Origin of the sequence: Caldimonas tepidiphila (assembly GCF_003569765.1) — a bacterium.
GTDB lineage: Bacteria > Pseudomonadota > Gammaproteobacteria > Burkholderiales > Burkholderiaceae_C > Caldimonas > Caldimonas tepidiphila.
Genome location: NZ_KZ983963.1, coordinates 7,846 through 51,014, shown reverse-complemented (window position 1 = coordinate 51,014; position 43,169 = coordinate 7,846). Strand labels below are relative to the sequence as shown.

Genomic DNA, 43,169 nt, shown 5'->3' with positions numbered 1-43,169 from the left:
GCGCTGTCAAGCCACGCCCCGCCCGGCGCCCTCGCTGCCATTTGTGCAACAAAGCCGCTGGATCGCACGCATCGTCTCGTTGCGAGTCAGTGCACCCGCGGTCAGCTTCTTCCTCCACAGCCGCGCGTAACGGCGCGTGGGAATCACGGCAGCAGCCGGGCGCTACGCAATCGCTTCATGGCAGCCGCGCATGTCGTAGGCGCCATCACCGCTGACACTGGCAATGGCTCCGTCGATCTGCTGCAGCAGCGCGGGCAGCATCGGCGCGTCTCCCACCGCACTGCCGGTGACCTCGATGGCGCGGATCTCCAGGGTCTGCGCGTCGATGCCCAGATGCACCTTCAGCCAGCGCCGCGCGTAGTCGGCCCCGTGCTTCTTGCGCTTCCACTCCCCCTCGCCGAGCATCTTCACCCCGTTGCTGTCCACCAGCAGGTGCAGCGCCGGGCTTGCCCGGTAGCCGATATGCACCTGCAGTTCCTTCTGCCGGCGGCTCAGGGTGCTGAAGTCCGGCACCGGCCAGTCCAACCCGCCAAGCTTGAGCAGGCTCTCCACCATCCCGATGCTCTTGGCACAGCGCCAGACCGAACAAACACTTCACGCCCAGACAAAACTGGATCGCCGCGTCCGAGAAAATCCTGCTGCGCCCTTGCTTGGCCTGCGGCGTGGCCAGCCACTGCATGTCCCGGTCGAGCCACACAAGCAGCGAGCCCCGCGCCTTGAGTGCTGCGTTGTACTGCGCCCAGTTCGTCGTCTTGTAGCGGCGCTTCGTCTTGTCGTCTTGCTTCGGCACGCCTTCAGCCTACCGAGGCTGTCAAGCGCTGCGCCCCAGTCCGCCCGCGCTGCCATTTATGCAACATTGCCGGGATGCCGAGAACCTGCAAGTTACCCTTGCCTCTCCTCCCGTTGAATGCGGGCCTCATCACAGTACGGCCACACAAGTAACGGAGCCCAAGGCCGAATCGCCTTGGCTGAAGCAGAGCAGCCGGTGCAGGCGGCCGGTTTGCTGGGAAGAAGGACGCCCCCGGCTGCAAGCTTTCCTCCCGTCGCCATGCCCCCGCTCCCCGACTCCTCCCGCCGCCGGATGCTCGCCGCCGCCTCGTCGCTGCTGCTCGCCCCGCTTTCGCGGGCTGCCGGGCCCCGCCCGCAGGGCGGCCCGCCGCTCACGCTCTACACCTTCGGCGACTCGATCCTCGACTGCGCCCGCTACAACGCCCACGGCGTGCACCCGGGCCAGCTCATCGTGCGCAACGACGACGCGCTGTTCCCCGAGTTCAGGGGCCGGGACCTGCAGTCGCGCGGCCCGGCGCGGCTCGAGCACCGCGCGGTCGACGGCGCGACGGTTGCGAGCCTGCCGGGGCAGGCGCAGGGCCTGCGCCCCCGGGGCGACGCGGTGGCGCTGCTGACCGTCGGCGGCAACGACCTGCTGCGCGGGCTCGCGGGCGACGACGGCCGCGGGGTGCGCGCCTTCGAGTCCGCGCTCGACGCCTTCCTGCGCCGGCTGCCGATCCGCCCGGTGCTGCTCGGCACGGTCTACGACCCGACCTTCGGCGACGACGCCCGCAACTTCCTCGGCATCGAGCCGCGCATCGCGCGCGCCAACCACCGCCGCGTCAACGAGGCGATCGGCCGCATGGCGGCGAGATACGGCCGCCTCGTGGACCTGCACGCGCACTTCCTCGGCGGCGACCCGTCCTGGTTCACGAACACGATCGAGCCCAGCCTCGTCGGCGCCTCCGAGGTGCGCCGCGCCTTCCTCGCCGCGCTGTAGCCCCCCCGGGCGCTCCCCGGCGCAGAATGGACGCCTTGCCGCGCGGGCGGCCCCGCGGTTTCGGTCGCGCCGGGCCGCCCCGCGAGGCCCCAGCACGTTCCCGGGGAGGAGTTGCCGATGATCGACCTCGATGCCTACCTCGCGCGCATCGGCGCGGCCGGATGCCGCGCTCCGACGCTCGCGACGCTGTCGCGCCTGGTGGCCGCGCACGCCGCGGCGATCCCGTTCGAGAACCTCGACCCGCTGCTCGGCCGGCCCCCGCTGCTCGAGCCGGCGGCGGTCGAGCGCAAGCTGGTGCACGAGCACCGTGGCGGCTACTGCTTCGAGCACAACCTGCTGCTGGCGGAGGCTCTGCGCGCGCTCGGCTTCGAGGAGGTCGCGAGCCTGGCGGCACGCGTGCTGTGGAACCAGCCGGAGGATGCGCTGAACCCGCGCACGCACATGCTGCTGCGCGTCGCGGTCGAGGGCCGGCCCCACCTCGTCGACGTCGGCTTCGGCGGGCTCACCCTCACCGGCGTGCTCGCGCTCGAGGCGGACACCGTGCAGCCCACGCCGCACGAGCCCTTCCGCCTGCTGCGGCGTGACGAGGAATGGCGGCTGCAGGCCTGCGTCGCCGGGCAATGGAAGTCGCTCTACCGTTTCGACCTGATGCCGCAGCACGCGGTCGACCTGCAGATGGCCAACCACTTCGTCGCCACCCACCCGCGCTCGATCTTCGTCGGCAACCTGCTGTGCGCCCGGGCGCTGCCCGGCCGGCGGCTGGCGCTGCTGAACCGTCAGTTCACCGTCCACCACCCCGGCGGCACCAGCGACTCGCGCCTGCTGCCGCACGCCGACGCCGTGTGCGAGGTGCTGCAGGGCGAGTTCGGCCTGCGCCTGCCCGACATGCCGGCGCTGCGGCAGCGGCTCGCCGCCCTGCCCGATCCCGCATCCCGCTGAGCCGCGCGCCCGGCGCGGAGCGCGCTGCCGGGCGGGGCCTGCGGCCGCCCCCGGGAATGCGGGTTGCCCCTCATCCTGCCCGGGGAGAGAGCTCCCTGGCGCCCGCGTTCGCGCGGGCCTCCCGAGTCTCAACCTCGCACTGCAGGAGTTCGACATGAAACGTCTGACCATCGCCCTCGGCGCCGCCGCTGTCCTCGCGATGCCGCTCGCCCAGGCGCAGCAGACCCCGGCGACCACGCCGTCGCAAGCCGGCGAAGCGCCGCGCGTCTGGATCAACACCTCGGTGATCGAAGGCACCGTGACCGGCGTCGACCGCGCCAACCGCCTGATGATGGCGCGCGATCAGAACGGCCGCGAGTTCGTGCTGGCCGTCGGCCGCGACGTGCCGCAGTTCGACAAGCTGCAGCAGGGCGACCGGGTGACGCTGCGCTACTCCGAGGCCGAGGCGCTGGCGCTGGCCAAGCGCACCGACGAGCGGCAGGCCCTCGACGAGATGGGCGCCCGCGTCGAGGCCGCCGCCGCCCAGGCGGCGAACAGCAGCGAACTCGCCCGGCAGGGCGCGGCCGAGCCGGTCACGGTGGCCGCGCAGGTCCACCGCGTCGACCCCAGCCGCGGCGTGCTGACGCTGCGCACCACCGACGGCATGCCGGTCGATATCCTGACGAGCCCGCAGGCGCTGGGCCAGATCGCCCCGAACGACCAGATCGTGATCAGCTTCGTGCCGCCGACCGCCGTCGAAATCGCACCGGGCGGCGCCGGCATGGCCGCGGCGACCGCGGCCGGCCCCCGCGCCCCCAGTCGCGACGCGGGCCGCTGAAGCCGGGCCGCCCCCTGCACGGGCCGGGCGGCCTCCGGGCCTCGCTTTTCCCCCAGGGGAAACGTCGCTCTTGACATTCGTTAAGGACCCTCCGGGAGGCGCCTTGTATGGTTCCCGCGCCCCTGCGTCCCAGCCTTCCGGAGTCCCCGTGCCACCCCATCTCCCTGCCGCCGCCGCCCCTGCGCTGATCCCCCGGAATGCGGCACCGCCGACAGGGATGCCCCGGCCCGGCGGGGTCGGGGACACCGCCTCGACCCGCGCTGCCGGAGCCGCGCCGTGCCGCTGAGCCCTGCCGGGGCCGGCACGGGCAGGACGGCGGGCGCCCCTCGGCAGCGCTCGCTGCGGCGCAGCCTGTCGGGGCTGGTCCTCGCGGCGCTGCTTCCGCTGGCGCTCGGCGCGATGATCGTGCAGTGGCAGCACTGGCAGGCAAGGCGCGCGTCGGTCCAGCAGGGCCTGCGCGACACCGCGCAGGCGCTGATGCTCGCGATCGAGGGCGAGCTCGCCACCGAGCGCGCGCTGCTGGAGCTGCTGGCCGCGTCGCCGCTGATCGACGCCGGGGACTGGGAGGGCTTCCGCAGCTACGCCGCGGAGGTGACCGCGAAGCGTCCCGGCACGATGATCTCGGTGCTCGACCCGGACGGCCAGGTCCGGCTCAACACCGTCGCCCCCCTCGGCGCCCCGCTGCCGAACCTGCTGCAGATGGGGCGGGAAGACCGGCAGGCCGAATGGAGCGGGCAGCACCTGCCCCTGGGATCGCCGGAGACGTTCCGCCGCGTCTTCGAGGCCGCCGCGCCGGTCTACGGCAACCTCCACCTCAACCCGCAGCTGAAGCAGCCGCTCGTCGGCCTGGCGGTTCCGGTCCTGCGCGAGGGCCGCCCGCGGCACGCGCTGCTGCTCGCGCTGACCCCCGAGCGGCTCTCGCGGCTCCTGCGGGAGCTCGACGTCGACGCCGAGGTGCGCCTGACGCTGAGCGATCGCGCCGGTCGCGTCGTCGCCACCGGCAGCGGCGGCGGCGGCGCGCCGCGGCTCGGCGAGCAGCTTCCCCCGGAGCTGACGGCCCGGCTGGCGCTGGCGCCGCTCGGCCTCTTCGAGCAGCCCGGCAAGGACGGCGAGCCCCTCATCGGCGCCTACGCGGCCTCGACGACGAGCGGCTGGGCAGTGCATGTGACACTGCCGCGTCGCGAGGCCTTCGCCAGCGTGCAGCGCGCCGGCTATGCCTGGATCGCGATCGTCGGCTCGGCGCTCGCGCTCGGGCTGTTCCTGGCCGCGCTGCTGGCGCGGCGCCTGACCGGCCCGCTCGGCGAGCTGGCGGCCGCCGCCGACGCGATGCACCACGGCGGCCTGCCCGCGCTGGCACCGATGCCGGTGCGCGAGATCGACACGCTGCGCCGCGCGCTGCAGCGCGCGGCGCAGTGGCATCAAGAGCACCAGCAGGAGCAGATGCGCCGCATCGTGGCCGAGCAGCGCGAGGCCGTGACCGCGCAGATCGCCGAGGCGCTGCGCGACAGCCGCGAGCACCTGCGCCGCGTGATCGACCGCCTCCAGGCCTCCGTGGCGGTGCTGGACCTCGAGGGGCGGCTGCTGGAGGTGAACGACTCGCCGGTGAAGGCCGCCGGCCTGGACCGCGAGCGGCTCCTCGGGCGGCCCTTCTGGGACTGCGACTGGTGGCGCCACGACGCCTCGGTGCGGCAGCGGCTGCGCGAGGCGGTCGCGACGGCGCGCGAAGGCACGCCGGTGCGCCACGACCTGACCGCCTGCATGGCGCAGGACCAGGTCATCACCATCGACTGCCAGCTCGCGCCGCTGCGCGACGCGGGCGGGCGCATCACGCACCTCGTCGCCTCCGGAATCGACATCAGCCAGCGGCTGGCCACCGAGGCCGCGCTGCGCGACAGCGAGGCGCGCGCGCGCCGCGCCGCCGCCGAGGCCGAGGCCGAGCGCGGCCTGCTCGACGCGGTGCTGCAGGCCGCGCCCGCCGGCATCATCGTCGCCGATGCCGACGGCCGGCTGGTGCGCATGAACCGGGCCAACGAGCGCCTGTGGGGCAGCGCGCCCTTCTCCAACAGCATCGAGGAGTACCGCGAGTGGAAGGGCTGGTGGGCCGACGGCTCGCCGCGCCACGGTCGGCGGCTCGAGCCGCAGGAATGGGCGCTGGCGCGCGCACTGGCCGGCGAGACGCCGCCCGGCGACCTCGTCGAGATCGAGCCCTTCGGCGCGCCCCCCGGCACGCGGCGCACGATGCTGAACTCCGGGGCGCCGGTGCGCGACGCGCAGGGACGCATCGTTGGCGCGGTGATCGTGCAGATGGACCTCACCGAGCGCATGGCGGCCGAGGCGGCGCAGCGCGAGAGCGAGACGCGCTTCCGCGCGCTCGCCGACAACATGTCGCAGCTCGCCTGGATCACCGACGAGCGAGGCCACGCGCTCTGGTACAACCGGCGCTGGTTCGAGTACACCGGCACCCGGCCCGAGCAGACCGCGGGCTGGGGCTGGCAGACGGTCCACCACTCGGACCACCTCGAGCGCGTGAGCGAGGGCTTCCGCCGCTGCCTGGCCTGCGGCGAGCCCTGGGAAGACACCTTCCCGCTGCGGCGCGCCGACGGCGAGTTCCGCTGGTTCCTGTCGCGCGCGCAGCCGCTGCGCGACGCGGCCGGGCGCATCACGCGCTGGTTCGGCACCAACACCGACGTCACCGAGCAGCGCGCCGCCGAACAGGCGCTGCGCGACAGCGAGGAGCGGCTGCTGCGCAGCGAGCGCGCGCTGCGCGAGGCCGACCGGCAGAAGGACGAGTTCCTCGCCACGCTCGCGCACGAGCTGCGCAACCCGCTCGCGCCGATCCGCTCGGCCGCGCACGTGATCCGGCTGCGCCAGCCCCCCGACCCGGCGGTCGCGCGCGCCGGCGAGCTGATCGAGCGCCAGAGCGTGCACATGACGCGGCTCGTCGACGACCTGCTCGAGGTCTCGCGCATCACGCTCGGGCGCATCGTGCTGAAGCTGCGCGCCGAGTCGCTGGCCTCGGTGGTGGCGAACGCCGTCGACGTGGCGCGGCCGACCGCCGATGCCCGGCGCCAGCGGCTCGTGGTGGAGCTTCCCGACGAGCCGCTCGTGCTGCAGGCCGACGCCACCCGGCTGTCGCAGGCGCTGCAGAACGTGCTCAACAACGCGGTGAAGTTCACGCCGGAGGGCGGCCGCATCACGCTCGCCGCGCGCCGCGAAGGCGGCGGGGCCTGCCTGACGATCCGCGACGAGGGCAGCGGCATCGCGCCCGAGATGCTCGAGCGCATCTTCGGCATGTTCGTGCAGGAACGGCGCGAGACGGCGCAGGCCGGCCTCGGCATCGGGCTCGCGCTCGCGCGCCGGCTCATCGGGCTGCACGGCGGGCACATCGAGGCGAGCAGCGAGGGGCCCGGCACCGGCAGCACCTTCACGATCCGCCTGCCGCTGGACAGCGCCGGCGCCGAGCCCCCTGCCCGGGCCGCCGGGGACGCCGCGAAGGCCTGCGGCAGGGCCGCGCCGGCGCGCGTGCTGGTGGTGGACGACAACGTCGATGCTGCCGAGATGCTGCAGACGGTGCTCGAGTTGCAGCACCACGAGGTGCGGCTGGCGCACGACGGCGGCTCGGCGCTGGCCGCCGAGGCCGACTGGCGGCCGGCCGTGGTGGTGCTCGACATCGGCCTGCCGGACATCGACGGCTACGAGGTGGCGCGCCGTCTGCGCGCGCGGCATGCCGGGCAGCGCGGGCCGCTGATCGTGGCGCTGACCGGCTGGGGCCAGGACAGCGACCGCCAGCGCGCGCGCGAGGCCGGCTTCGACCACCACTTCACCAAGCCGGTCGACCCGGACGCGCTGCAGGAGCTGCTGCGCCGCGAGCTGGCGACGCGCGAGCCCGGGGTCCTGCCGGCACTGCAGCCCGGCTGAGCCGGGCGCGCGGCTTGCCCCGCTGCCCAGGAGAGGCCGCCGGCCTCGCCTCCGCGGCAAAGGGCGCAGATGAGCCAGCATCCCGGGATCTTCCCGACCTTCTTCCTCTCCGGCTTCGAGTGCTCCACCTTTCTGTGGAAGGAGCAGGGCCGGCGCGACCTCGTCGCCGAGACGCAGCACCGCGAGCACGCGCTGCAGGACTACGGGCTGCTGCGCAGCGTCGGCATCGGCGTGGCGCGCGAGGGCATCCCCTGGCCGCAGGTCGACCGCGGCGGCGGCCGCTTCGACTTCGCGCCGATCGAGCCGCTGATCGACGCGCTGCGGCAGACGCAGGTGCTGCCGGTGTGGGACCTCTGCCACTACGGCTACCCCGACGGCTGCGACCCCTTCTCGCCCGGCTTCGTGCAGCGCTTCGCCGACTACTGCCGCGCCGCGGCCGCGCACGTCTGCCCGCGCCTGCACGGCCCGCACTGCTTCACGCCGATCAACGAGATCACCTTCTGGGGCTTCGCCGGCGGCGAGTGGGGCTGGATGGGGCCCTTCGGCCGCGACCGCGCCACGCGCGAGCGCATGCGGCGCGTGTTGTGCGAGGCCGCGATCGCCGGCGTGCGCGCGATCCGCGAGGTGCAGCCCGACGCGAGGATGCTGCACGTCGAGCCGCTGATCCGCGTCGTGCCGCCCGCGGACCGCCCGGACCTCGCCGACGAGGCGCGCCGCGAGATGGAGGACGACGCCTGCTTCGCGTGGGACGTGCTGTACGGCCGCCTGCACCCCGAGCTTGGCGGCGCGCCCGAGGTGCTCGACATCGTCGGCACCAACTGCTACTCGTTCGGCCAGATGGAGTACCGCGAGCAGGGCCCGCACATGGCGATGGACCCGCACGACCACCGCATCGCGCCGCTGTGCGAGATGCTCTCGATGGTGTGGGAGCGCTACCGCCGCCCGATGGTCATCGCCGAGACCAGCGGCCTCGGCGAGGGCCGCGAGGACTGGCTGCGCGACGTGATGCAGGAGTCGCTCGCCGCGGTCGAGCGCGGCATCGAGCTGCACGGCGTCTGCCTGTTCCCGGGGGTGGACATGCCCGACTGGCACACCGGCGAGTGGCTGCACAACGGGCTGTGCGACCTGGTCGACGAGGGCGGCATCCTGCGCCGCGTGCCCTGCGCGCCCTACATCGAGGAACTGCACCGCTGGCAGCGCCTGCTGCGCCGCGCCACCCGGCTCGACGCCGACCCGTTCAGCGACCCGGTGGACCTGCAGGACGTGATCGAGGCGGCGCGGCGCATCAAGGCGCAGCCCGACCGCGACTGGCACTGAGACGGCGATGGACGAAGCCGTCGAACTCGCCAGCACCTGGCCGCCCGCCGGCGGCGAGACCGGGGCGCTGCTGCGTGCGCACGGCGGCGCGGAGCTGCCGCTCGGGCCGGCGCGGCACTGGCCCGCGGCGCTGCGCGTCGCGCTCGGGACGGTGCTCGACGCCGGCGTGCCGATGATCCTCGCCTGGGGACCCCGCCTGGCGCTGTTCTGCAACGACGCGGCACGCTCCGCCCTCGGCCTGCCGCACCCGGCAGAGACGCTCGGCCGCCCGCTCGCCGAAGCCTGGCCGGCGGGCCGGCCGCTCGAGCCGGAGCTGCGCCGCGTGCTGCAGCACGGCGAGCCGCTGGGCTTCCGTCACCGCGCGCTCGTGCCCGGCACGCGGGACGGGCGCGGCGGCGGACGCCGCTTCACCGGCAGCCTCGGCCCGGTGCGCGACGAGCACGGGCAGGTCGCCGGCGTGCTGCTGCAGGCGGTCGAGACCACCCGCGAGGCGCAGGCCGAGCGCCGGCTGCGCGACAGGGAGGCGTTCCAGCGCCTCGCCGTCGAGGCGGGCAACGTCGGCACCTGGGAGCTGGACCTGCAGACGCAGGACTGCGCCGTCTCGCCGACGATGGCCCGGCTGATGGGCTGGCCCCCGCAGGCGGACGTCGTGAGCGCAGTCCTCTGGCGCGAGGCCGTCGCGCCCGAGGACCGTGCCGCGATGGACATCGTGCTGGCCGCCGCGGTGCTGCACGGCGCGCCCTTCGAGCTGGAGTTCCGCCTCGCGCCGCGCGAGGGCGCCGGCGAGCGCTGGCTGTCCTCGCGCGGGCGCGTCGAGCACGACGGCGCCGGGCGGCCGCGGCGCATGCTCGGCGCCACGATCGACATCACCGAGCGCAGGCAGTGGGAGCAGCGCCAGCGCGAGAGCGAGGCGCAGTTCCGCGCCCTCTTCGAGCTCACGAGCGCCGGAATGGCGCACGCCGACCCCGCCACGGGCCGCCTGCTGCGCGTCAACGCGCATTTCGCCCGGCTGCTCGGCTGCACGCGCTCCGAGCTGCTGGGCCGCCCCTTCCTCGAGCTCACGCATCCGGACGACCGGGAGCGCAACCTCGACCTCTACCAGCGCATGGTGCGCGGCGAGCTGCCGAACTTCGAGCTCGAGAAGCGGATGCTGCGCAAGGACGGCGGCGTGGTGTGGGCGCTGATGAGCGTCATGCTGATCCGCGACGCCGCCGGCGCGCCGCTGCGGACCTTCGCGTTGATGATGGACATCTCGGACCGCAAGGCGGCCGAGGAGGCCCTGCGCCGCGCGCGCGACGAGCTGGAGACGCGGGTGCGCGAGCGCACCGCCGAGCTGGCGCAGGCCAACGCGGCGCTGAAGGCAGAGGTCGCCGAGCGGCGCGCCGCCGAGCAGCGGGTGCGCGAGCTGGTGCGGCAGCTCTTCAACGCCGAGGAGGAGGAGCGCCGCCGCCTCTCGCGCGAGCTGCACGACACGCTCGGCCAGCACCTGACGGTGCTGAGCCTGGGGCTCAAGGCCGTGGCCGAGCAGGACGGCTGCGCGGGCCCGGTGCTGCGCCGGCTCGCGCAGGTGCGGCAGGCCGCGCGGGCGCTGGAGGAATCGGCCGACCGCCTCGCGCACGAGCTGCGCCCGCCCTCGCTTGACGGCCTGGGCCTGGAGGCCGCGCTGCGCCAGCACGCCGAGGCCTGGGCGGCCGAGAGCGGCGTGCCGGTGGAGGTCCACACCCACGGCCTGCGCGGGCAGCGCCTGCCGCCCGAGGTCGAGACCACCGTCTACCGCGTGGTGCAGGAGGCGCTGACCAACGTGCGCCGCCACGCCGGCGCGGGCCGCGTGGCGCTGCTCGTCGAGCAGCGCGGCGGGGAGCTGCGCTCCATCGTCGAGGACGACGGCCGGGGCTTCGACGCCGACGCGGTGCAGGCCCACCGGGGACGCAGCCGCCTCGGGCTGCGCGGCATGCAGGAGCGCGCTGCGCTCGCCGGCGGCCGGCTCGAGCTCGAGTCGACCCCGGGCTTCGGCACCACGGTCTACCTGACGATCCCGCTGCCGGCGCCGGGCGGCGGGGAAGAGGACAGGGACGGGGACGGCGATGGATAGGCTGCGCGTGCTGCTCGCCGACGACCACGCGGTGCTGCGCGAGGGCCTGCGCCTGCTGGTCGAGGCCCAGCCCGACATGGAGGTCGTCGCGCAGGCCGGCGGCGGCCGCGAGGCGGTGCAGCTCGTCGAGCGGCTGCGGCCCGACGTGGTGGTGATGGACGTGTCGATGCCCGACCTCGACGGTGCCGAAGCCACCGAGCGGCTGCACGCGAGCTGCCCCGAGGTGCGCGTGCTCGCGCTCACCCGCCACGCCGACCAGGGCTACCTGCGCCGCCTGCTGCGCGCCGGCGCCACCGGCTACGTGCTCAAGAAGAGCGCCGCCGAGGCGCTGGTCGGCGCGATCCGCACCGTCGGCGACGGCGGCACCTGGATCGACCCGGCGCTCGCCGGCGCGCTCGTCTCGCACCTGCTCGCCGCGCCGCAGGCCGAGCCGGGCGAGGCGCCGCACCGCGCGGACCTGTCGCAGCGCGAGGAGCAGGTGCTGCGCCTCGTCGCCTGGGGCCAGAGCAACAAGGAGATCGCCGCCAAGCTCGGCCTGAGCGTGAAGACGGTGGAGTCCTACAAGGCCACGGCGCAGGAGAAGCTGCAGCTGCGCTGCCGCACCGACATCGTCCGCTACGCGCTCGCGCGCAAGTGGCTGAGCGACGACCAGGGCCCTGAGTAGCGGGTCCGCCCCCCGCCCGACCCGGGAATTTCCCGGGCCCCGGCGCCCCCTCCTCCCGGGTGGTGCGCAGCGGCGCCCGCTGCGAAGCTGAAGGCCATGGAACTACACCACTTCACGCGCATGCGCGGGGGACGCTTGTCAGGGGAATGCGGCATGGACGATCGCGTCAGGCTCTGCCCGGTGGTGCAGGGCGTGCAGTTCACGGTCGAGGACGGCGCCACCACGCTGCGCTGCCTGATCCTGCGCGATGCGCTGGAGACGCGCTTCGGCGCCGATGCCTCGCCCGATTCCTGGCTGCGCGCCTACGTGGCCCACGCCGACGTCATCGACGCCGCCGCGCTGCTGCAGCACCGCCTGCGGCCCGGCGAGCCGGTGGTCGTGCTGAGCGCCGAGCCCCCCCGGGACTTCCGCCACATCCAGGGAGACGCCGCCTGAGCGGCGCTAGACACATGCCATTCGACTTCTCGGAACTCTTCACCTCCGGCGTGCGCGAGATGCTGCCGCGCCTCGAGGCACGGCGGCTCGCCTTCGCCTTCGACTGCCGCGGCCCGCAGCTGACGTTGCCGGGCGACGCGGTCGCGATGCGCTGCAGCCTGCACCGGCTGCTGTGCGGTCTGGCCGAGCTGATCGAGGTCGGCTTCCTCGTCTTCGACGCCGAGACCGGCCGCACCCCCTCGGGCGAGGCAGCGGCGCGCGTGCGGCTCGCCGGCACCGGGCTCGCCGCGCGCGACAAGACCATGAGCGCCGTGCTTCGGCGGCTCGGCCTGGAGGACATGCCCGCGCTCGCGTCCGACGCGCCGGGCACGCGCCGCGCCCGCGGGCGCTGCCCGCGCACCGGCGCGCCGATCGAGTTCGCGAGCCTCGGCAAGGACGGCCTGCTCTTCAGCGTCGAATGGGTCGATGGGCAAGCCGAGCACTGGGAGCTGGCGCGTCCCGCCGACGCGCACGGCACGCCCGCCTGGCTGGTGTACGACAACGTGATGGCGGCGCGTTCGCTGGCACGGCGGCTGCAGCGCCTGGGCTGGGCGCCGCGCCTGTTCGGCTCGGTGGCGCATTTCCGGCGCGAGCTGCTGTCGTGCGGCGACGCGGCGCTACCGGCGCTCGTCATCACCGTCGAGTCGGACTCGCTCGCGCCGTCCGAGCTCGAGGGCTTGGCTCACCTGCTGCCGCCCGGCACGCAGTGCATCCACGCCGTCGCCGCCGGCTCCCCGACGCTGACGCAGGCCGAGCGCATCGCCGGCTTCGATCTCAAGGTGCGCCCGCTGAGCCCCTGGGAGCTGCACCAGATCACCGAGCGGCTGTGCGAGCAGCGGCGCAGGCCGTGGCGGCAGTCGCTGCCCTACCCGGTGGTGCAGGAGGAGCGGCCGCGCCTGCTGGTGGTCGACGACAACCTGCTGACGCGGCTGATGGCGCGCAGCACCGGCGAGGCGCTCGGCTACGAGGTCGCGGCCGCGAGCGACGGCGAGGGCGCGCTGCAGTCCTGCGAGCGCTGGTCGCCCGACGTGGTGCTGATGGACGTGCACATGCAGCCGCTCGACGGGCTGGAGACGACGCGCCGGCTGCGGGAGCTGCAGGCCCTGGGGCGCATCGCGCCCTGTGCCGTCGTCGCCCTCACCGCCGACGACAGCGAGGCGACGCGCCGCGCCTGCCTGGCCGCCGGCATGGACGGCCACCTCGCCAAGCCGCTGATGCTGCCGACGCTGGCCGCCGAGCTGCACCGCGTCTGCGCCGGCCACGGCCGGCAGGCCGAGAGCCGCGCCGGCCTCGCCTTCGCCACCGAATGGCCGGTCGCCGCCGAGCCCCCGCCGGCCGCCCCCCTGCCCGGCCTGCAACGCCCCGCCGCGGCTCCCGGCGTCGCGACCAACGGCAGCGGCGCCTGCGCCGCGTGAACGCCACGTGAAGGCCGCCTGAAGGCCGCCTGAAGGCCGCGGCCGGCAAGCGCCGGCACCGGGCGCAGCACTTGCCCCCGCTCAGGGGTGCCGCAAGGGGCGGCATGTCGCACCGCGGGAGATCGACGATGGGATCTGCACTCGTGCAAGCCGGCGCCGCCAGGCGCGGAGAAAGGGCCCGATGGAGCCGCTGACGAGGACGCGCGACCTCATCGTGATCGGCGCTTCCGCCGGCGGCGTCGCCGCGCTGCAGCGGCTGGCGGCGGGGCTGCCCGCCGACCTGCCGGCCGCGGTGCTGGTCGTGCTGCACGTCGGGACGCACCCCAGCGTCCTGCCGGACCTGCTGAACTACCGCGGCCCCCTGCCGGCCCGCCATGCGGTGGACGGCGAGGCGATCGTGCCGGGGCGCATCTACGTCGCGCCGCCGGACCACCACCTGCTGGTCGAGGGCCGGGCACTGCGCCTCACGCACGGCCCCAGGGAGCACCACACCCGTCCCGCGGTCGATCCGCTGTTCCGCTCCGCCGCGCTCGAGCACGGCTCGGCGGTCGTCGGCATCGTGCTGACCGGCTGCCTCGACGACGGCACCGCCGGCCTGCAGGCGGTGAAGGCCTGCGGCGGCGTCGCGATCGTCCAGGACCCCCGCGAGGCGGAGGAGCCGAGCATGCCCGAGAGCGCCTTGCGCCACGTCGAGGTCGACCATTGCGTGGCCCTGGCCGAGATGCCGAAGCTGCTGCAGAGCCTGCTCGGCCCGGTGCCGTCCGGCCCGGGCGCCACGCCCGCCCCCGGGGTCGGGCACGAGCAGGCCCTGCAGCGGGCGGAAGGAAACTCCATGGAAGACCTGAACGCGGTCGGCACGCCCTCCACCTTCGTCTGCCCCGACTGCCGCGGCTCGCTGTGGGAGATGCGGGACGCCGAGCCGCCGCGCTTTCGCTGCCACACCGGCCACGCCTACTCGCTGCGCAGCCTGCAGGAAACGCAGTCCAAGGCCACCGAGGAGGCGCTGTGGAGCGCCGTGCGCGCGCTGCAGGAGAAGGAGCAGCTGATGCGCCGGATGGCCGAATGGAGGAGCCGCCACGGCAGCGAGGCGCCGCTGGGCGAGACCCACCGGGAGGCGGCCGAGCGGCTGGCCGCCCAGGCGGAGGTGCTGCGGCGGTTGCTGGTGGAGGGCGCCGCTCCCTGACGGGGGCGGCGCCCCGCCGCGCCGCGCGCCCGGCCTCAGGTCTCGGTGACCGCCGGGTCGCGCAGCAGCGCCCTGAGCTCCGCCTCGACGAGGTGCAGGCCGTTCATGAACTCGTCGGAGGCGAGCGCGCTGGGCAGGGACTCGATGAACTCGCGTTCAAGCCCGGCCAGGAAGGCCTGCGCGAACAGCTCGCGCAGCTTCGGCTCCTTGCTCAGCATCTCGTCCCAGCCCGAGACCAGCGCGGCCCGGTAGCCGGCCGCGCGCCCCATCGCGAAGTCATCCGGGCAACTGTGCATGGGTTCCTCCTCTCGCCGTGCGGCGCATCGAATTCTTCCGGCATTTAACGACCCGCGGGGCCGGGCCGGCCAGCGGACGGACGAGAGGCCCCACGGTCGCCGAGGCACGCCCGGGCACTGGGCGGGCGGCATCCGTGTCGGCGTCATCGGCGGACACACCTTCGGCCCCCGGCCTTGCACCGCCGCGCCGGCGGGCCGCCCTATGATGGGGACGTGCGGGAAGGCCGGGCACGGCATTCCACCCACCCACGGGCTCCCAGCCCTGCGGCGCGGGTGGCTATCCTGCCCTTCCCCCAGAAGCTTTACGGAGGAGTCACATGGACAGCATGCTGAGCGTCATCGCCGGGGGCCTCTTCAGGACACTGGGGGGGCGGCAGAGGATGGTGTGCGCCGCGTGCGGCCACCACGGCAACGGCTCGCATCGCAGCCCGGGTCGGCAGCGCTGCGCGGCCTGCGGCTCGCAACTGCTCGTCGCCCCGGACAGCCCGATCGGGCGGGGCATCCGCCAGCGCCACGCCAAGGGCTGAGGCCGGGCGGGATTTCCCGCGGGCCGCAGTGTTTCCAGGCAAGAAGAAAGCAGGAAGAAGAAAAGGTCGCTCCGCCGTCTCCCCTGATACGGCGATGCCGCGACAAGGACAGGATGAAGCGCAGCGCGGGGCTGCAACGGAGCGACCTCGAAGCCTGTCGGCGGCCCTGGGGTCACGCAGGCACAGGAGTCACGGCAAAGGGTAACAGAGGTGGCTGCTTGCTACACGCATTTGCAGCGCGTTCCCCCTGGATGCGTGTCCCCGGCCGGCGGCGGGGGTCAGCGCCGCCCCTCCCTCTTCCGGCGCCGCTTCAGCCGGGCCCGTCGGTTCTCGCCACCTTCAGCTCGCCGAGCACCCGCAGCAGCCGCTCGAGCGTGAGCGGCTTGCCGAGCTGGGCGTCGAAGCCGGCGTCCTGAGCGTGCAGGCGGTCGACCGGCCGGTCGAAGCCTGTCACCGCCACGAGGCGGGTCGCCCCGTGCCGGGGCAGCGCGCGCAGCGCCTGCACGAAGGCATGGGCGTCCGCCCCCGGCATCGCGATGTCGCAGAGGACCACGTCGAACCCGACCCGGGCGCAGGCCTCGAGCGCCTGCTGCGCCGAGCTCGCCACCGTCACGTCCACGCCCTCGAGCTCGAGCAGCTGGCGCAGCACCTGCGCCGCCTGCGGCTCGTCGTCGACCACCATCATGCGCAGGCCCTCGAAGGGCCGCTCCTCGGCCTCGGACAGCGGCTCGCGCGCCGCGTCCTGCCCGGCCTGCAGCGGCAGCCGCACCATGAAGCACGCGCCCTTGCCCGGCCCCTCCGACGCGGCCTCGATGCGGCCGCCGTGCAGCTCGGCGAGCTGCCGCACCAGCGCCAGCCCGATGCCGAGCCCGCCCTCGCGCCGCGTGCTGCGCTCCTGGGCCTGCTGGAACATGTCGAACAGCCTCGGCAGGAAGGCCGGATCGATGCCGCGGCCGGTGTCGCTCACCTCGATGCGGCCGAAGCCGTCCTCGGTGCCGATGCGCACCGTGACGCCCCCGCCGCGCGGCGTGAACTTGAAGGCGTTGCTCAGCAGGTTCCAGACGATCTGCTCCACGCGCACCGGGTCGGCCCGCAGCATGATCGGCTCCGCCTGCGCCTCGAGGTGCAGCCCGATCGACTTGCGCGCCGCGTCCTGCGCCATCGCGTCGACGATGCGGCGCACCGTGGCGCCGAGCTCCACCGCGGCCGGCCGCAGCGCGAGCTTGCCGGTGTTCAGCCGCGACAGGTCGAGCAGGTCGTCGATGATCTGCGCCTGGCTGTGCACGGTGGCGCGGATCGTCTCCGCCGCCGCCGTCACCGCCTGCACCGCGCGCGCCGCGGGCAGGCGCATCAGCAGCTCGGCGTTCATCTGGATCAGGTTCAGCGGGTTCTTCAGCTCGTGCGACAGGACGGCGAGGAACTCGTCCTTCAGCTCGCTGGCCGCCTGCGCCTCGGCCCGGCGCGCCGCCTCCTGCGCGAGTTGCGCCTCGCGCTCGCTCTCCATGCGCTTGGTGCCGGTGACGTCGCGCGCGATCTTCGCGTAGCCCTGGAGCCCGCCGTCGAAGAAGAGCGGCGTGGTCACGCCGCTGCAGAACACGCGCCGGCCGTCGCGGCGCTGGTGCCAGCGCTCGTCCTCGGCGCGGCCGTCCTCGCGCGCGCGCCGCAGCTCCTCCTCGACCGCGCCGTTCTCGCGATCCTCGGGCGGGAACAGCAGCGCCGAATGCTGGCCCAGCGCCTCCGCCTCGGTGTAGCCGAAGAGCCGCTCGGCGCCGCGGTTCCAGGTCGTGATGCGGCCGTCGAGGTCGAGCGTGAGGATGGCGTAGTCCTTGGTGCTCTCGGCCACGAGCCGCAGCAGCGCCTCGCCGCGGCGCAGCCGCTGCTCGGCGCTGCGGCGCCCGGTGATGTCGACGAAGGTCAGCACCGCGCCGTCGATGCGGTCCTCGGTGGTGCGGTAGGGCAGCATGCGCGCGAGGTACCAGCGTCCGTCGGCACCCGTCACCTCGCGCTCGATCAGGCGCAGCGACTGGAAGGCCTCGGCGGCGTCCTCGGCGAGCAGCTCGTAGTCGAGGCGGTGGCGGATGTCGAGCAGCGAGCGCCCGATGTCGCCCGGGATGAGGCTGAAGATCTCGGTGGCGCGCGGCGTGTAGCGCTTGATGGACATCGCTCGATCGACGAAGACCGTGGCGATGTCGGTGGAGGCGATCAGGTTCTGCAGGTCGTCGTTGACCTTGCCCGTCTCCTCGACCTTGCTCTTGAGCTCGTGGTTGACGGTGATGAGCTCCTCGTTGATCGACTGCAGCTCCTCCTTGCTCGTCTCCAGCTCCTCGGTGGTGGAGCGCAGCTCCTCGTTGATCGCCTGCAGCTCCTCGTTGGACGCCTTGAGCTCCTCCGTGGAGGTCTCGTACTGCTCGATCGTGTCCTGGAGCTGCTGCTTCACGCGCTTGAGCTCCGCCTCGAGCTGCAGCACGAGCGGGTCGCGCGCCTCGCCCGGCCCGCCGGAGGGCGGCGCCGCGCCCATCGTCTCCTCGACCTCGTCGAACAGCACCAGCGCCAGCGTGGCGTCGAGCGTCGGCTCCTGCACCGGCCGCACCGTCATGTTGACGTAGCTGATGCGCTCCTCGCTCTCGAGCCGCACGCGCCGCGCCTCGACGCTGCGGCCGGACTGCAGGGCCTGGAACAGCGCCGTGCGCAACTCCAGCCGCAGCTCCGGCCGCACCAGCGCCGGCAGGTGGTGCGAGGGCGCGCCGCCCGTGTGGCGCAGGAAGCGGCCGGCCTGCTCCGACAGGTGCACGATGTGGGCCTCGGCGTCCACCAGCACGCTCGGCGGCGCGTGCTGCTCGGCGAGCCGCTGGTGCAGCTCGGCGTAGCTGACGCGGCGGCGCTCGGCCACCGGCTCGCGCGGGCCGGCCACGTGCCCGTCGAAGACCTCCAGCGGCACCGTGCTGTGGTAGCGGGTCGCTTGCGCCACCGCGTTGGCACGGTAGATGCGGTTCTTCTTGTCGACCACCGAGAAGAGTTGCGGCACGGCGTCGGCGGACTCGGAGCTGCCGAGGAACAGCAGCCCGCCCGGACGCAGCGCGAAGTGGAACATCTCGAGGATCTGCGGCTGCACCTCGCGGTCGAGGTAGATCAGCAGGTTGCGGCAGCAGACCAGGTCGAGCTTCGAGAAGGGCGGATCGCGCAGCAGGTTGTGCGAGGCGAACAGGATCCTCTCGCGCACTTCCTTGCGGATGCGGTAGTGGTTGCCGTCCTTGGCGAAGAACTGGCGCAGCCGCACGGGCGCGACGTCCGCGGCGATCGACTCCGGGTAGAGCCCGGTGCGTGCGGCGGCGATGGCGGCCTCGTCGATGTCGGTGGCGAAGACCTGGATCTCCGGCGTCCCGCGCGTCGCCCCGGCCTGCTCCAGCAGCAGCATCGCCACCGAGTAGGCCTCCTCGCCGCTGGAGCAGCCGGCCACCCAGGCGCGCACCGGCTCGGCGCCGCGCTGCGGGCCGAACAGCCTCGGCGCCGCCTCGCGCCCGAGCGCATCGAAGGCCTCGGGATCGCGGAAGAAGTTGGTGACGCCGATCAGCAGGTCCTTGAGCAGCGCCTGCGCCTCGGCGGGTTGCTCCTGCAGCAGCGCGCGGTAGGCGGGCAGGCTCGGCAGCGCGTGCACCTGCAGCCGCCGCTCGAGCCGGCGCAGCAGCGTGGCGCGCTTGTAGTGCCGGAAGTCGTGCCCGGTGCGCAGCCGCAGCAGCGCCATGATCTCGCGCAGCGCCGTCTCGGCCTCCTGCGAGGCGGGCCGCGCGGACGCGAGCGCCGCCGACTCCTCCTCGTCGGCGAGCGGCGGCAGCTCGATGAGGCGCGCGTTGGCCCGGATCTCGAGCAGCTTGCGCGGCATCTCGTCCACCGGCAGCACCCAGTCGATCACGCCGGTGGCGACGGCCGCGCGCGGCATGCCTTCGAACTCGGCGTCGCCGGGGTCCTGCGCGAAGGTCACGCCGCCCAGTTCCTTGACGCGCGCGATGCCCACCGCGCCGTCCGAGCCGGTTCCCGACAGCACGATGCCGAAGGCGCGCTCGCGGTGCACCTGCGCGAGCGCGCGGAAGAACAGGTCGACGGCGATGTGGCGGTGGCGCGGGCGGTCCATCTCGGTCACGCGCAGGTAGCTGTCGTTGAGCGACAGGTGCCTGGACGGCGGGATGACGTAGATGTGGTCGCGCTCGATGACGCAGGGCTCGTGGACCTGCACCGTCTTCATGTTCGTCACGCGCTGCAGCACCGCATGCGCCTCGCTGGCGTGCGAGGGCGACAGGTGCAGGATCACGACGAAGGCCATGCCGCTGTCGCCGGGCATCTGCTTGAAGAAGCGCAGCAGCGCGGGCAGGCCCCCCGCCGACGCGCCGAGGCCCACCACGGGGAAGTCCAGCGAACTCGGCGTCAGCGCTCCCGTGTCGGGCAGGGCGGGATCCTGGGTCATGCGCTTGATTCTAGGCAAGCGGGCGCACCGCGTCGCCCGCCCCGGGCCGCGCCCGGGAAACGGGGCACCGCCGCCGGGGAGGCGGCGCCGCATCGGCGTGCGCAAACCGGAGCGGCACACGGTTTGCCTCTTCCATCACAGCTCCCTTCACCGACCGAGACGAGCCCGTATGAGCACCCCCACCTCCTGTGCCCGGCAGTCCTTCGAGCTCCACCCCCAGCGCGGCCGGCTCCGTGCCGCGGAGCCGGCGGACTCGCGACGGCGGGCCGGCGGGATGCGCATCCTCGTCGTCGAGGACGCGCCCGAGGCCGCCCGCCTGCTCGCCACGCTGCTCGGCATGGCGGGCCACGAGGCGCGCTTCGCGCTGGACGCCGAGGAGGCGCTCGAGGCCCTCGAGCGCTTCCAGCCCGAGGGCGTGATCCTCGACCTTGGCCTGCCCGGCATGGGCGGGATCGAGCTGGCGCGGCGCCTGCGCAGCGAGCCGGGCTCGCCCCGCTCGCTGCTGATGATCGCGCTGACGGCCGAGCAGGGCAGCGACATCCAGGCCCAGGTGATGCAGGCCGGCTGCGACCACTTCATGGCCAAGCCGCTGCACTTCGAGCGGCTGTGCGAGTTGCTGGCGCAGTGGCAGGACGAGGCGGGGAACGCCGCCCCGCGCCGGCCACTGCGCAGCGTCCCCTGAGCCCGCCGCGGCGCGGACGAGAAACGGCCGTCCCGAGGACGGCCCGGGAGACGGGCGCCTGGCGCGGCAGCGCCGCCGCGCCAGGCGCCGGGGACGCCGAAACGTAACAGGAACGCAGGCGGCATCCCGGTTGCCGGTTGCCGGTTGCCGGTTGCCGAGACAGGCAGACCCGACCCGTGCGCGCCGCGAGGCCGGCCGAACGGTCCCGCACGCTCCTTTCCTTCACGCGACATGAACAACCGAGCCTTCGTCTGGTGGGAAAAGCTGCGCACCGGCCTGTGGGTGGTCCCGCTGGCGATGCTGCCGCTGACGATCCTGCTGCACCAGGGGGCGGGCTGGATCGACCGCGTCGCGCCCGACCAGGCGGCGCTGCGGACCTGGTGGCTGTACAGCGGCAGCGGCGACGACGCGCGCAACCTGCTGTCGACGCTGGTCGCCGCGATCATCACGATGTCGAGCGTGGTGTTCTCGATCACCGTCGTGACGCTGTCGCTCGCCGCCAACCAGTTCGGCTCGCGCATGGTGCGCATCTACATGTCCGACCTCCGCACCAAGGTCGCGCTCGGCCTGTTCACGATGACGATCGTGTACTGCCTGCTCGGGCTGCGCGCGGTGCAGAAGGACATGCCCGCGGCCGAGGTGCCGCACGTGACCGTGACGCTCGGGCTGCTGCTCGGGCTGACCTGCGTGCTCGCGCTGCTGCTGTTCCTGCACGTCGTGGCGCGCTCGATCGTCGCGGACGAGGTGGCGCGCCGCGTCGCGGGCGAGCTGGAGGACAGCATCGCGCAACTGCGCCCGCTGGAGCCGGGGCGGCGGCGCGAGGACGCGGAGGACGCGCGGCTGCCGCACGACTTCGAGGCGCGCTCGGTCATCCTCGCCTCGCGCGACGAGGGTTATGTCCAGGCGGTCGACTACGAGGCGCTGGCCGCGCTCGCCGCGCGGCACGGGGTGCTGCTGCGCCTGGACTTCAAGCCGGGCGAGTTCATGTGCCGGCACGGCTGGCTCGGCGCCGTCCATCCCGGCGAGGCAGTCGACCGCGCCTTCGGCGACGCCGTGCAGGACCGGATCCTGATCGGCCGCCAGCGCACGCCGACGCAGGACCTGGAGTTCTCGATCCGGCACCTGATCGACATCGCGCTGCGCGCGCTGTCGCCCGGCATCAACGACGCGAACACCGCGCTGATGGTGATCGACCGGCTGCGCGGCGCGCTGTCGCGGCTGATGGGCAAGGAGCTGGCGCCCTGCGTCTACCGCGACGCGGCGGGCGAGGTGCGCCTCGTGTGCAGGCGCAGCAGCCACGCCGACATCCTCGACGCGGCGCTGCACCAGATCCGCCAGGCCGCCGCCAGGCAGCCCGCCATCGTGATCCGGCTGCTGGAGGCGCTGGCCCGCATCGCCGAGCACGTGCGCCTGCCCGAGCAGCGCGAGTCGCTGCGGCACCACGCCCGGCTCATCGCCGCGGCCGGGCTGCGGGAGGCGCAGGAGCCGGGCGACCGCACCGACATCGAGGAGGCCTTCGCCGGAGCCGAGCGCAAGCTCGAGCAGGCGCTGCGCCGCCGGCTGAGGACCGTCGGCCGGACGGGCCCGGAAGCCCGCGCCGTGCAGGAGTGAGGCGGCGCGGCCCGGGGTTGCGCGGCGACAGGGCCGGCGCGGGCATCCGGGTTGCCCCGCAGTCGGTGTGCGGCCCGCCGCACGCCCCAGCACAGGAGACCACGACATGGCAGACCAGAACCCGGCAACCGGACCCCGCGACAGGATGGACAGCGACGCGAACCGCGGCAACGCGGCGCAGAACGGCGGGAGGGACCGCAGCGACAAGGACCCCGAGAAGGAGATCCAGGGCGGCACCCGCCCGGCCCAGACCGGCGGCACGCAGCTCGGCGAGCGCAGCACCGACGCGATGGACGTCCCCGAGCGCGGCGGCATGGCCAGCACCGACGGCCGCACGAACACCGAGGGCGGCGTCGGCAGCGCCGAGCGCAGCATGAACCAGGAGCGCAGCCGCGGCGGCCAGATGGGCCCGGGCGGCGGCGACGAGCGCCGCTAGCCGCCGGCGCGCACGCGCCACCCCGGCGGACCGGCCGCCCCCCGTCCGGCGGCCCGGCGCCGCGGGCCGCCCCCGGGATGATCCGGGGGCCGGCCCCCCTCCTCTCCCCTCAAGATTCCACCCGGGGCTGCCGAATACCATCGGCAGTCCGCTCCCGCACGCACGCACGCCCGACAGGCCGGCAGGAACAGGGACGGCCGGGAGCGGGGCACGGGCTCCGGCGCCCGAGAACACGAATCAGAAGAAGGCCGCAGCAGTCATGAATCCCTCCCAGCAATCCCGCCGCCGGGTCCACCGCGTCCTCGCGGCGCTCGCCGCGGGCTGCGCGCTCGGCGGCGCCGCGGCGGTGCACGCCGGGTCCCGCGACGCGGCGGCCGGCCGGCGGCCCTGGCGGATCCTGCACGTGATGAGCCACCACTCGCCCTGGCGCTGGACCGACGGGCAGCTGCGCGGCTTCCAGGAGGCGATGCGGGACGTGCCGGCCGAGTACCGGGTGCTGCAGATGGATGCCAAGCGCCGCAGCGCGGCCCGGGACCTGGAGCGCCGGGGCGAGGAGGCCCGCGCGCTGATCGGATCGTGGCAGCCCGATCTCGTCTACACGAGCGACGACGAGGCCCAGCAGTACCTCACCCGCCACTATGCGGGCCAGGACCTGCCCTTCGTCTTCAGCGGCGTCAACCGCGACCCCGCCAGCCACGGCATCGCGGGCCGGCGCAACATCGCCGGCGTGCTGGAGCACGAGCACTTCGTCGAGTCGGTGCGGCTGATCCAGGCGATGGTGCCCGGCGTGCGGCGCATCGCCGCGGTGTTCGACGACTCGCCGCACTGGGAGCCGGTGAAGCGGCGCATGCAGGAGGGGCTGGCGCAGCTGCCCGGCGTCGGCTTCTCCGCCTGGGACACGATCACGAGCTTCGAGGACTACCAGCGCCGCGTGCTCGACTACCCGGAGCGGGCCGACGCGATCGCGCTCGTCGGCATCTTCAACTTCCGCGACAGCCAGGGCGCGAACGTGCCCTACCAGCAGGTGCTGCGCTGGACCGCCGAGCACAGCCGGCTGCCGGACTTCGCGTACTGGGTGGATCGCGTGCATTTCGGCACGCTCGCCGCGTTCACGGTGTCCGAGCACGAGCAGGGCCTCGCCGCGGGCCGCATCGCGCGCGCCATCCTGCTCGAGGGCAGGAGCCCCGGCTCCTTCCCGATGCTGCCGACCAAGCGGGGGCACGCGGCGATCAGCCTGGCGCGCGCCGAGCGGCTCGGCCTGCGGCTCAGGAGCGGGCTGCTGCTGTCGGCCGAGGTGATCCGCGGCTTCGAGTGGGACTCGTGAAGCTCGGCCTGCGCGGCAAGGTCCTCGTCATCGCGACCGCGGTGATGCTGCTGGCGATGGCCGCCGTCATCGCCACCAGCGCCGCGCTGTCCGCGCGCGAGCAGGCCAAGGCGCTGAAGTCGCGCTCGCTCGCGATCGGCCAGAGCCTCGAGTTGCAGCTCGAGCGCCTGCTGCACTTCGGCATCCGCCTCGAGGACCTGCTGGGTTTCGAGGAGCAGTGCCGCGAGGTGGTCGAGGCCCATCCCGGCATCGGCATCGCGCTGGTGGCGGCCCGGGACGGCCGGGTGATCTTCCACAACGACCCCGAGGGCGAACGCTCGATCGCCGATCCCGCGCTGCTGCGGGCGATCGCGTCGGGCACCGAGCAGACCGTCACCGCCCTGCGCGGCGGCGAGCCCTGGCACCACGCGGTCACGCCCGCGAGCACGCCGCAGGGCGAGCATGCCGGCAGCATCGTGATCGGCTACCCCGCCGCGCAGGTGGCCGCGGGCATCCGCTCGATGCTGGGGTCGGTGCTGGGCGTGGCGCTGCCGGTGCTTGCGCTCGGGCTGCTGCTGCTGCACCTGGCGCTGCGGCGCTTCGTCACGAACCCGCTCGACGCGCTGATCGGCACGATCGAGACCCTGCGGCAGGGGCCCTGGCAGGTGGGACACCGGGCGCCGGCCGGCACCGACGACGAGCCGGGACGGCTCGGCGCCGCGTTCAACGGGCTGATCGACGAGCTGCAGGCGACCTCGGTGAGCAAGACCGAGCTCGAGGCGGCGCTGGAGGAGCTGCGCCGGGTGTCGGACGCGCTCGACGCGCAGAAGGAGCGCGCCGAGGTGACGCTGCGCTCGATCGGCGACGCGGTGCTCACCACCGACGCCGCCGGCCGCGTGCAGTACCTGAACCCGGCGGCCGAGCAGCTGCTCGGCTGCCCGCTCGAGGCCGCGCTCGGCCGGCCGGTGGCGGAGCTGCTGACGCTCGTCGACGCCCGCACCGGGGAGCCCGTCGCCGACCCGCTCGACCCGGCGGGGCACGACCCCGGGGCGGACGAGGGGGCGGCGGACCTGCTGCGGCACGACGGCGTGCGCGTCGCGGTGGACCACCTCGCGGCGCCGATGCGCGACCGCCGCGGCCGGCTCTCGGGCCACGTGCTGACGCTGCGCGACGTCAGCGCCGAGCGCAGCCTCGTGCAGCGCCGCGTCTGGGAGGCGGCGCACGACGCGCTGACCGGGCTGCCGAACCGCCGCCGCTTCGGCGAGCGGGTGGAGGCGGCGCTCGCGAGCGCGCGCGGCACGGGGCGCCAGCACGTGGTGTGCTTCATGGACCTCGACCGCTTCAAGCTGGTCAACGACGCCTGCGGCCACGCCGCCGGCGACGAGCTGCTGCGCGACGTCGCGGCGCTGATGAAGTCCCGCGTGCGCGAGTCGGACACGCTGGCGCGGCTCGGCGGCGACGAGTTCGCGCTGCTGCTCGAGGGCTGCTCGGTCGAGCGCGCGCAGCGCATCGCGGCCGAGCTGCTCGCGGCGGTCGCCGACTACCGCTTCGAGCACGCGTCGCGGCTGTTCTCGGTCGGCCTGAGCATCGGCCTCGCGGCGCTCGACGGCGACAGCAGCAGCGCCGAGATCCTCGCCAGGGCCGATACCGCCTGCTACTGGGCCAAGGAGCAGGGGCGCAACCGCTGCTGCGTCTACCACCCGGGCGACGGCGACGCCGCGGCGCGCCGCCGCGAGTCGGGCTGGGCCGCGCGCATCCAGTCGGCGCTGCAGGACGAGCGCTTCGAGCTCCATTTCCAGGACTACCTCGCGCTCGGCGCCGCGCCGCACGCGGGCGGCCACCACATCGAGGTGCTGCTGAGGATGGTGGACGAGGACGGCGCGCTGGTCCCGCCCGCGAGCTTCATCCCGGCCGCCGAGCGCTACCGCCTGATGCCGGCGATCGACCGCTGGGTGATCCGCCGCGTGTTCGCGGGCTACCGCGCGCTCGCCGCCGAGCGCGGCGGCGGCCCGCTGACCTGCGCGATCAACCTCTCGGCGACCTCGCTGGAGGGGGAAGGCCTGGCCGGCTTCGTGCGCGAGCAGTTCGAGGCCCACGCCCTGCCGCCGCGCTCGATCTGCTTCGAGATCAGCGAGAGCGCGGCGGTCGGCCAGCCGCGCCGGGTCGGGGAGTTCGTCCGCGCCTGCCGGGAGCTGGGCATCCTGTTCGCGCTCGACGACGTCGGCACCGGCACCAACGCCTTCGCCCACCTGCGCAGCCTCACCGTCGACTACCTGAAGATCGACGGCAGCTTCGTGCGCAACATGGAGCGCGACGGGCTCGACCGAGCGATGATCGAGACGATCAGCCGCATCGGCCAGGTGATGGGCATCAAGACCGTGGCCGAGTACGCCGAGAGCGGCGAGCTGATCGAGTCGCTGCGCGAACTCGGCATCGACTACGCGCAGGGCTACGGCGTCGGCCTGCCCCGGCCACTGTTCGCGCCGGTGCGGGCCGCCGTCCCGGCCGGCGGCGAGCGAGAATCGGCGCCATCATGAATCGCAGCAGCAGATCCGCCGGGGGCGGCCTCGTCTATTCCACCGAAGGCGGCCGGATGTGCCCCGGCTGCCGCCGTCCGCTGCGCGAGTGCGCCTGCGCCGCGCAGCAGGCGGCGCCCCGGGGCGACGGCATCGTGCGCGTGTCCCGCGAGACCTCGGGCCGCCGGGGCAAGGGGGTGACGGTGGTGCGCGGCGTGCCGCTGGCCGCCGCGGAGCTCGTCGAGCTCGGCAAGCGCCTGAAGACCGCCTGCGGCTCGGGCGGCACCGTCAAGGACGGCACGATCGAGGTCCAGGGCGAGCACGTCGAGCGGGTGATAGCGCTGCTCGCCGCCGAGGGCTGGAAGGTCAAGCGCGCCGGGGGCTAGCCGCCGGCCGCTCCCCCCGGCGGAAGACCCGCCCGCCACCGCTTCCATGCGATTGACGCCGCGCAGGCGCGGACGTACAAGCGCCGATGGGGCTTCAACCCGTCACAGGAGGTCAGTCATGGCTGTCTACATGGTCGAGCGCGACTTGCCGGGGATCTCGATCGGGGAACTGGCGGCCGCGCAGAAGGCGGCGATCGAGAAGGTGCGCGAGTTCAACGCCGAGGGCCGGGACGTGCGCTACATGCGCAGCATCTTCGTGTCCGGCGAGTCGCGCTGCATGTGCCTGTTCGAGGCCGGCAGCGCCGACACGGTCAGGGCGGTGAACGAGGCGGCCCAGCTGCCCTTCACCGGCATCAAGGAGGCGATGGACCTGCCGCCGCAGTCGTCCTGAGCGGAGGGCGGCGCCCGGCGCGCTGCCGCGGCCCTCAGGCCAGCACGCGCTGCAGCCAGCGCTCGAGGTCGCGGAGCTCGTCCATCGAGACGGTGTGGGCGATCGGGTACTCGTGCCACTCCACCTGGTAGCCGAGCGCCTGCAGCGCGTCGCGCGACAGCCGCGCGCGCGAGATGGGCACCACGCCGTCCTGCGTGCCGTGCGCGAGGAAGATCGGCACGTCGTGGTTGCCCGGGTGGCGCTCGGCTTCCAGCCTGGCGGCGAGCGGCAGGTAGCCCGACAGGCCCACCAGGCCCGCGAGGCGCTGCTCCTGGCGCAGCCCCGCCTGCAGCGTCATCGCGCAGCCCTGCGAGAAGCCGGCCAGCACGATGCGCGATGCCTCGACGCCGCGCGCTCGCTCCCGGGCGATCAGCGCCTCGACCAGCGCCTGCGACTCGCGCAGCCCGGCCTCGTCCTCGCGGCGCGCGAGGTCGCTGCTGACGATGTCGTACCAGGCCGGCATCGCGTAGCCGCCGTTGATCGTCACCGGGCGCACCGGTGCGTGCGGGAACACGTAGCGCACCGGGCCGACGCCCGAGAGGTCCAGCTCGCGCGCGATCGGCACGAAGTCGTCGCCGCTCGCGCCCAGCCCGTGCAGCACGATGAGGCTGGCGCGCGGGTCGGCGCCGGTTTCGATTTCGATCGCTTCGAGGCTCATGCGGAAGGTCCTGTGGGTTGCGGGCCCGCTCGCCGGGGATGCCGGCCGGGCGGATGCGACGATTCTGCGTCCTTCCCCGCCCGCGCTGCCGTAGCGCCGCGGATTCCCCGCCGCGCCGCGGGGCCGCAGCCGGCGCGCCTTCAGCCGAAGCGGTCGAACCAGCGCAGCACCGCCAGCACCGCCAGCGCCGCCAGCGGCCCCCAGCCGGGATGGACGAGCGCGACCACGACCGGCGCAACCATGAAGAGGTGGCGCAGGCTCCAGCTGTAGAGCATGCCGGCGCGCTTCATGTAGACCGCGCCGACCCGGTTCCAGCGCTGCCGCTCGGCCGAGTTCACCGGCATCGAGCAGATGAAGCCCGCGTGCGTGAAGCAGCGCACCGAGGTCGCCGCGCACGCCAGCGACGCGAACAGCTGCACCATCAGCAGCAGCTCCAGCACCAGCCGCGGAGTGAAGCGGGTGCCCGGCACGCCGGCCTCGGCCCAGGCCTCGGCCAGCAGCGGCGCGACCAGCGTGACGGTGCCCATCAGCCCGATCGCCGCGGTGGAGGCGATCATCGACGCCGACATCACCGAGTTGCGCAGCGTCTGCACCGCCAGCAGCTCGCTGCCCGGCTGCCTGGACAGCGCATCGAACCACTCGGTGCGCATGCGCGCGTGCGCGGTACGGGCGACGCGGTCGGGGCTGCGCCGCTGCACCAGCAGCAGCCCGACCTCGTAGGCCAGCAGGATCGCGATGGTGGCGAGCGAGGCGCCCCAGGTGAGGGCCTCGCTCATCGCGCCGCCGCCGCGCCGCGGCGCTCCAGCAGTTCGTGCAGCGCCATGCCGGCGAGCATCGCGAGCACGAAGACCGCGGCGCCGGGCACCCCCATGCCCAGCGCCACCAGCCCCGGGCCCGGGCAGAAGCCGGCGAGGCCCCAGCCGATGCCGAACAGCAGGCTGCCGCCCACGAGGCGCCGGTCGATGCGGCGCGCGTCGGGCAGCCTCATCGCGGCGCCGAGCAGCGAGCGGGTGCGCCGGCGCGCCAGCGCGAAGGCGACGAGCCCGACACCGACGGCCCCGGCCATCACGAAGGCGAGCGAGGGGTCCCAGGCGCCGGCGAGGTCGAGGAAGCCGAGCACCTTGGCGGGGTTCGCCATGCCCGACAGCAGCAGCCCGAGGCCGAAGACCAGGCCCGAGAGAAACGAGGTGAGCAGCAGCATCGCGGTCTCTCCTTGCGTTCAGGGTTGCAGCAGGTGGCGCACGAGGTACACCGTCGCGAAGCCCGCGGCCATGAACACGACGGTGGCGAGCAGCGAACGCGGCGACAGCCGCGACAGGCCGCACACGCCGTGCCCGCTGGTGCAGCCCGCGCCGTAGCGCGTGCCGACGCCGACCAGCAGCCCCGCTGCCGCCAGCAGCACGGTGCCGGCCTCCACCCGCACCGGCGGCAGCGGCCAGAACAGCGCCCAGGCGAGCGGCGCCGCGAGCAGGCCGGCGACGAAGGCGAGGCGCCAGCCCAGGTCGCCGCGCGCGGGGCGCAGCAGGCCGCCGAGCACGCCGCTGATGCCGGCGATGCGGCCGTTGAGCAGCACGAACATCGCCGCCGCCAGCCCGATCAGCACGCCGCCGAGCAGCGCCTCGGCCGGCGCGAAGGCGTTCCAGTCGATCCTCATCGCGCGTCCTCCCGGGGACAGTAGAGGCGGTAGAGCACCGCCAGGATCTCGAGCAGCGCCGGGTCGGCGATGCGGTAGTGGACGTACTTGCCCTCGCGGCGCGTCGCGACCACGCCCTCGTTGCGCAGCACGCCGAGCTGCTGCGACAGCGTCGGCTGGCGTATGCCGAGCTGCTCCTCGAGCTCGCCGACGCTGCACTCGCCCTGCGAGAGCTGGCACAGCAGCAGCAGCCGGTCCTCGTTGGCCAGCAGCCTGAGCGTCGCGGCCGCCTGCGCGGCCGCGCCGCGCAGGCGCTGCGGATCGAGCTCGGGGGAGGGGTCGTTCATCGCCGGGGTCCTTTTCATCGACAACAATATATCTGTTGATATATTATTTTCTCGTAGATCGTTCGTCAACCGCGTCAACCGCAGGAGGCCGCCATGAACCCTCGCATCACGATCCGCCCCTTCTTCGACCCCGCCACCTCGACCGTCAGCTACGTCGTGGCGGACCCCGCGACGCGGCAGGCCGCGGTCGTCGACCCGGTGCTCGACTACGACGCCCGCTCCGGCCGCACCCGCAGCGACTCGGCCGACCGCCTGCTGGCTCACCTGCGCGAGCAGGGCCTGGCGCTCGAATGGATCCTCGAGACGCATGCCCACGCCGACCACCTCTCTGCGGCGCACCATCTCAAAGCGCAAGCCGGCGGGCGCATCGCGATCGGCGAGCGCATCCGCGAGGTGCAGCAGATCTTCCGGAAGATCTACAACCTCGAGCCCGGCTTCCTGTCCGACGGCAGCCAGTTCGACCACCTGTTCGCCGACGGCGAGACCTTCCGCATCGGCAGCGTCGAGGCACGGGCGCTGTGGGTGCCGGGCCACACGCCGGCAGACATGGCCTATCTCGTCGGGGACGCGGTGTTCGTCGGCGACACGCTCTTCATGCCCGACGTCGGCACCGCGCGCGCCGACTTCCCCGGCGGCGACGCGCAGACGCTGCACCGCTCGATCCGCCGGCTGCTCGACCTGCCGGGCGACACGCGCCTCTTCGTCTGCCACGACTACCCGCCCGCCGGGCGCGGGCCGCGCTGGGAGACGAGCGTCGCCGAGCAGCGCCGCGCCAACATCCACGTGCGCGACGGCATCGACGAGGCGCAGTTCGTCGCGATGCGCCGCGCCCGCGACGCGGCGCTCGAGGTGCCGGTGCTGCTGCTACCGTCGCTCCAGGTCAACGTGCGCGCCGGGCAGCTGCCGCCGCCCGAGGATAACGGCGTGAGCTACCTGAAGATCCCGCTGAACCTGCTGCCGGCGCCTGAGCCGCCGGGCGCGGGGCTTGCTGCGCAGGCCTCGAACCCGGCCGTCCCCGCAGCGCGCCGGGCGGCGCGCGAGCCGCCGCCGCCGCGGGGGCGCCGCCGGCCGTGTCGGCGCGTGGAGGAGGAAGTCGAAGCGATGCTGCCGCCCCAACTGGTGCTGCCCCGGACGATCGGCGGCGACGCAGTCGCGCTGCGCGAGCGCGAATGGCTCGTCACCAACGGCCTCGGGGGCTACGCCTCGGGCACCGTGCTCGGCGTGCCGACGCGCCGCCACCACGGCATCCTCGTGCCCAACCTCGACGCGCCGCGCGGCCGCCACGTCGCGCTGCCGCGGCTCGACGACTGCGTCGAGGCCGGTGGCGGCAGCGTGCGGCTCGCCGGCGCGGAGCTCGGCGACGGCCGGCCGGAGGTCGAGGCGCACCTGCACCTGCGCGAGTTCCGCCTCGACGGCGTGACGCCGGTGTGGACCTTCGAGGTGGACGGCCGCGTCATCGAGCGCGCGCTGCTGATGCCGCAGGGCCGCAACGCGGTGTGCGTGCGCTGGCGGCTGCTCGACGGGCCCGCCTGCCGGCTGCGGCTGCGCGTCTATGCCGGCGGGCGCCGCCAGGACGCGCCGCTGCACCTCGACGAGCACCCGCCCGGACGGCTCGAACCGGCTGCAGACGGAGATGCGCGGCTCTGGCGCGCCGACTCCGGCATCGCGGTGCGGATGCAGGTGCTGGCGCAGGACGCGGCGTTCGAGGAGGCGCCGCGGCTCGAGCGCGACGTGCTGCTGCGCGTGGAGCGCGAGCGCGGCTACGAGCACCGCGAGCACATGCACAGCCCCGGCGAATGGCGGCTGACGCTGGCGCCGGGCCGCGACGCGGCCTTCGTCGCGCAGTGCGGGGACCAGGACGGCGAGGGGGATGCGGCGCTGCCCTCCCCCGAGGAGCTGTTCGAGGCCGAGCGTTCGCGCGTCGCCGCACTGCTCGCCGCCGAGGGGCTCGCGGGCGCCGACGAGACCGAGCGGCGCCTCGTGCTCGCCGCCGATGCCTTCGTCGTCGAGCCGGCCGGCCGCCGCGAGACGGGACAGGGCCGCGCGCGCACCGTGATCGCGGGCTATCCCTGGTTCGGCGACTGGGGGCGCGACACGATGATCGCGCTCGAGGGCCTGGCGCTGTGCACCGGGCGGCACGCCGAGGCGCGCGGCATCCTGCGCACCTTCGCCCGCTACATCCGCGACGGCCTGCTGCCCAACCTCTTTCCCGAGGGCGAGCGCGAGGCGCTCTACCACACCGTCGACGCGACCTTCTGGTACTTCCACGCGATCGAGCGCTACGTGGCGCACTCGGGCGACCTGTCGCTCGTCGCCGAGCTCTACCCGGTGCTCGCCGACGTGATCGAGCGCCACCGCCAGGGCACGCGCTTCGGCATCGGCGTCGACCCGCAGGACGCCCTGGTGCGCGCCGCGGCCGAGGGCCTGCAGCTCACCTGGATGGACGCCAAGGTGGACGACTGGGTCGTCACGCCGCGGCGCGGCAAGCCGGTGGAGATCCAGGCGCTCTGGTACAACGCGCTGCGGCTGATGGCCGGCTGGGGCCGCGCGCTCGGCGCGCCGGGGGCCGACGCGCACGACGCGCTCGCCGAGCGCGTGCGGACCTCCTTCGAGGCGCGCTTCTGGTCGCCCGCGCGCGGCCACCTGCTCGACGTGGTCGACGGCCCGGACGGCGACGACGCGAGCCTGCGCCCCAACCAGGTGTTCGCGCTGTCGCTGACGCACCCGGTGCTCGACGCGGCGCACCGGCGCGCGGTGCTCGACGCCGTCGCGCGCCACCTGCTCACGCCCTTCGGGCTGCGCACCCTCGCCCCGCACGAGCCCGGCTACCGCCCGCGCTACGAGGGCTCGCTGCGCGAGCGCGACGCCGCCTACCACCAGGGCACGGTCTGGCCCTGGCTGCTCGGCCACTTCGTCGACGCCTGGTTGCGCGTGCACGGCCGCGACGAGCGCGCCCGCGCGCTGCTGCAGGCCCTGCCGGCGCACCTCGCCGAGCACGGGCTCGGCAGCGTCAGCGAGGTCTTCGACGCGCAGCCGCCGCACTGCGCCGGCGGCTGCATCGCGCAGGCCTGGAGCGTGGCCGAGCTGCTGCGCGCCTGGCAGGCCACGCGCGGCGGGGATCGCGATGGCTGACCTCTGGTACAAGAACGCCGTCGTCTACTGCCTCGACGTGAAGACCTTCGCCGACGGCAACGGCGACGGCATCGGCGACTTCGAGGGGCTCGCGGGCCGGCTCGAGTACCTCGACGGGCTCAACGTCGACTGCGTCTGGCTGCAGCCCTTCTTCCCGTCGCCGATGCGCGACAACGGCTACGACATCACCGACTACTACGGCATCGACCCGCGCCTGGGCACGCTCGGCGACTTCGTCGAGTTCTCGCGCCGGGCGCGCGAGCGCGGCATCCGCGTGATGATCGACCTCGTCGTCAACCACACCTCGATCGACCATCCCTGGTTCCAGGCGGCGCGCAGCGACCCGGCCTCCCCCTACCGAGACTGGTACGTCTGGTCGAAGAAGAAGCCCGAGGACGCCCACCAGGGCATGGTCTTCCCCGGCCCGCAGCAGACCACCTGGACCTGGGACCGCAAGGCCCGCGCCTACTACTTCCACCGCTTCTACGAGCACCAGGCCGAGCTGAACATCACGCACCCGGCGGTGCGCCGCGAGATCGAGAAGATCACCGGCTTCTGGCTGCAGCTCGGCGTCACAGGCTTCCGCGTCGATGCGCTGCCCTTCCTGATCGAGTTCAAGGGCACGCCGCAGGAGGGGCTCGGCAACCCGCACGCCTACCTGCGCGAGCTGCGCCAGCACGTGCAGGCGCTGTGCGGCGACGTCTGCCTGATGGCCGAGGCCAACCTGCGGCCCGAGGAGGTGCCGGACTACTTCGGCGACGGCGACAAGATCCACATGTCCTTCGACTTCTGGACCAACCAGCACCTGTTCCTCGCGCTCGCGCGCCAGGACGCCACGCCGATCCGCCGCGCCGCCGCAGAGCTGCCGCCGCTGCCGCGCTGGTGCCAGTGGAACCACTTCCTGCGCAGCCACGACGAGCTCGACCTCGGCCGCCTGTCGGATGCCGAGCGCGAGGAGGTGTTCCGCGCCTTCGGCCCCGAGGAGTGCATGCGGCTCTACGGCCGCGGCATCCGCCGGCGCCTCGCGCCGATGCTCGGCAACGACCGCCGCCGCATCGAGCTCGCGCACAGCCTGATGCTGACGCTGCCCGGCACGCCCGTGCTGCGCTACGGCGACGAGATCGGCATGGGCGACGACCTGTCGCTGCCGGACCGCGAGAGCGTGCGCACGCCGATGCAGTGGAGCGCCGGGCCCAACGGCGGCTTCTCGCACGCGCCGCGCGAGCAGCTCGTGCTGCCGCCGATCGCCGACGGCGAGTACGGCTACCCGGCGCTCAACGTCGAGGCGCAGCGGCGCGACCCGCAGTCGCTGCTGAACTGGCTGGAGCGCATGATCCGGCGGCGCAAGGAGAGCTCCGAGTTCGGGCTCGGCTGCTGCACCTGGATCGACACCGGCCACCGCGAGCTGCTCGCGCACCGCTGCGACCTCGACGGGCGCACCGTGTTCGCGATCCACAACCTCGCGGACCGGCGCCTGCGCTTCTCCCTGCCGATCAGCGATGCCCGCGGCGTGTACGACGTGCTCGCCGAGCACCGCGAGGAGGTCGAGGAGGACGGCCACTACCACGTCGACCTGGAGCCCTGGGGCTACCGCTGGCTGCGCCGCGACGACGGCTGAGCGCGGGCGGGCGCGGGCACCGCCCTTGCCGGGCATTCCCACATCCAACCCGCAGACAGGAGCACGCCATGACGAATTCCAGGGACAGCGCATCGCGCCCCGAGGGGGAAGCGGCCAAGCCCGCCGCGCAGCCGCAGGGCGGCGGCAACCCGGTCGCGCCGGTGCCGGGCGAAGGCACCGAGCCGCGCTCGGGCGAGCGCCTCGGCCACCCCACCTCGCAGGGCCTGGCCGGCGCGCAGGGCAGCGGCGGCGGCGCCGACCGCGGCATCCAGCAGGCGCCGACGCGCCCGAACAACCAGGCGCAGCGCAGCACCGGCACGCCAGGCGCCCGGCCGGCCGGCGCCGACGACGCGTCCGGGGACGAGGGCGGCAGGCGCTGAACGCGGCGGCGCCGCGCGGTCAATGCCGCGTCAGCGTCAGGTCCGAGCCCGCCACCCGCATCGAGCCGTCGCGCAGCATGTCGACGCGCTGTCCGTTGTCGAGCCGGTACTCGGCCATCCCGGTCGGCTCCCAGTGGCCGTCCGGGGCGCGCAGGTTCTCGTCGCGCGCGAGGTACTCGTAGCCGCGCACCTTGTAGGTCGCGCCGTCGCTGCCGCGGGCGGTGAACGATTCGAGGAGATGAAGCTTGCGTTCCATGGGCACCTCAGCGGTTCGTTGAAGCAGACGGAGTCGGGCCGCCCGCTCGGGCGGCCTCGCCGCCTGCGATTCTGCGCCGCGCCCTGCCCCGGCACGGGCAATGCCCCGCCTGCCGTCCTGCATTCCCGCGCCAGATGGCGAGAGCGCCCGCTCACTCACGGCCGTGCGGCCGGGCCGCGGCGAGGCGCCCGGGAAGGCCCGGGGAAGGCGCGGCGGACTTGATTAACATCCGCGCCATGAATCCGACGAACCCCCATGACGACGGCGCAGCCGGCGACGAAGCGTCCGGCCCGGTGCACAAGGCCCGCCTCTGGCGTGACAAGGGCTGGACGGCCCGCGTGATCAAGAACGAGGACGACGACGGCTGGGCCGTCGCGATGATCAAGGACGGCGAGGCCGAGCCGGCGCTGGTCGGGCCCTGGACGATGGGCCGCGACAAGAAGAACCCGAAGCCGCTGGACGTCTCGGCCTTCAACACGCTGGTGAAGACCGCCTCCGAGGTGCTGCGGCGCCACGAGCAGCACCTGCACGCGCTGCACCACAAGAACGTCTCGGTGACCATCGACGGCGAGCGCATCGCCGTGACGCTGGACATCGTGCCCGACGAGTACGAGCCCTACGCGGTGCTCGCCGCGCGGGACGCCTTCGGCGAGGAGCTCGCGAGCGTGAAGGTGCCGCCCACCTTCAGGCTGACGACGGCGAGCGCGACGGCCTGGATCGAGGGCGGCTACCGCAAGCCCGCCTGAGGCGACGGGGCCGGGATGCCGGCTCCGGGGTTCCTTGCCTGGAGACGGGCCGCCGACGGGAGGACGTCCCCGCCCGCGCGACGATCCGGGAATTCCCGCAACGGCGCAGCCGGGCAATGCCACTTCCGCACCGGATAATCGCGTTTTTTCCACATGGGTGCACCATGGGCGGCGAACCCCCAGATCTGCTCCGGATGTCGCCGCAACGCGATCGCGCGGATGCCGCGCCCGGACCTTGCATCGGCGCGAGGCCGCCCGAGGGATGCCCCGAGGCGCGATTCCGCGCCCTGGCCGACGCGCTGCCCTGCCTGGTGTTCGAGGCCGACGCGCGGGGCGCCCGCACCTGGTCGAGCGAGGCCTGCGCACACTACACCGGCCTGACGCCCGCACTGCTCGCCGGCGACGGCTGGCTGCAGGCAGTTCATCCCGAGGACCGGGCCGCGAGCCGCGCGAAGTGGCGGCAGGCGATCGACGCCGGCAGCGAATGCACGATGCGCCAGCGCCTGCGCCGCCACGACGGCCGCTGGCGCTGGCACCTGGTGCGCGCCGTGCCGATGCGCGGTGCCTCGGGCGCGATCGAGTCGTGGGCGGGCTCGGCGACCGACATCGACGAGATGGTGCGCACCGAGGTGGCGCTGAGCGGGCAGGAACGGCACTCCCGCTTCCTGCTCGCGCTCAACGAGCGCCTGCGCGAACTCGCCGACCCGCAGGAGATGATGGACGCGGCCGGCGCCGCGCTGGGCACGCACCTGGGCGTGGCGCAGGTCGGCTACGGCGAGATCGACGAGACGCAGACGCACGTCACCGTCCACCGCGACTGGAACGACGGCCGCATCGGCTCGGTCGCCGGCACCTGGCGCATGGACGACTTCGGCCCCGACTTCGTGGCCGACATGAAGGCGGGACGTTCGGCCCCGATCGCCGACGTCCGGCTCGACCCGCGCACCAGCCACCCGGGCGTGCTCCGTGCCTACGAGGGCATCAGCACGCGCGCGATCCTCGACGTGCCGCTCGTGAAGCAGGGCCGCATGGTCGCCATGTTCTTCGTTCACCATCCCGAGCCGCGCGAGTGGGCGCCGGCCGAGGTGGCGCTGGTCGAGCAGGCCTGCGAACGGCTGTGGGCCGCGGTCGAACGCGCGCGCGCCGAGCGCACGCTGGCACAGCGCGAGGCGCTCCTGCGCGCCGTGCTCGAGGCGCTGCCGGCCGGGGTGGCGGTCGCCGACGCGGACGGCCGGCTGATCCGCGAGAACGCCGCCTTCCGCGCGCTCTGGGGCGGGGTTCCCGACACCCCGGGCTGGCAGCAGTACGGCGAATGGCCCGGCTACTGGCCCGACACCGGGCGGCGCATCGAGGCCGGGGAATGGGCGATGTCGCGCGCGCTGCTGCAGGGCGAGACGGTGCGCGACGAGATGGTCGAGTGCCTGCCCTTCGACGGCGGGCCGCGGCGCTTCCTGCTGAACAACGCCGCGCCGGTGCGCGACGAGGCCGGCCGCGTCGTCGGCGGCGTCGTGGTGATGCTGGACGTCACGAGGCGCAAGGAGGCCGAGCAGGCGCTGCGGCAGAGCGAGGAGCGCTACCGGCTGCTCAACCGCGCCACCAACGACGTGATCTGGGACTGGGACCTGCGGACCGACCGGCTCGACTGGAACGAGGCCGTGAAGATCCACTTCGGCTGCACGGTCGAGGAGCTCGGGCCCGGCATCGAGGGCTGGTACGCGCGCATCCACCCGCAGGATCGCGAGCGCGTGGTCGGGGGCATCCACGCGGCGATCGAGCACGGCTGCTGCAGCTGGAGCGACGAGTACCGCTTCCGCAAGAGCGACGGCAGCTACGCCACCTTCCTCGACCGCGGCTACATCGGGCACGACGCCGCGGGCAAGGCCTACCGCATGATCGGCTCGATGCTGGACCTGACCCAGCGCCGTCGCGCGGAGGAGGCGCTGCGCGAGAGCGAGGCGCGCTTCCGGCTGATGAGCGACGCGGTGCCGCAGATCGTCTGGATCACCGACGCCGAGGGCCGCAACGAGTTCGTCAACCGCCAGTGGACGGACTACACGGGCCTCTCGATCACCTCGGCCACCGCCGCGGAGATCGCCGCCCGGGCGATCCACCCCGACGACGTCGCGATCACGCTCGAACGCTTCGCCGAGGCGCGGCGCACCGGCGACACCTTCCGGGTCGAGCACCGCGTCCGCTCCTGCAGCGGCGAGTACCGCTGGTTCCTGGTGCGCGCCGAGCCCTACCGCGAACCGGGCAGCGACCGCATCGTGCGCTGGTTCGGCGCCTCCATCGACATCCACGACCGCAAGCGCGCCGAGGAGGAGCTGGGCCGGCGCGAGCGCGAGTTCCGCACCCTTGCCGACAACACGCCGGAGATCCTCTCGCGCTTCGACCGCGGGCTGCGCCACCTGTTCGTCAGCCGCGCCATCGAGCGTGCGACCGGCCTGAAGCCGGAGGCCTTCATCGGCAAGACCAACCGCGAGCTCGGCATGCCGGCGGAACTCTGCGACCTCTGGGACGAGGCGCTGCGGTCGGTGTTCGAGCAGGGCCGCCCCCGCACCATCGAGTTCCGCTTCGAGACCCCGGACGGCCCCCGCCACTTCGCGGGCCAGTTCGTGCCGGAGTTCGGGCCGTCCGGCGAGGTCGAGCAGGTGCTCGGCGTGATCGGCGACCGCACGCCGGAGAAGGCAGCGGCGCAGGCGCTGCAGGAGGCCGACCGCCGCAAGGACGAGTTCCTCGCCACGCTCGCGCACGAGCTGCGCAACCCGCTCGCGCCGATCCGCACCGGCATCCAGATCCTGCGCCTCACGCCCGGCGTGGCTCAGGGGGCGGCCCGCACGCTCGAGACCATGGAACGCCAGATCGCGCACATGGTCCGCATGATCGACGACCTGCTCGACGTGTCGCGCATCAGCCGCGGCAAGGTCGAGCTGCGGCGGGAGGCGGTGGCGCTGCGCTCGATCCTCGACAGCGCCATCGAGGCGAGCCAGCCCTTCATCGAGGGCGGCGGCCACGAGCTCAGGCTGCAGCTTCCCGGCAGGCCCCTGTGCCTCGACGGCGACCCGACCCGCCTGGCGCAGGTGCTCGGCAACCTGCTCAACAACGCAGCGAAGTACACGCCGCGCGGCGGGCGCATCGAGCTGTCGGCCGAGCGCGAGGGCGGCGAGGCCGTGATCCGCGTGCGGGACAACGGCATCGGCATCGCGCCGGAGATGCTGCCGCGCGTGTTCGAGATGTTCACCCAGGTGCCGCAGCCCGTCGCCCAGGCGCAGGGCGGCCTCGGCATCGGGCTGTCGCTGGCGAAGCGCCTCGTGGAGATGCACCAGGGGGACGTCGGCGTGGAGAGCGCGGGGCTCGGGCACGGCGCGACCTTCACGGTGCGGCTGCCGCTGGCCACGGACGCCGAGACCGAGCCCGCAGGACCGGGCGGCGCGGGCCCCGCGCCTCAGGCGGATGCGCCGCGGGTGCTGGTGGTGGACGACAACGTGGACGCCGCCGAGACGCTGGCGATGATGCTCGGCCTGCTCGGCCACGACACCCGCACGGCCCACGACGGCGCCGACGCGCTGGTGGCGGCGCGCGAGTTCGCCCCGGCGGTGGTGTTCTGCGACATCGGGATGCCGGGGATGAACGGCTACGAGGTGGCGGCGCGCCTGCGCGCGCAGCCGGCCTTCGCCGGCACGCTGCTGGTCGCGCTGACCGGCTGGGGCAGCGAGGAGGACAGGCGGCGCGCGCTGGCGGCGGGCTTCGATGCGCACCTCACGAAGCCGGTCGACATCGCGGCGATGCAGCAGCTGATCGCCGAGCGCGTGCCGCCCGGCGTGGCCGGCTAACCCGCCGCCGGCTCGGCCAGCTGTCCCGCCAGGAAGCGCTTGAGCGCCTCGGGATCGACCGGCTTGGTGAGGTGGTGGTCGAAGCCGGCCTCGCGGGCGCGCTGGCGGTCGCGCTCGCTGCCCCAGCCGGTGAGCGCGACGATGCGCAGGCCGGCCAGCGAGGGGTCGGCGCGCAGCGCCTGGGCCACCTGATAGCCGTCCATGCCCGGCAGGCCGATGTCGAGCAGCACGAGCCGCGGCCGGAAGCGCCGCGCCTCGGCGAGCGCGGACGGGCCGTCGGCCACGCCGCGCACCTCGTGGCCCGCCTGGCCCAGCAGCAGGACAAGCATCTGCAGGCCGTCCTCGTTGTCCTCGACGACGAGCACGCGGCCCTTGCCTTCCGGCAGGTCCCGGTCCGCCGCGGCGGGATCGACCCGGGCCTGGCGCGGCGCGGGGGCGGCGAGCGGGGGCAGCGGCAGGCGCAGCGCGAACGTGCTGCCCTCGTCCACCCCGGCGCTGCGCGCCTCGACCGTGCCGCCGTGCAGCTCGACGAGTCGCCTGACCAGCGACAGCCCGATGCCGAGGCCGCCCTGCGCGCGGCTCGGCCCGTGGCCCTGCACGAACATCTCGAACAGGCGCTCCTGCAGCCCGGGCGCGATGCCGATGCCGTTGTCGCTGACCTCCAGCACCGCGTCCCGGCCCTCGCGGCGGCCGACCAGGCGGATGCGCCCGCCCTCGGGCGTGTACTTCGCGGCGTTGTTCAGCAGGTTGCTCAGCGCCTGCGCGAGCCGCGTCGGGTCGGCGTGCAGCGCCAGCTCCGGCTCCTGCAGCTCGAGCTCGAGGCGGTGCCGCGCCGCATCGATCCAGGGCCGGCTCGTCTCCACCGCGAGCTCGACCACCTGGCGCAGGCTCACCGCCTCCTTCTTCAGCTCGATCAGGCCGCGGTTGACGCGCGAGACGTCCAGCAGGTCGTCGACCAGCCGCACCATGTGGGCGATCTGGCGCTCGATGATGTCCTGCGCCCGCGCCACCGTGCGGCCGTCGGCGTCGGCCATGCGCATCAGCGCCGTCGCGTAGCGCACCGGCGCAAGCGGGTTGCGCAGCTCGTGCGCGAGCGTCGCGAGGAACTCGTCCTTGCGGCGGTCCTGCTCGCGCAGCGCCGCCGCGTCGCGCACGCGCTCGATGTGCGCCCACGAGCGCTCGACCACCTGTTGCATCAGCGCGATGTCCCCCTCGCTCCAGTCGCGCGGCGTCGCCTGGTGCACCGCCATCAGCGCGGTCAGCCGCCCGTCCTTCGCGAGCGGCGCGCAGACGATGGCCTTGATGCCGATCGCGTTGAACATGTCGCCGCCGCCGTCAGGCCCGAGCTCGGCATCGACGTCGCGCACGACCAGCGTGCGGCCGTTGCGCAGCTCGGACCTCGCCTGCGGGCCGAACAGGTCCAGCGAGTAGACGCCGGCGCTCGTGGGCGTGCCGGGGCGCGACCAGTCGCTGCGGATCGTGAAGCGGTCGTTGTCGGGCTCGACGTCGGCGTAGGCGCAGCGCGTCGCGCCGAGGTGCTCGCCGAGCAGGCGGGTGGTCACCTCCATCACGAGCATCGCGTCGGTCGCGTGCCGGGTGGCCTGGCCGAGCCGGTCGAGGAAGCGGAAGCGCTCCTCGCTGGCCTTCAGTGCCGCCTCGGCGCAGCGCGCGTCCGTCACGTCGCGGCAGTCGCCGATCCATTCGAGCACGCGCCCGTCCTCGTCGGTGACCGGCGCGCCGCGCACCTCCATGTCGCGGTATTCGCCGTCGTGGCGGCGCAGCCGGTAGCGGAGTTCCGCCAAACGGCCCGCAGCGACCCCGGCGCGCCACGCGGCGAGCGCCGCGTCGCGGTCCTCGGGATGCAGCGCGTCCAGCCAGCCCCAGCCGGCGGACTGCCCGGGTGTCTGGCCGGTGAAGGCACACCAGGACGGGTTGTCCTCGATCGCCTCGCCGCTGGGGGAGCTGATCCAGACCACGGACGAGGTCGAGATCACGAGCGTGCGGAAGCGCTTCTCGTTGCGCTGCAATCCGGCCTCGGCCCGGGGTTCCCCGGGGAGCGCCCCGGAGGCTTGCGGGCTGTCGCCGCCGAACTGGCTGTCGTTCACGTTGGTGGTGGTCCTCCCCCGCCGCGGCAATCCCGCCCGGGCCGCGAAGCATCGCTCCACGGCATGGCAGGCGCGGCAGGATCCGTCCTTCCTTGGTCCTGCAAGCGGCGAACTATGCTCAAGCCCGCATGCCAAGACCGCAGTGAGGGCTCTGCGTGCACCGCGGCGGTGCGGCGCAGGCGCGCGGTTCCCGGGCGGGCGAGCGTCTTTTGGCGTCCAATACGCCCATGACGCAGCCCAACGACATCGAGAACCGCCTGATCGACCTGGAGGTCAAGGCCAGCTTCACCGAGGATCTGGTCGATCACCTGAACCAGACCGTGGTGCGCCAGCAGCAGCAGATCGAGCTGCTGATGCGCGAGCTCGCGCAGATGCGCCAGCAGATGCGCGACAGCGGCGCCGTCACGGTGCGCAGCCTGCGCGAGGAACTGCCCCCGCACTACTGAGGCTGGGGCACACGACCGGGCTCCGCGGGCAGCAGCCCGGGCTCGGGATCGAAGCGCGGCTCCGGTACCGGCTCCGGAGCCGGCTCCCCCGTCGGCTCCTGGCGCTCCGCGGTGCCGAGGGGCTGCTCGTGCGTGGCCGCGTCCTCGCCCTGCCGGCCGACGCGGCCGAGCAGCACGAACGAGACGGCGAGCCACAGGCACCAGTAGGCCACGCCGATGCCGGCGCCGAGCACCTGGGCGATCGGGTAGCGGTGCGCCGGCAGCTCGATGAACATCGTCAGCACGTGCTTGAAGACGAGGCGCCCGCTCTCGGGGTCGGGGAAGACGATGAAGCCGAAGCCCGCGGCGAGCCCGATCGAGCGCAGCGTGCGCTTCCAGCGCGGACCGCCGCCGGCGAGGCTCAGCACCCAGAACAGCCCGGCGACGAACACGCTCCACACCAGGTACCGGAAGTTCTCGCTGTCCATCTTCCACTGCCCCCTGCATCGGCAGTCCTTGCGACGGACCGCACCCTGCCGGGAGGCGGGCAAACGGGATGCCGGCCCGCAGCGTGAAGGGGGCGGCCCCGGCGCTCAATCGGGCGGGAGCTGCGCCGGCAGGTCGATGTCCTCGAGCACGCCGGGATCGTCGACGTCCAGGGGCTCGATGGCGGCGCCGGCGAGCAGCGGCCCGGCGCCGCGGTCGCCGGCGAGCAGCGGCCCGGCGCCGCGGTCGCCGTCGAGCGCGGCGAGCCGCGCGCGCCACGCGGGCCCGAAGCCGACCGGGTGGCCGCGCCGGCCCGC

At 74.0% G+C, this 43,169-nt stretch carries 34 protein-coding genes and 3 pseudogenes; 25 read left to right on the top strand and 12 right to left on the bottom strand.

Going from position 1 to position 43,169, the window contains the following annotated elements; all coding sequences use genetic code 11:
• Positions 1-51 precede the first annotated feature (51 nt).
• Positions 52-790: pseudogene (locus tag D3A59_RS02730) on the bottom strand (IS5 family transposase); the annotation flags it as partial.
• A 258-nt stretch (positions 791-1,048) separates the two neighbouring features.
• On the opposite strand from D3A59_RS02730, the gene D3A59_RS02725 reads away from it, so the two are divergent.
• The 10 genes from D3A59_RS02725 (at position 1,049) to D3A59_RS02680 (ending at position 14,587) form a co-directional block, all read left to right on the top strand.
• A complete protein-coding gene (locus D3A59_RS02725; protein ID WP_119153400.1) occupies positions 1,049-1,768 on the top strand; it encodes an SGNH/GDSL hydrolase family protein in 720 nt (239 codons plus the stop codon).
• A 117-nt stretch (positions 1,769-1,885) separates the two neighbouring features.
• On the top strand, positions 1,886-2,707 hold the full coding sequence (locus D3A59_RS02720) for an arylamine N-acetyltransferase family protein (RefSeq protein WP_119153399.1): 822 nt from the start codon (positions 1,886-1,888) through the stop codon (positions 2,705-2,707).
• Between the two features lie 154 nt (positions 2,708-2,861).
• Positions 2,862-3,524, top strand: coding sequence for a hypothetical protein (locus D3A59_RS02715; protein ID WP_119153398.1), 663 nt, complete (start codon positions 2,862-2,864; stop codon positions 3,522-3,524).
• Positions 3,525-3,800: 276 nt separating this feature from the next.
• Positions 3,801-7,442 carry a PAS domain S-box protein gene (locus D3A59_RS02710; RefSeq protein WP_119153397.1) on the top strand — a complete coding sequence of 1,214 codons (3,642 nt, stop codon included), beginning with the start codon at positions 3,801-3,803 and terminating at the stop codon, positions 7,440-7,442.
• A 69-nt stretch (positions 7,443-7,511) separates the two neighbouring features.
• Positions 7,512-8,759, top strand: coding sequence for a glycoside hydrolase family 1 protein (locus D3A59_RS02705; RefSeq protein ID WP_119153396.1), 1,248 nt, complete (start codon positions 7,512-7,514; stop codon positions 8,757-8,759).
• A gap of 7 nt (positions 8,760-8,766) precedes the next feature.
• On the top strand, positions 8,767-10,851 hold the full coding sequence (locus tag D3A59_RS02700; protein WP_119153395.1) for a sensor histidine kinase: 2,085 nt from the start codon (positions 8,767-8,769) through the stop codon (positions 10,849-10,851).
• On the top strand, positions 10,844-11,515 hold the full coding sequence (locus D3A59_RS02695) for a response regulator transcription factor (protein ID WP_119153394.1): 672 nt from the start codon (positions 10,844-10,846) through the stop codon (positions 11,513-11,515). The genes D3A59_RS02700 and D3A59_RS02695 overlap by 8 nt, the downstream gene beginning before the upstream one ends.
• Positions 11,516-11,668: 153 nt before the next feature.
• Positions 11,669-11,950: a DUF1488 family protein gene (locus D3A59_RS02690; protein WP_157991372.1), complete on the top strand. Its 282-nt coding sequence runs from the start codon at positions 11,669-11,671 to the stop codon at positions 11,948-11,950.
• Positions 11,951-11,964: 14 nt separating this feature from the next.
• Positions 11,965-13,404 carry a response regulator gene (locus D3A59_RS02685; protein ID WP_119153392.1) on the top strand — a complete coding sequence of 480 codons (1,440 nt, stop codon included), beginning with the start codon at positions 11,965-11,967 and terminating at the stop codon, positions 13,402-13,404.
• A gap of 181 nt (positions 13,405-13,585) precedes the next feature.
• A complete protein-coding gene (locus D3A59_RS02680; RefSeq protein ID WP_119153391.1) occupies positions 13,586-14,587 on the top strand; it encodes a chemotaxis protein CheB in 1,002 nt (333 codons plus the stop codon).
• Positions 14,588-14,622: 35 nt separating this feature from the next.
• Here the strand turns inward: D3A59_RS02680 and D3A59_RS02675 are convergent, their stop codons facing one another.
• Complete coding sequence (locus D3A59_RS02675; protein WP_157991371.1) at positions 14,623-14,883, bottom strand: hypothetical protein; 261 nt, start codon at positions 14,881-14,883, stop codon at positions 14,623-14,625.
• 317 nt (positions 14,884-15,200) lie between these two features.
• Between D3A59_RS02675 and D3A59_RS02670 the strand changes: the two genes are divergently transcribed.
• Positions 15,201-15,410, top strand: a complete 210-nt coding sequence (locus tag D3A59_RS02670) for a hypothetical protein (RefSeq protein ID WP_119153389.1) — start codon at positions 15,201-15,203, stop codon at positions 15,408-15,410.
• A 310-nt stretch (positions 15,411-15,720) separates the two neighbouring features.
• Here D3A59_RS02670 and D3A59_RS02665 read toward each other — a convergent pair whose 3' ends face one another.
• Positions 15,721-19,869, bottom strand: a complete 4,149-nt coding sequence (locus D3A59_RS02665; RefSeq protein ID WP_119153388.1) for a CheR family methyltransferase — start codon at positions 19,867-19,869, stop codon at positions 15,721-15,723.
• Positions 19,870-20,038: 169 nt separating this feature from the next.
• On the opposite strand from D3A59_RS02665, the gene D3A59_RS02660 reads away from it, so the two are divergent.
• The 7 genes from D3A59_RS02660 (at position 20,039) to D3A59_RS02630 (ending at position 27,194) form a co-directional block, all read left to right on the top strand.
• The gene (locus D3A59_RS02660; RefSeq protein WP_157991370.1) at positions 20,039-20,551 is read left to right on the top strand and encodes a response regulator; all 513 of its coding nucleotides are present in this window, start codon (positions 20,039-20,041) and stop codon (positions 20,549-20,551) included.
• Positions 20,552-20,782: 231 nt separating this feature from the next.
• The gene (locus tag D3A59_RS02655; RefSeq protein WP_119153386.1) at positions 20,783-22,162 is read left to right on the top strand and encodes a DUF2254 domain-containing protein; all 1,380 of its coding nucleotides are present in this window, start codon (positions 20,783-20,785) and stop codon (positions 22,160-22,162) included.
• A 106-nt stretch (positions 22,163-22,268) separates the two neighbouring features.
• Positions 22,269-22,598, top strand: a complete 330-nt coding sequence (locus tag D3A59_RS02650) for a hypothetical protein (RefSeq protein WP_157991369.1) — start codon at positions 22,269-22,271, stop codon at positions 22,596-22,598.
• A gap of 259 nt (positions 22,599-22,857) precedes the next feature.
• Complete coding sequence (locus tag D3A59_RS02645; RefSeq protein WP_205665085.1) at positions 22,858-23,922, top strand: ABC transporter substrate-binding protein; 1,065 nt, start codon at positions 22,858-22,860, stop codon at positions 23,920-23,922.
• A complete protein-coding gene (locus tag D3A59_RS02640; RefSeq protein WP_119153384.1) occupies positions 23,919-26,438 on the top strand; it encodes an EAL domain-containing protein in 2,520 nt (839 codons plus the stop codon). Before D3A59_RS02645 ends, D3A59_RS02640 begins: the two co-directional genes overlap by 4 nt.
• Positions 26,435-26,803, top strand: a complete 369-nt coding sequence (locus tag D3A59_RS02635) for a translation initiation factor Sui1 (protein WP_119153383.1) — start codon at positions 26,435-26,437, stop codon at positions 26,801-26,803. The genes D3A59_RS02640 and D3A59_RS02635 overlap by 4 nt, the downstream gene beginning before the upstream one ends.
• 118 nt (positions 26,804-26,921) lie before the next feature.
• Entirely contained in the window at positions 26,922-27,194 is a 273-nt protein-coding gene (locus D3A59_RS02630) for a DUF4242 domain-containing protein (protein ID WP_119153382.1), read from the top strand.
• A 34-nt stretch (positions 27,195-27,228) separates the two neighbouring features.
• Here D3A59_RS02630 and D3A59_RS02625 read toward each other — a convergent pair whose 3' ends face one another.
• The 5 genes from D3A59_RS02625 to D3A59_RS02605 form a co-directional block, all read right to left on the bottom strand.
• Complete coding sequence (locus D3A59_RS02625; RefSeq protein ID WP_119153381.1) at positions 27,229-27,891, bottom strand: alpha/beta hydrolase; 663 nt, start codon at positions 27,889-27,891, stop codon at positions 27,229-27,231.
• Positions 27,892-28,031: 140 nt separating this feature from the next.
• Positions 28,032-28,667 (bottom strand): DUF599 domain-containing protein, encoded by a 636-nt coding sequence (locus D3A59_RS02620; protein ID WP_119153380.1) that lies wholly within the window; start codon positions 28,665-28,667, stop codon positions 28,032-28,034.
• A complete protein-coding gene (locus tag D3A59_RS02615; protein WP_119153379.1) occupies positions 28,664-29,092 on the bottom strand; it encodes a DUF6691 family protein in 429 nt (142 codons plus the stop codon). The genes D3A59_RS02620 and D3A59_RS02615 overlap by 4 nt, the downstream gene beginning before the upstream one ends.
• Positions 29,093-29,110: 18 nt before the next feature.
• Entirely contained in the window at positions 29,111-29,545 is a 435-nt protein-coding gene (locus D3A59_RS02610) for a YeeE/YedE family protein (protein ID WP_119153378.1), read from the bottom strand.
• Positions 29,542-29,871, bottom strand: a complete 330-nt coding sequence (locus D3A59_RS02605) for an ArsR/SmtB family transcription factor (RefSeq protein ID WP_119153377.1) — start codon at positions 29,869-29,871, stop codon at positions 29,542-29,544. The genes D3A59_RS02610 and D3A59_RS02605 overlap by 4 nt, the downstream gene beginning before the upstream one ends.
• A gap of 93 nt (positions 29,872-29,964) precedes the next feature.
• On the opposite strand from D3A59_RS02605, the pseudogene D3A59_RS26165 reads away from it, so the two are divergent.
• The 4 genes and pseudogenes from D3A59_RS26165 to D3A59_RS02590 form a co-directional block, all read left to right on the top strand.
• Positions 29,965-30,831, top strand: a pseudogene (locus tag D3A59_RS26165) (MBL fold metallo-hydrolase); the annotation flags it as partial.
• A gap of 141 nt (positions 30,832-30,972) precedes the next feature.
• Positions 30,973-33,003, top strand: a complete 2,031-nt coding sequence (locus D3A59_RS02600; RefSeq protein WP_240635908.1) for an amylo-alpha-1,6-glucosidase — start codon at positions 30,973-30,975, stop codon at positions 33,001-33,003.
• Positions 32,996-34,621: an alpha-amylase family protein gene (locus D3A59_RS02595; protein WP_119153375.1), complete on the top strand. Its 1,626-nt coding sequence runs from the start codon at positions 32,996-32,998 to the stop codon at positions 34,619-34,621. Before D3A59_RS02600 ends, D3A59_RS02595 begins: the two co-directional genes overlap by 8 nt.
• 68 nt (positions 34,622-34,689) lie before the next feature.
• The gene (locus tag D3A59_RS02590) at positions 34,690-35,001 is read left to right on the top strand and encodes a hypothetical protein (RefSeq protein WP_119153374.1); all 312 of its coding nucleotides are present in this window, start codon (positions 34,690-34,692) and stop codon (positions 34,999-35,001) included.
• A gap of 19 nt (positions 35,002-35,020) precedes the next feature.
• Here the strand turns inward: D3A59_RS02590 and D3A59_RS02585 are convergent, their stop codons facing one another.
• The gene (locus tag D3A59_RS02585) at positions 35,021-35,257 is read right to left on the bottom strand and encodes a hypothetical protein (RefSeq protein WP_119153373.1); all 237 of its coding nucleotides are present in this window, start codon (positions 35,255-35,257) and stop codon (positions 35,021-35,023) included.
• A gap of 236 nt (positions 35,258-35,493) precedes the next feature.
• Between D3A59_RS02585 and D3A59_RS02580 the strand changes: the two genes are divergently transcribed.
• Both D3A59_RS02580 and D3A59_RS02575 read left to right on the top strand, forming a co-directional pair.
• Complete coding sequence (locus D3A59_RS02580) at positions 35,494-36,003, top strand: hypothetical protein (RefSeq protein ID WP_119153372.1); 510 nt, start codon at positions 35,494-35,496, stop codon at positions 36,001-36,003.
• Between the two features lie 194 nt (positions 36,004-36,197).
• On the top strand, positions 36,198-39,836 hold the full coding sequence (locus tag D3A59_RS02575; protein WP_170162282.1) for a PAS domain S-box protein: 3,639 nt from the start codon (positions 36,198-36,200) through the stop codon (positions 39,834-39,836).
• Here D3A59_RS02575 and D3A59_RS02570 read toward each other — a convergent pair.
• Complete coding sequence (locus tag D3A59_RS02570) at positions 39,833-41,941, bottom strand: hybrid sensor histidine kinase/response regulator (protein ID WP_170162281.1); 2,109 nt, start codon at positions 41,939-41,941, stop codon at positions 39,833-39,835. The two genes, D3A59_RS02575 and D3A59_RS02570, sit on opposite strands and share 4 nt — an antisense overlap.
• Before the next feature lie 227 nt (positions 41,942-42,168).
• Between D3A59_RS02570 and D3A59_RS02565 the strand changes: the two genes are divergently transcribed.
• Positions 42,169-42,387: a SlyX family protein gene (locus D3A59_RS02565; protein ID WP_119153369.1), complete on the top strand. Its 219-nt coding sequence runs from the start codon at positions 42,169-42,171 to the stop codon at positions 42,385-42,387.
• On the opposite strand, the gene D3A59_RS02560 is transcribed toward D3A59_RS02565, so the two are convergent.
• Positions 42,381-42,854 (bottom strand): hypothetical protein, encoded by a 474-nt coding sequence (locus tag D3A59_RS02560; protein WP_119153368.1) that lies wholly within the window; start codon positions 42,852-42,854, stop codon positions 42,381-42,383. The genes D3A59_RS02565 and D3A59_RS02560 overlap by 7 nt on opposite strands.
• Positions 42,788-43,169: pseudogene (locus tag D3A59_RS26830) on the bottom strand (hypothetical protein); the annotation flags it as partial. The gene D3A59_RS02560 and the pseudogene D3A59_RS26830, both read right to left, overlap by 67 nt.

Coding starts and splice junctions, on each gene's coding strand:
- D3A59_RS02625 (WP_119153381.1), bottom strand. CDS start 27,891: ATGAGCCTCGAAGCGATCGAAATCGAAACCGGCGCCGACCCGCGCGCC.
- D3A59_RS02565 (WP_119153369.1), top strand. CDS start 42,169: ATGACGCAGCCCAACGACATCGAGAACCGCCTGATCGACCTGGAGGTC.
- D3A59_RS02680 (WP_119153391.1), top strand. CDS start 13,586: ATGGAGCCGCTGACGAGGACGCGCGACCTCATCGTGATCGGCGCTTCC.
- D3A59_RS02615 (WP_119153379.1), bottom strand. CDS start 29,092: ATGCTGCTGCTCACCTCGTTTCTCTCGGGCCTGGTCTTCGGCCTCGGG.
- D3A59_RS02580 (WP_119153372.1), top strand. CDS start 35,494: ATGAATCCGACGAACCCCCATGACGACGGCGCAGCCGGCGACGAAGCG.
- D3A59_RS02560 (WP_119153368.1), bottom strand. CDS start 42,854: ATGGACAGCGAGAACTTCCGGTACCTGGTGTGGAGCGTGTTCGTCGCC.
- D3A59_RS02685 (WP_119153392.1), top strand. CDS start 11,965: ATGCCATTCGACTTCTCGGAACTCTTCACCTCCGGCGTGCGCGAGATG.
- D3A59_RS02585 (WP_119153373.1), bottom strand. CDS start 35,257: ATGGAACGCAAGCTTCATCTCCTCGAATCGTTCACCGCCCGCGGCAGC.
- D3A59_RS02700 (WP_119153395.1), top strand. CDS start 8,767: ATGGACGAAGCCGTCGAACTCGCCAGCACCTGGCCGCCCGCCGGCGGC.
- D3A59_RS02665 (WP_119153388.1), bottom strand. CDS start 19,869: ATGACCCAGGATCCCGCCCTGCCCGACACGGGAGCGCTGACGCCGAGT.
- D3A59_RS02695 (WP_119153394.1), top strand. CDS start 10,844: ATGGATAGGCTGCGCGTGCTGCTCGCCGACGACCACGCGGTGCTGCGC.
- D3A59_RS02645 (WP_205665085.1), top strand. CDS start 22,858: ATGAATCCCTCCCAGCAATCCCGCCGCCGGGTCCACCGCGTCCTCGCG.
- D3A59_RS02595 (WP_119153375.1), top strand. CDS start 32,996: ATGGCTGACCTCTGGTACAAGAACGCCGTCGTCTACTGCCTCGACGTG.
- D3A59_RS02690 (WP_157991372.1), top strand. CDS start 11,669: ATGGACGATCGCGTCAGGCTCTGCCCGGTGGTGCAGGGCGTGCAGTTC.
- D3A59_RS02610 (WP_119153378.1), bottom strand. CDS start 29,545: ATGAGGATCGACTGGAACGCCTTCGCGCCGGCCGAGGCGCTGCTCGGC.
- D3A59_RS02575 (WP_170162282.1), top strand. CDS start 36,198: ATGTCGCCGCAACGCGATCGCGCGGATGCCGCGCCCGGACCTTGCATC.
- D3A59_RS02675 (WP_157991371.1), bottom strand. CDS start 14,883: ATGCACAGTTGCCCGGATGACTTCGCGATGGGGCGCGCGGCCGGCTAC.
- D3A59_RS02660 (WP_157991370.1), top strand. CDS start 20,039: ATGAGCACCCCCACCTCCTGTGCCCGGCAGTCCTTCGAGCTCCACCCC.
- D3A59_RS02600 (WP_240635908.1), top strand. CDS start 30,973: ATGCTGCCGCCCCAACTGGTGCTGCCCCGGACGATCGGCGGCGACGCA.
- D3A59_RS02715 (WP_119153398.1), top strand. CDS start 2,862: ATGAAACGTCTGACCATCGCCCTCGGCGCCGCCGCTGTCCTCGCGATG.
- D3A59_RS02670 (WP_119153389.1), top strand. CDS start 15,201: ATGGACAGCATGCTGAGCGTCATCGCCGGGGGCCTCTTCAGGACACTG.
- D3A59_RS02720 (WP_119153399.1), top strand. CDS start 1,886: ATGATCGACCTCGATGCCTACCTCGCGCGCATCGGCGCGGCCGGATGC.
- D3A59_RS02590 (WP_119153374.1), top strand. CDS start 34,690: ATGACGAATTCCAGGGACAGCGCATCGCGCCCCGAGGGGGAAGCGGCC.
- D3A59_RS02630 (WP_119153382.1), top strand. CDS start 26,922: ATGGCTGTCTACATGGTCGAGCGCGACTTGCCGGGGATCTCGATCGGG.
- D3A59_RS02655 (WP_119153386.1), top strand. CDS start 20,783: ATGAACAACCGAGCCTTCGTCTGGTGGGAAAAGCTGCGCACCGGCCTG.
- D3A59_RS02605 (WP_119153377.1), bottom strand. CDS start 29,871: ATGAACGACCCCTCCCCCGAGCTCGATCCGCAGCGCCTGCGCGGCGCG.
- D3A59_RS02705 (WP_119153396.1), top strand. CDS start 7,512: ATGAGCCAGCATCCCGGGATCTTCCCGACCTTCTTCCTCTCCGGCTTC.
- D3A59_RS02620 (WP_119153380.1), bottom strand. CDS start 28,667: ATGAGCGAGGCCCTCACCTGGGGCGCCTCGCTCGCCACCATCGCGATC.
- D3A59_RS02650 (WP_157991369.1), top strand. CDS start 22,269: ATGGCAGACCAGAACCCGGCAACCGGACCCCGCGACAGGATGGACAGC.
- D3A59_RS02725 (WP_119153400.1), top strand. CDS start 1,049: ATGCCCCCGCTCCCCGACTCCTCCCGCCGCCGGATGCTCGCCGCCGCC.
- D3A59_RS02635 (WP_119153383.1), top strand. CDS start 26,435: ATGAATCGCAGCAGCAGATCCGCCGGGGGCGGCCTCGTCTATTCCACC.